This is a genomic window from Microbacterium sp. NPDC060132 (assembly GCF_042729675.1).
GTDB classification, from domain to species: Bacteria; Actinomycetota; Actinomycetes; order Actinomycetales; family Microbacteriaceae; genus Microbacterium; species Microbacterium sufflavum.
Window position 1 is genome coordinate 1,892,479 of the sequence record NZ_JBHWXU010000001.1, and the last position, 56,137, is coordinate 1,948,615.

At 70.7% G+C, this 56,137-nt stretch carries 57 protein-coding genes and 3 tRNA genes (2 of these 60 running past the window's edge); 50 read left to right on the plus strand and 10 right to left on the minus strand.

Annotated features, from left to right (window positions below):
- Positions 1–668, minus strand: the 5' portion of a protein-coding gene (locus tag ACFWCH_RS09255) for an o-succinylbenzoate synthase (protein ID WP_378803412.1). 319 nt of this gene lie to the left of the window's left edge; 668 of the gene's 987 nt are visible here — the first part of the coding sequence; the start codon lies at positions 666–668; its stop codon lies off the left edge, out of view.
- Between the two features lie 119 nt (positions 669–787).
- Here ACFWCH_RS09255 and ACFWCH_RS09260 point away from each other — a divergent pair, with 119 nt between their 5' ends.
- The 11 genes from ACFWCH_RS09260 to ACFWCH_RS09310 all read left to right on the plus strand — a co-directional run bounded on the left by ACFWCH_RS09260 (position 788) and on the right by ACFWCH_RS09310 (position 10,566).
- Positions 788–1,120, plus strand: coding sequence for a PadR family transcriptional regulator (locus tag ACFWCH_RS09260; protein WP_136029762.1), 333 nt, complete (start codon positions 788–790; stop codon positions 1,118–1,120).
- A gap of 1 nt (position 1,121) precedes the next feature.
- Positions 1,122–2,099, plus strand: a complete 978-nt coding sequence (locus ACFWCH_RS09265) for a permease prefix domain 1-containing protein (RefSeq protein ID WP_247981273.1) — start codon at positions 1,122–1,124, stop codon at positions 2,097–2,099.
- Between the two features lie 74 nt (positions 2,100–2,173).
- Positions 2,174–3,094, plus strand: coding sequence for a 1,4-dihydroxy-2-naphthoyl-CoA synthase (locus tag ACFWCH_RS09270; RefSeq protein ID WP_136029765.1), 921 nt, complete (start codon positions 2,174–2,176; stop codon positions 3,092–3,094).
- A 23-nt stretch (positions 3,095–3,117) separates the two neighbouring features.
- The gene (locus ACFWCH_RS09275) at positions 3,118–4,272 is read left to right on the plus strand and encodes an AMP-binding protein (RefSeq protein ID WP_205814424.1); all 1,155 of its coding nucleotides are present in this window, start codon (positions 3,118–3,120) and stop codon (positions 4,270–4,272) included.
- A 37-nt stretch (positions 4,273–4,309) separates the two neighbouring features.
- Complete coding sequence (locus ACFWCH_RS09280) at positions 4,310–5,101, plus strand: class I SAM-dependent methyltransferase (protein ID WP_247981275.1); 792 nt, start codon at positions 4,310–4,312, stop codon at positions 5,099–5,101.
- 58 nt (positions 5,102–5,159) lie between these two features.
- Positions 5,160–6,341 (plus strand): sensor histidine kinase, encoded by a 1,182-nt coding sequence (locus ACFWCH_RS09285; protein WP_136037167.1) that lies wholly within the window; start codon positions 5,160–5,162, stop codon positions 6,339–6,341.
- Positions 6,338–6,973: a response regulator transcription factor gene (locus ACFWCH_RS09290; protein WP_136029771.1), complete on the plus strand. Its 636-nt coding sequence runs from the start codon at positions 6,338–6,340 to the stop codon at positions 6,971–6,973. Before ACFWCH_RS09285 ends, ACFWCH_RS09290 begins: the two co-directional genes overlap by 4 nt.
- Positions 6,974–7,070: 97 nt before the next feature.
- On the plus strand, positions 7,071–7,832 hold the full coding sequence (locus ACFWCH_RS09295) for an ABC transporter ATP-binding protein (protein WP_247638389.1): 762 nt from the start codon (positions 7,071–7,073) through the stop codon (positions 7,830–7,832).
- Positions 7,829–9,289, plus strand: a complete 1,461-nt coding sequence (locus tag ACFWCH_RS09300; RefSeq protein ID WP_247638390.1) for an ABC transporter permease — start codon at positions 7,829–7,831, stop codon at positions 9,287–9,289. Before ACFWCH_RS09295 ends, ACFWCH_RS09300 begins: the two co-directional genes overlap by 4 nt.
- A gap of 18 nt (positions 9,290–9,307) precedes the next feature.
- Positions 9,308–9,967: a 2-phosphosulfolactate phosphatase gene (locus ACFWCH_RS09305; protein ID WP_378803413.1), complete on the plus strand. Its 660-nt coding sequence runs from the start codon at positions 9,308–9,310 to the stop codon at positions 9,965–9,967.
- 77 nt (positions 9,968–10,044) lie between these two features.
- Positions 10,045–10,566 (plus strand): DUF3054 family protein, encoded by a 522-nt coding sequence (locus tag ACFWCH_RS09310; protein WP_378803414.1) that lies wholly within the window; start codon positions 10,045–10,047, stop codon positions 10,564–10,566.
- Positions 10,567–10,610: 44 nt separating this feature from the next.
- Here the strand turns inward: ACFWCH_RS09310 and ACFWCH_RS09315 are convergent, their stop codons facing one another.
- From ACFWCH_RS09315 to ACFWCH_RS09330, 4 genes are all read right to left on the minus strand, one after another.
- The gene (locus ACFWCH_RS09315; protein WP_136032277.1) at positions 10,611–11,099 is read right to left on the minus strand and encodes a SprT-like domain-containing protein; all 489 of its coding nucleotides are present in this window, start codon (positions 11,097–11,099) and stop codon (positions 10,611–10,613) included.
- Positions 11,100–11,142: 43 nt separating this feature from the next.
- Complete coding sequence (locus ACFWCH_RS09320) at positions 11,143–11,670, minus strand: hypothetical protein (protein ID WP_136032279.1); 528 nt, start codon at positions 11,668–11,670, stop codon at positions 11,143–11,145.
- Positions 11,671–11,752: 82 nt separating this feature from the next.
- Positions 11,753–12,613, minus strand: coding sequence for a spermidine synthase (locus ACFWCH_RS09325; protein ID WP_136032281.1), 861 nt, complete (start codon positions 12,611–12,613; stop codon positions 11,753–11,755).
- Positions 12,614–12,642: 29 nt separating this feature from the next.
- Positions 12,643–13,902: an LCP family protein gene (locus ACFWCH_RS09330; RefSeq protein WP_136036356.1), complete on the minus strand. Its 1,260-nt coding sequence runs from the start codon at positions 13,900–13,902 to the stop codon at positions 12,643–12,645.
- A 151-nt stretch (positions 13,903–14,053) separates the two neighbouring features.
- On the opposite strand from ACFWCH_RS09330, the gene ACFWCH_RS09335 reads away from it, so the two are divergent.
- The 5 genes from ACFWCH_RS09335 to ACFWCH_RS09355 are packed head-to-tail and all read left to right on the plus strand — an operon-like array spanning position 14,054 to position 19,567.
- Positions 14,054–15,343 (plus strand): sugar ABC transporter substrate-binding protein, encoded by a 1,290-nt coding sequence (locus tag ACFWCH_RS09335; RefSeq protein ID WP_136032286.1) that lies wholly within the window; start codon positions 14,054–14,056, stop codon positions 15,341–15,343.
- A gap of 15 nt (positions 15,344–15,358) precedes the next feature.
- Positions 15,359–16,333 (plus strand): carbohydrate ABC transporter permease, encoded by a 975-nt coding sequence (locus ACFWCH_RS09340; RefSeq protein WP_136032289.1) that lies wholly within the window; start codon positions 15,359–15,361, stop codon positions 16,331–16,333.
- Entirely contained in the window at positions 16,330–17,163 is an 834-nt protein-coding gene (locus ACFWCH_RS09345; RefSeq protein ID WP_136032291.1) for a carbohydrate ABC transporter permease, read from the plus strand. Before ACFWCH_RS09340 ends, ACFWCH_RS09345 begins: the two co-directional genes overlap by 4 nt.
- Positions 17,160–18,680, plus strand: coding sequence for a glycoside hydrolase family 3 protein (locus ACFWCH_RS09350; protein ID WP_378803415.1), 1,521 nt, complete (start codon positions 17,160–17,162; stop codon positions 18,678–18,680). The genes ACFWCH_RS09345 and ACFWCH_RS09350 overlap by 4 nt, the downstream gene beginning before the upstream one ends.
- A gap of 14 nt (positions 18,681–18,694) precedes the next feature.
- Positions 18,695–19,567: a MurR/RpiR family transcriptional regulator gene (locus tag ACFWCH_RS09355; RefSeq protein ID WP_136032295.1), complete on the plus strand. Its 873-nt coding sequence runs from the start codon at positions 18,695–18,697 to the stop codon at positions 19,565–19,567.
- 20 nt (positions 19,568–19,587) lie between these two features.
- Here ACFWCH_RS09355 and ACFWCH_RS09360 read toward each other — a convergent pair whose 3' ends face one another.
- A complete protein-coding gene (locus tag ACFWCH_RS09360) occupies positions 19,588–20,511 on the minus strand; it encodes a sugar kinase (RefSeq protein WP_378803416.1) in 924 nt (307 codons plus the stop codon).
- A 167-nt stretch (positions 20,512–20,678) separates the two neighbouring features.
- Between ACFWCH_RS09360 and ACFWCH_RS09365 the strand changes: the two genes are divergently transcribed.
- The 18 genes from ACFWCH_RS09365 (at position 20,679) to ACFWCH_RS09450 (ending at position 42,036) form a co-directional block, all read left to right on the plus strand.
- A complete protein-coding gene (locus ACFWCH_RS09365; RefSeq protein ID WP_136032298.1) occupies positions 20,679–22,352 on the plus strand; it encodes an ABC transporter substrate-binding protein in 1,674 nt (557 codons plus the stop codon).
- Positions 22,353–22,484: 132 nt separating this feature from the next.
- Positions 22,485–23,489: an ABC transporter permease gene (locus ACFWCH_RS09370; protein WP_136035908.1), complete on the plus strand. Its 1,005-nt coding sequence runs from the start codon at positions 22,485–22,487 to the stop codon at positions 23,487–23,489.
- A gap of 34 nt (positions 23,490–23,523) precedes the next feature.
- Entirely contained in the window at positions 23,524–24,486 is a 963-nt protein-coding gene (locus ACFWCH_RS09375) for an ABC transporter permease (RefSeq protein WP_136031619.1), read from the plus strand.
- The gene (locus ACFWCH_RS09380) at positions 24,483–26,183 is read left to right on the plus strand and encodes an ABC transporter ATP-binding protein (RefSeq protein ID WP_378803417.1); all 1,701 of its coding nucleotides are present in this window, start codon (positions 24,483–24,485) and stop codon (positions 26,181–26,183) included. The genes ACFWCH_RS09375 and ACFWCH_RS09380 overlap by 4 nt, the downstream gene beginning before the upstream one ends.
- A 208-nt stretch (positions 26,184–26,391) precedes the next feature.
- Positions 26,392–29,895, plus strand: coding sequence for a DNA-directed RNA polymerase subunit beta (locus tag ACFWCH_RS09385; RefSeq protein ID WP_136031622.1), 3,504 nt, complete (start codon positions 26,392–26,394; stop codon positions 29,893–29,895).
- Between the two features lie 80 nt (positions 29,896–29,975).
- The gene (gene rpoC / locus ACFWCH_RS09390) at positions 29,976–33,851 is read left to right on the plus strand and encodes a DNA-directed RNA polymerase subunit beta' (protein WP_136035906.1); all 3,876 of its coding nucleotides are present in this window, start codon (positions 29,976–29,978) and stop codon (positions 33,849–33,851) included.
- Positions 33,852–33,971: 120 nt separating this feature from the next.
- Positions 33,972–34,901, plus strand: coding sequence for a PfkB family carbohydrate kinase (locus ACFWCH_RS09395; protein WP_378803418.1), 930 nt, complete (start codon positions 33,972–33,974; stop codon positions 34,899–34,901).
- Positions 34,902–34,987: 86 nt separating this feature from the next.
- Positions 34,988–35,072: transfer RNA gene (locus tag ACFWCH_RS09400), tRNA-Tyr, on the plus strand.
- 105 nt (positions 35,073–35,177) lie between these two features.
- Positions 35,178–36,062 (plus strand): bile acid:sodium symporter family protein, encoded by an 885-nt coding sequence (locus ACFWCH_RS09405; RefSeq protein ID WP_240745359.1) that lies wholly within the window; start codon positions 35,178–35,180, stop codon positions 36,060–36,062.
- Positions 36,063–36,071: 9 nt separating this feature from the next.
- Positions 36,072–36,563, plus strand: coding sequence for an FBP domain-containing protein (locus ACFWCH_RS09410; protein WP_136036359.1), 492 nt, complete (start codon positions 36,072–36,074; stop codon positions 36,561–36,563).
- A gap of 46 nt (positions 36,564–36,609) precedes the next feature.
- On the plus strand, positions 36,610–37,410 hold the full coding sequence (locus ACFWCH_RS09415) for an enoyl-CoA hydratase/isomerase family protein (RefSeq protein ID WP_136031649.1): 801 nt from the start codon (positions 36,610–36,612) through the stop codon (positions 37,408–37,410).
- A 121-nt stretch (positions 37,411–37,531) separates the two neighbouring features.
- Positions 37,532–38,533 (plus strand): hypothetical protein, encoded by a 1,002-nt coding sequence (locus ACFWCH_RS09420; protein ID WP_378803419.1) that lies wholly within the window; start codon positions 37,532–37,534, stop codon positions 38,531–38,533.
- A 2-nt stretch (positions 38,534–38,535) separates the two neighbouring features.
- Positions 38,536–39,321, plus strand: coding sequence for an inositol monophosphatase family protein (locus ACFWCH_RS09425; RefSeq protein ID WP_378803852.1), 786 nt, complete (start codon positions 38,536–38,538; stop codon positions 39,319–39,321).
- Positions 39,322–39,570: 249 nt separating this feature from the next.
- Positions 39,571–40,692, plus strand: a complete 1,122-nt coding sequence (locus tag ACFWCH_RS09430; RefSeq protein ID WP_378803420.1) for a peptidoglycan DD-metalloendopeptidase family protein — start codon at positions 39,571–39,573, stop codon at positions 40,690–40,692.
- A 68-nt stretch (positions 40,693–40,760) separates the two neighbouring features.
- Positions 40,761–40,832, plus strand: a tRNA-Thr gene (locus ACFWCH_RS09435).
- 32 nt (positions 40,833–40,864) lie between these two features.
- A tRNA-Met gene (locus ACFWCH_RS09440) sits at positions 40,865–40,938 on the plus strand.
- 116 nt (positions 40,939–41,054) lie between these two features.
- Positions 41,055–41,525 carry a hypothetical protein gene (locus ACFWCH_RS09445; protein ID WP_247981286.1) on the plus strand — a complete coding sequence of 157 codons (471 nt, stop codon included), beginning with the start codon at positions 41,055–41,057 and terminating at the stop codon, positions 41,523–41,525.
- Between the two features lie 352 nt (positions 41,526–41,877).
- Complete coding sequence (locus ACFWCH_RS09450) at positions 41,878–42,036, plus strand: hypothetical protein (RefSeq protein ID WP_168387156.1); 159 nt, start codon at positions 41,878–41,880, stop codon at positions 42,034–42,036.
- A gap of 4 nt (positions 42,037–42,040) precedes the next feature.
- Here ACFWCH_RS09450 and ACFWCH_RS09455 read toward each other — a convergent pair whose 3' ends face one another.
- Both ACFWCH_RS09455 and ACFWCH_RS09460 read right to left on the minus strand, forming a co-directional pair.
- Positions 42,041–43,702 carry an MDR family MFS transporter gene (locus tag ACFWCH_RS09455; RefSeq protein ID WP_378803421.1) on the minus strand — a complete coding sequence of 554 codons (1,662 nt, stop codon included), beginning with the start codon at positions 43,700–43,702 and terminating at the stop codon, positions 42,041–42,043.
- A complete protein-coding gene (locus tag ACFWCH_RS09460; RefSeq protein ID WP_247638399.1) occupies positions 43,703–44,314 on the minus strand; it encodes a TetR/AcrR family transcriptional regulator in 612 nt (203 codons plus the stop codon).
- Between the two features lie 175 nt (positions 44,315–44,489).
- On the opposite strand from ACFWCH_RS09460, the gene ACFWCH_RS09465 reads away from it, so the two are divergent.
- The 9 genes from ACFWCH_RS09465 to ACFWCH_RS09505 all read left to right on the plus strand — a co-directional run bounded on the left by ACFWCH_RS09465 (position 44,490) and on the right by ACFWCH_RS09505 (position 48,580).
- Positions 44,490–44,930 carry an Asp23/Gls24 family envelope stress response protein gene (locus ACFWCH_RS09465; protein WP_240744574.1) on the plus strand — a complete coding sequence of 147 codons (441 nt, stop codon included), beginning with the start codon at positions 44,490–44,492 and terminating at the stop codon, positions 44,928–44,930.
- Positions 44,927–45,118, plus strand: coding sequence for a DUF2273 domain-containing protein (locus ACFWCH_RS09470; protein ID WP_136031662.1), 192 nt, complete (start codon positions 44,927–44,929; stop codon positions 45,116–45,118). Before ACFWCH_RS09465 ends, ACFWCH_RS09470 begins: the two co-directional genes overlap by 4 nt.
- Positions 45,115–45,456: a hypothetical protein gene (locus ACFWCH_RS09475; protein WP_378803422.1), complete on the plus strand. Its 342-nt coding sequence runs from the start codon at positions 45,115–45,117 to the stop codon at positions 45,454–45,456. Before ACFWCH_RS09470 ends, ACFWCH_RS09475 begins: the two co-directional genes overlap by 4 nt.
- Positions 45,453–46,016, plus strand: a complete 564-nt coding sequence (locus ACFWCH_RS09480; protein WP_378803423.1) for a hypothetical protein — start codon at positions 45,453–45,455, stop codon at positions 46,014–46,016. The genes ACFWCH_RS09475 and ACFWCH_RS09480 overlap by 4 nt, the downstream gene beginning before the upstream one ends.
- Entirely contained in the window at positions 46,013–46,711 is a 699-nt protein-coding gene (locus tag ACFWCH_RS09485; RefSeq protein ID WP_378803424.1) for a hypothetical protein, read from the plus strand. The genes ACFWCH_RS09480 and ACFWCH_RS09485 overlap by 4 nt, the downstream gene beginning before the upstream one ends.
- Positions 46,712–46,725: 14 nt before the next feature.
- The gene (locus tag ACFWCH_RS09490; RefSeq protein WP_136031698.1) at positions 46,726–46,899 is read left to right on the plus strand and encodes a CsbD family protein; all 174 of its coding nucleotides are present in this window, start codon (positions 46,726–46,728) and stop codon (positions 46,897–46,899) included.
- 123 nt (positions 46,900–47,022) lie between these two features.
- A complete protein-coding gene (locus ACFWCH_RS09495; RefSeq protein WP_136035291.1) occupies positions 47,023–47,589 on the plus strand; it encodes an RNA polymerase sigma factor in 567 nt (188 codons plus the stop codon).
- Positions 47,586–48,188 (plus strand): hypothetical protein, encoded by a 603-nt coding sequence (locus ACFWCH_RS09500; RefSeq protein ID WP_136031671.1) that lies wholly within the window; start codon positions 47,586–47,588, stop codon positions 48,186–48,188. The genes ACFWCH_RS09495 and ACFWCH_RS09500 overlap by 4 nt, the downstream gene beginning before the upstream one ends.
- Positions 48,188–48,580 carry a hypothetical protein gene (locus ACFWCH_RS09505; RefSeq protein ID WP_136031673.1) on the plus strand — a complete coding sequence of 131 codons (393 nt, stop codon included), beginning with the start codon at positions 48,188–48,190 and terminating at the stop codon, positions 48,578–48,580. The genes ACFWCH_RS09500 and ACFWCH_RS09505 overlap by 1 nt, the downstream gene beginning before the upstream one ends.
- Before the next feature lie 28 nt (positions 48,581–48,608).
- Here the strand turns inward: ACFWCH_RS09505 and ACFWCH_RS09510 are convergent, their stop codons facing one another.
- Positions 48,609–49,454, minus strand: coding sequence for an SDR family oxidoreductase (locus ACFWCH_RS09510; protein ID WP_378803425.1), 846 nt, complete (start codon positions 49,452–49,454; stop codon positions 48,609–48,611).
- Positions 49,455–49,551: 97 nt separating this feature from the next.
- On the opposite strand from ACFWCH_RS09510, the gene ACFWCH_RS09515 reads away from it, so the two are divergent.
- The 7 genes from ACFWCH_RS09515 (at position 49,552) to glmM (ending at position 55,690) form a co-directional block, all read left to right on the plus strand.
- Entirely contained in the window at positions 49,552–49,917 is a 366-nt protein-coding gene (locus ACFWCH_RS09515) for a helix-turn-helix domain-containing protein (RefSeq protein ID WP_136031678.1), read from the plus strand.
- A gap of 98 nt (positions 49,918–50,015) precedes the next feature.
- Entirely contained in the window at positions 50,016–51,554 is a 1,539-nt protein-coding gene (locus ACFWCH_RS09520; protein WP_241115371.1) for an amino acid permease, read from the plus strand.
- 38 nt (positions 51,555–51,592) lie between these two features.
- Positions 51,593–52,441, plus strand: coding sequence for a tRNA pseudouridine(38-40) synthase TruA (truA, locus tag ACFWCH_RS09525; RefSeq protein ID WP_136036436.1), 849 nt, complete (start codon positions 51,593–51,595; stop codon positions 52,439–52,441).
- Positions 52,442–52,493: 52 nt separating this feature from the next.
- A complete protein-coding gene (locus ACFWCH_RS09530; protein WP_136031683.1) occupies positions 52,494–53,162 on the plus strand; it encodes an endonuclease/exonuclease/phosphatase family protein in 669 nt (222 codons plus the stop codon).
- Positions 53,163–53,358: 196 nt separating this feature from the next.
- Positions 53,359–53,805, plus strand: a complete 447-nt coding sequence (gene rplM / locus ACFWCH_RS09535; protein WP_136031685.1) for a 50S ribosomal protein L13 — start codon at positions 53,359–53,361, stop codon at positions 53,803–53,805.
- A gap of 26 nt (positions 53,806–53,831) precedes the next feature.
- The gene (gene rpsI / locus ACFWCH_RS09540; RefSeq protein WP_136031687.1) at positions 53,832–54,317 is read left to right on the plus strand and encodes a 30S ribosomal protein S9; all 486 of its coding nucleotides are present in this window, start codon (positions 53,832–53,834) and stop codon (positions 54,315–54,317) included.
- A gap of 14 nt (positions 54,318–54,331) precedes the next feature.
- Positions 54,332–55,690 (plus strand): phosphoglucosamine mutase, encoded by a 1,359-nt coding sequence (glmM, locus tag ACFWCH_RS09545; RefSeq protein WP_136031689.1) that lies wholly within the window; start codon positions 54,332–54,334, stop codon positions 55,688–55,690.
- A 64-nt stretch (positions 55,691–55,754) separates the two neighbouring features.
- Here the strand turns inward: glmM and ACFWCH_RS09550 are convergent, their stop codons facing one another.
- Positions 55,755–56,137: the 3' portion of a hypothetical protein gene (locus ACFWCH_RS09550; RefSeq protein WP_378803426.1), read on the minus strand. 1,069 nt of this gene lie beyond the right edge of the window; only the last 383 of its 1,452 coding nucleotides appear in the window; the start codon falls outside the window, past its right edge; its stop codon occupies positions 55,755–55,757.

Consider the following 56,137-nt stretch of genomic DNA (forward strand, 5'->3'; position numbering starts at 1 on the left):
TGGGTGACGCCTCCCAGCGGCTGCGCCTTGATCACGACGATGTCCGCGGCCCCGGCGCGGGCGACGGCGAGGGGGTCGTCCGACTTGCGGATGCTCTCGTCGGCGGCCACCGGGATGCCCATGTACTTCACGCGGGTGCGCAGTTCGGCCAGCTCGGGCACGGTCGCGCACGGCTGCTCGATGTACTCCAGGTCGTACTCCGCCAGGGCGTGCACCGCGTGCTCGGCCTCGTCCACGTTCCACAGCCCGTTGGCGTCGATGCGGACGCGCCCCTCCGGTCCCATGGCCTCGCGGACGGCGCGGACCCGGGCGACGTCATCGGCCAGCAGCTGTCCCGGCTCGGCGACCTTGACCTTCGCGGTGCGGCACCCGGGAAAGCGGCCGAGCACCTCCGGCACGCGGCCGGGCTCGACCGCGGGCACCGTCGCGTTCACGCCGATGCGATCGCGCACGGGGGCCGGTTGCGCGCGCCAGGCGTAGTCGATCGCGGCGGCGAGCCACGTCGCGGCCTCGGCGTCGTCGTACTCCACGAACGGCGAGAACTCGGCCCACCCCTCCGGCCCCTCGAACAGCAGCGCCTCGCGGGTGTCGACGCCGCGGAACCGGGTGTGCATCGTGAGGGCGACGACCCTGGCCGTGTCGAGCAGTTCTGCGAGCGGAGGGATCATGCCCTCATTCTGCGCCACGGGCCGCGCGGCGACGGATCCACGCGCCGACGACCCGGAGCGTATGCCGCACGAACACGTGCCATTGACAATGGTGTGTGACGCACAGTAATGTGGTCGCCATGAACGAGACGCTCGACACGCACCTGCAGGAACTGCGCCGCGGCACCGTGGTGCTGGCCTGCCTGCAGCTGCTGCGCACGGCGGGCTACGGCTACGGGCTGCTGGAAGAGCTCGAGCGCCGCGGCTTCGCGACCGACGCGAACACGCTGTACCCGCTTCTCCGCCGGCTGGAGAAGCAGGAGTACCTGACGAGCGAGTGGAACACCGACGAGGCACGGCCGCGCAAGTTCTACCGCACCTCGGAGGCCGGCATGCGCCTGGCCGACACCCTCACCGACGAATGGCGCGCGCTCACCGCCGCGATCGCCTCCCTCACCACCGAGGAGAACTGACATGACCGCCACTCTCACCGAGCGCTACATCAGCGCGACGATCCGCAGTCTGCCGCCCGAGACGCAGGGCGACGTGCGTGCCGAGCTCGAGGCGTCCATCGCCGACGCCGTCGAGGCCCGCATCGACCTGGGGGAGGACCCGCAGGAGGCCGAGCGCGCCGCGCTGACGGCGCTGGGGGATCCCGGAGCCCTCGCCGCGGGATACGCCGACCGCCCGCTGCACCTGATCGGCCCGCGGTACTACCTCGCCTGGTGGCGGCTGCTGAAGCTGCTGCTGATGATCGTGCCGGTCTGCGCGCTCGGCGGCGTGGCGCTCGGACAGACGATCGCGGGAGCCCCTGTCGGCGAGGTGATCTCCAGCGCCGTCCTGGCCACCGGGGGCACCATCCTGCACGTCTGCTTCTGGACCACGCTCGTGTTCGTCATCCTGGAACGGTCGGGCACCGACGCCGGGATGAAGTGGGACGTCGACCAGCTGCCCGAGGCGTCGGACGACGGCGTCGGCCGCAACGAGCTGATCGCCTCGCTCGTGTTCCTCGGGCTCGCGGTGGGCGCCCTGCTCTGGGATCGGTTCCGCGGCTTCGTGGTGGTCGACGGCGAGGCACTGCCCATCCTCGACCCCGGTCTGTGGCCGTGGGGGATCGGTGTGCTGTTCCTCCTCATCGTCGCCGAGGCCGTGTTCGCGATCGTCGTCTACCGTCGCCGCGGGTGGAGCACCGCGCTCGCCGTGGTGAACACGGTCCTCGCCGTGGCCTTCCTCGCCTGGACCCTGACCCTGCTCCTCACCGGCGACCTGGTGAACCCGGACTTCCTCGCGCACATCGTCGCGGCGGGCGGCGACGGATTCGCCGCCGGTGACGCCGAGGCCGCCGACGAGGGCGGGATCTTCCGCATCCTCGCCGTGCTGCTCGGATTCGGCATCGCACTGGGCGTCGGCTGGGACATCGTCGACGGCTGGCGCAAGGCTCGCCGGCGCTGACCCACGGAGTGCGCCCACCCGGACCGGGTGGGTGCACTCCGCGTCGCTCGGAGGCGGGGAATAGGCTGGGAGACGTGACCGATGCCTTCGTCTCCGACCTGTTCGACCCGTCCGAATGGGTGCTCGCGCCCGGCGCCGAGGACTACACCGACATCACCGCGCACGTGTCGCGCGACGGCGGTGTCGCCCGCATCGCGTTCGACCGGCCCGAGGTGCGCAACGCGTTCCGGCCGCACACGGTCGACGAGCTGTATCGCGCCCTCGACATCGCCCGGCAGGACGCCCGCATCGGCGCGGTGCTCCTCACCGGCAACGGCCCGAGCCCGAAGGACGGCGGCTGGGCGTTCTGCTCCGGCGGTGACCAGCGCATCCGCGGCCGCGATGGCTACAAGTACTCCGACTCCGAGACCGCCCTGGTCGACGGGCAGTCGCGCGCGGCCGTCGGGCGCCTGCACATCCTGGAGGTGCAGCGCCTGATCCGCTTCATGCCGAAGGTGGTCATCGCGGTCGTGCCCGGATGGGCGGCCGGCGGAGGACACTCGCTGCACGTCGTGTGCGACCTCACGATCGCGTCGGCCGAAGAGGCGCGGTTCAAGCAGACCGACGCCGACGTGGGGAGCTTCGACGCCGGCTACGGCTCCGCGTACATGGCGCGCCAGACCGGGCAGAAGTTCGCGCGCGAGGTGTTCTTCCTCGCCGAGGAGTACTCCGCGCAGCGGGCGTACGAGGCGGGCGCTGTGAACCGTGTGGTGCCGCACGCCGAGCTGGAGCGCGAGGCGCTGAAGATGGCGCGCACCGTGCTCACCAAGTCGCCCACCGCGATCCGCATGCTGAAGTTCGCGTTCAATGCGGTCGACGACGGGCTGGTGGGCCAGCAGGTGTTCGCGGGAGAGGCCACCCGTCTCGCCTATGGCACCGACGAGGCGGTCGAGGGTCGCGACTCGTTCCTGGAGAAGCGCGCGCCCGACTGGTCCTCCTTCCCCTGGCACTACTGACCGAGCACATCCCGGAGGCACGCATGACCGCCCTGATCCCGACCGATGCGGAAGACACGGGACAGCTGCGGGACGCACTCCAGCGGGCGCTCGACGGCGGCCCGGCGCTCGGCTTCGGCATGCTGGGCGGTGCTCCGGAGCACGTGGCGGACGGCATAGCGGCGGTCATCGCGACCTCGGGGTCGAGCGGCATCCCCAAGCGCGTGGCCCTGAGCGCGGAGGCGCTGCGGGCGAGCGCCGAGGCCACGGCCGCGCGCATCGGCGAGGGACGGTGGCTGCTCGCGCTCCCGGCCGGTTACGTCGCCGGGCTCCAGGTCATGGTGCGCTCGCTCCTCGCCGGGACGGAGCCGCGGCAGATCGAGGGACGCTTCTCCCCGGTGTCGTTTGCCGAGGCGACGCTGGCCATGCTGCGCCCGGCGGGTGCGGCGGGTGTCCCCGAGCTGTACACCTCGCTCGTGCCCGCCCAGATCGCCACGCTGCTCGACGCGGCGGAGGACACCGCCGTGCGCGCGGCACTGCAGGCGTACCGGGCGATCCTCGTGGGCGGGCAGGCGCTGCCGGAGCCGCTCAGGGAGCGCGCGGGCGACCTGGGCGTGCGGATCGTGCGCACCTACGGCTCGACCGAGACCAGCGGCGGCTGCGTGTACGACGGCGTGCCGCTCGACACGGTCGCGGTGCGGGTGGTCGACGGCGAGCTCCGCATCGCCGGACCCATGCTCGCGGAGGGCTACCTGGGCGACGGCTCGCTCACGGCTCGCACCTTCCTGCACGACGAGCACGGCATCCGGTGGTACCGCACGGGCGACCTCGGCCTCGTGGAGGACGGGGTCGTGCGCGTGCACGGCCGGGCGGACAACGTGATCGTGTCGGGCGGGATCAACATCTCGCTGGACAGGGTGGAGGGCATCGTGCGGCGCGTGCCGGGGCTGCACGAGGCGGTGGTGGTGCCGGTGCCGGACGAGCGCTGGGGTGAGGCGTCGGTGATCGTCGCGCCGCGGGGCGAGGTGCTGCGGCGCAGCGAGGCGGAACAGCTGGGGCAGGCGCGCGAGGCGGTGGCGGCCGAGATCGGCGCGCACGCCCGTCCCTCGCGTCTCGTCCTGGTCGACGAGCTCGCGGTGCTGTCGTCGGGGAAGCCCGACCGCGAGGCGATCCGCCGGTCGGTCGCGGAACTGCACTGAGGCGTCGCCCGCCCGCGGTCCTGCCAGACTGGGGCGCATGGCCACGTACACGCACGGACACCACGAATCCGTCCTCCGCTCGCACAACGTGCGCGACATCGCCAACTCGGCCGCGTACCTCCGCCCGCACCTCACCGCGCAGACGCGACTGCTCGACGTCGGGGCGGGTCCCGGCAGCATCACGGTCGACTTCGCCGGGGCGGTCGCACACGTCACCGCGACCGAGATCGACGAGTCGGCGCTGTCGCTCTCGCGCGACCTGGCGGCGCAGCGCGGCCTCGACAACCTCTCCTTCTCGGTGGAGGACGTGCACGCGCTGAGCTTCGCCGACGACACGTTCGACGTGGTGCACGCGCATCAGGTGCTGCAGCACGTGGCCGATCCGGTGCAGGCGCTGCGGGAGATGCGGCGTGTGACCGTGCCGGGCGGCCTCGTCGCCGCGCGCGATGCCGACTACGCGGGCTTCCTGTGGTTCCCGGTGCTGCCGGAGCTCGACCGGTGGCTCGACCTCTACCGCCGGGCCGCGCGTGCGAACGGGGGCGAGCCGGACGCGGGGCGGCGGCTGCTGGCGTGGGCCCGCGCGGCGGGCTTCCGCGAGGTCACCGCGACCGCGTCCACGTGGTGCTACGCGACCCCGGAGGAGCGCGACTGGTGGGGCGGCATGTGGGCCGACCGCATCCTGGAGTCCGCCCTCGCCCGGCAGCTCGTGGACGAGGGCCTGGCGACCCCGGCCGACCTGCGCGACATCAGCGAGGCGTGGCGGCGGTGGGCGGGCGACGGCGACGGCTGGTTCCTCGTGCCGCACGGCGAGATCCTCGCGCGGGCGTGAGCGGCGGATACATCGGCAGACGGATGTCTCGCCCGGCGTGCTCGCGTAGCGTGGGGGAGTGATCCGGCCGCTCTCCCGCACGGCGCTCATCCTCGACATCGTCGGGGCGGTGCTGCTGTTCGTCATCTTCACTCCGATGTCGGTGGTGTTCTACGCGCCGCCGGTCACCGGAGAGCCGGTCGCGGGCGCCGCGGTGGCGGCGGTCGTCGTCGCCGGGCTCCTGATGTTCGGCGCGGTGGCGATCGGCCGGCTGTCTCCCGGGCTGGCGCTCGTGGGCGCCTGGGCCGGCGCGATCGTCCAGATGCTCGCCGGCTTCGGGCCGCTGCCGATCGACCTCGCGATCCTGCTGGTGCTGTACGCCACGTCGGCCTGGGGGTCGCGCCGCGTGCTGTGGTGGGGCCTCGGCTCGGTGATCGTCGGCGGCGTGATCGCGGCGCTCTACATGGTGTTCGTCAGCGGGGTCGCGTTCGGCACCGGCACCGGGTGGGAGCTCGTGACGGGCGGCACGCTGCTGCTCGCGGCATCCATCATGGCCCTCGGCTTCGCGTGGGTGTGCGGTCTGCTGTGGCGCGTGGTGCTGCGATCGCGGCGCACCAGGGCGGCGCAGCTGCAGGCCGAGGCGCTCGCGGCGGAGGAGCAGGAGCGCGTGCGCATCGCCCGCGACATGCACGACATCGTGGCGCACTCGCTCGCGGTCGTGATCGCGCAGGCCGACGGGGCCCGGTACGCCGCGGCCGTGAAGCCCGAGATGGCGACCGAGGCCCTCGGCACGATCGCCCAGACGGCCCGCGGTGCGTTGAGCGACGTGCGGATGCTGCTCACCCAGCTGCGGCACCGCCAGGGCGACGGTCCGCAGCCCACCCTCGCGGATCTGGAGACGCTGTTCGCGCAGGTGCGCCAGGCAGGTATCGAGCCGCGCGTCACGGTCGACCCGATGCCGCCGGGGGAGCCGCCGGGGGCGATCCAGCTCGCGGTCTACCGCATCCTGCAGGAGGCCCTGACGAACGCGATCCGGCACGGCGACGGGGCGGTGGACGTGCACCTGGCCTGGCTCCCCGACCGCGTGGACATCCAGGTGCGCAACACGGTGGCGGCCGACGCCCCGCCGTCCGCACCGGGTGGGCACGGACTGATCGGGATGCGGGAGCGCGCGCAGCTGGTCGGCGGTAGTCTGCACACCGAGCGCCGTGGTGCGCAGTTCGTCGTCCAGAGCAGCCTGCCGATCGGAGCCTCCCAGTGATCAGAGTCGTGCTCGTCGACGACCAGGCCCTGTTCCGCGCCGGGATCCGCATGCTGGTGGCCTCGCAGCCCGACCTCGAGGTCGTGGGGGAGGCGGGCGACGGCAGGGAGGCGCTCGCGGTGGTCGCCACGACGCGGCCCGACGTGGTGCTGATGGACATCCGGATGCCGGTGATGGACGGCCTGACCGCGACCGCGGAGATCCTCGCCCGGCCGGAGCCTCCGCGGATCGTGATGCTCACCACGTTCGACCTCGACGAGGCCGCGGCCCGCGCGATCCGGCAGGGCGCGAGCGGCTTCCTCCTCAAAGACGCCGATCCGGAGTTCCTGCTCGCGGCGATCCGCACGGTGCACGCGGGGTCCAGCGTGATCGCGGCGTCGGCGACCCGCGAGCTGTTCGCGCACTTCGCCGAGGCGCCCCGCCCCGTCCCGCCGCAGTACGGCGAGCTGACCGAGCGCGAGCGGGAGATCTTCGCGCTCGCCGCGCGGGGTCTGTCGAACGCGGAGATCGCGGCGCGGGAGTTCCTGAGCGAGGCGACCGTGAAGACGCACATCAGCCGGATCCTCACGAAGCTGGCGCTGCGCGACCGCGTGCAGCTGGTGGTGTTCGCTTTCGAGCACGGTCTGGCCTGAGCGCGACCGCGTCCTCCGCGAGATCATCCTTCCGATGTATCGGGATGCTCCCGATGGCCGACGCGGTGCCCTGGACGGCGGAAATAGCGTCGAGGACATGGAGATCACGACCAGCGACCTCGGGCTCGCCGCCCGCGTCCAGCACCTGAAGAAGACCTACGGCTCCGGTGAGGGCACGGTCCACGCGCTCGACGACGTGAGCGTCGGCATCCGCCGCGGCCAGTTCACCGCGATCATGGGGCCGTCCGGCTCCGGCAAGTCCACGCTCATGCACATCATGGCCGGGCTCGACAGCCCCACCGAGGGCCGGGCGTGGATCGGCGACACCGAGATCACGGGGCTGAGCGACCTCGACCTCACGCTGCTCCGGCGCCGCCGCGTCGGCTTCATCTTCCAGGCGTTCAACCTGGTGCCCACGCTCGACGCCCTCGGCAACATCCTGCTGCCGTTCGAGCTCGACGGTCGCCGGCCGAGCGCGATCGAGCGGGCCCGCATCGACGGCCTCATCGACACCCTCGGTCTCGGGCCGCGCCTCGCGCACCGTCCCCACCAGCTGTCGGGCGGCCAGCAGCAGCGGGTCGCGATCGCCAGGGCGCTCGCCACGGCCCCCGACCTCGTGTTCGCCGACGAGCCCACCGGCAACCTCGACTCGAAGACCGGCCGGGAGGTGCTGCGCCTGCTCGCCTCCGCGAGCCGCGAGCACGGCCAGTCCATCGCGATGGTCACGCACGACGCGATCGCCGCGAGCCATGCCGACCGGGTGCTGTACCTGGGCGACGGCCGCATCGTCGCCGACCACCCCCGCCAGACCGCCGAGCAGATCTCCGCGTACATGCTGGCCGCCGAGGTGACGGCATGACCGCCGTCGCGACCGTCGTCCCGGAGACCAGGGCGACCGGTCCTCGCCTGGGCTGGCTGCGCGACCGCGGCATGGGTGCGAGCATCCTGGTCGCGGCGCTGTCCGCCGCCTTCGGCGTCTTCCTCGTCGAGATCACCGCCTACATCGGCGCGGTGCTCCAGTCCGACCCGTTCATCGGCGACAGCGGCACCCTCGCCGTCGTCGTCGCGATTCTCTCGGTGCTGCTCACGGCGGTGGCCATGTACGTCGCCGCGATCGTCACGGCCAACACGTTCTCGACCATCATCGCCGGCCGCACCCGTCAGATCGCCCTGCTGCGCCTGATCGGTGCCACGGCGCGCTCGCAGCGCGGACAGGTCGGACGACAGGGACTCATGGTGGGTCTGCTCGGTGCCGCCATCGGGCTCCTCGCCGGTCTCGCGCTCTCCGCGGCGGCCGTCGAGATCGGGGGACGGTTCGTCGCCAACGCCCCGACGGACTTCACGCTCGCGCAGCCCGCGCTCGCACTCCCGGCGATCGGCGTCGCGCTCACGACGTGGGCGGCCGCGTGGGTGGGGTCGCGCCGCGTGCTCGCTGTCACGCCGTTGCAGGCGCTCGGCGGAGCGGTCGAGCGCACGCACGATGAGGTCTCGGGCCGGACGGGGCGCCACGTGGGGGCGTGGGTGCTGCTGATCTCGGGTGCCGCGCTGCTCGCCGGCGGCGTGATCCTCGGGCTCGTGACCCCGCTCGGCGTGGTCGTGGCGTTCTTCGGCGGCATCCTGTCGTTCACCGGGCTCGCGCTCGGGTCGGTGCTGTTCATGCCGCCCGTGCTGCGGCTCGTCGGTCGGCTGTTCGGATCGAGCGCGACCGCACGGCTCGCGGCCGAGAACGCCCTCCGCTACCCGGAGCGCTCGTCGCGCATGGCGATCGGCGTCGTGATGGGCGTGACCCTCGTGACCATGTTCGCCGTGGCTCTCGAGTCCGCCAAGCGCCTCATGATGAGCCAGACCACCGAGGAGATCCCGCCGGAGTTCTTCGCGCCGTTCGACGCCTTCGCGGCCATCATGATGGTGCTCGTGGCGGTGTCGGCGGTGATCGCCGCGGTCGGCCTGGTCAACCTGCTCACGATCGGGGTCGTACAGCGTCGGCGTGAGCTGGGGCTGCTGCGGTCGATCGGCCTCTCCAACGGACAGGTGCGCCGCTTGGTGCTGCTGGAGGCGACGCACATCACGGTCGCCGCGACCCTCACCGGGCTCGTGCTCGGCGTGGCCTACGGCTGGATCGCGGCGCAGTCGCTGCTCGGCTCGGTGCCCACGCTGCCCGAGTTCACCCCGGCCGGCCTCGTCGCCCCGCAGGTGCCGTGGCTGCCGGTCGTGATCATCGTCGCGGCGACCGCGGTCCTCACGCTCGTGGCGGCCGCGACGCCCACGCGCCTCGCGACGCGCGTGGCACCGGTCGAGGCGCTCGCCGCGGACTGACGCCCCTAGGCTGGACGGGTGCCGTCGCCGTTCGATCAGTCCACGTATCAGGTCCGCCTCGACTGGGGGGTCGCCGGGCTCCGGCGGCTCGCGCCGTCCGACGTGATCGTGGTGGTCGACGTGCTGCGGTTCTCGTCCGTCGTGGCGGAGGCTGTCGCGGAGGGCGCCGAGGTCCCGCTGGCCGGAGCGCTCGAGTGGTCGCGCAACGGGGCGGCGGTGGCGGCCGCTGCTCCGGCCGAGGCCACGGTGCTGCTCGGCTCGCTGCGCAACGCCCGGGCCGTGGCCGCAGCGGTGCAGGCGGAGCAGGAGCGTCGTCAGGGCCGCACCTCGGTCGCGATCATCCCGGCGGGAGAGCTCGACGAGGCAGGGGAGCTGCGCTTCGCCGCGGAGGACCTGCTGGGGGCCGGAGCGATCGCGGCGGCGCTCACCGACCGCGGCATCGACCACACGGCACCCGATGCGGCCGTCGCCGCCGAGGGTTTCCGGGCGCTGCGGCGGGCGCTGCGGCACCTGGTGGGGGCCACCGGCTCCGCGCGCGAGCTCGCGGCGGGGGTCGCGGCCACGGAGCGCCTGACCGCTGCGGGGCTCACCCCCCTCGCCCCCGTCGAGGCTGCGGCACTGGATGCGATCGACGCGGTGCCGGTGCTGCGCGATGGGCGGTTCGTCCGCCACACCTGAGCGCGCGGTGCCACCGGTCACACGGCGGACCGCCGCGCCGACGAGCCGATGACGGTGGCGCGGCGTAGGGTCGGGGCATGAGATACCTCCCCGCTCTCATCGTCGACGCCGTGCTCGTCCTGGTCTTCGCCGCGATCGGGCGGGCATCCCATCAAGAAGACCCGGCCGGGTTCCTCCTCACCGCCTGGCCCTTCCTGGTCGCGCTGCTGGTCGGGTACGCGGTGGCGCTGCTGCTCCCGGCACGACCGCGGCGACCGTGGTCGCTGGCGTGGGGTGCCGTCGTGTGGGTCGTCACGGTCGCGGGCGGCATGCTGCTGCGAGTGCTGAGCGGCGACACGGCCGAGGTGCCCTTCATCGTTGTCGCGTCGATCGTGCTGGGGCTGTTCCTGGTGGGCTGGCGGGGGCTCGCGGCGCTGGTGCGGCGCCTGCGCGCGTCGTCCGACCGGGGCTCGGCCTCCGCGCCGCAGACCCGCCCGTCGGCGGCGGCGTTCCCCGCGGCCGTGCCGGAACCGGGTGCGGCGGCCACGCGTGCCCCGGAGGCGTCGGCGGCGGACGATCCCGCCGAGGCGCCGGAGTCGCGCGACCCCGATCCCGCCTGAGCCGGCTCGCGGCGGACGGCGACTGCGCGGAGCCGCGGGCGTCGTCAGCGCGGCAGCTGCGCCGCGAGTCGGGCGTCCGTGGTGATCTCGCGGCGTGTCCAGGCGAAGAGGTGCCGGGAGTCGAACGTGCGCGAGCACCGGGCGCACGAGGTGGCCCGCGTCGGGCGGCGGTGGCGATAGGTCACGTGCCCCGCGGGGCAGTGCCCCACCCACGGCGCCAGCTCGACCGCGGTCTCGCCGTGGTGGGTGGTGCCGCCGACGTAGCCGAGGTCGGCGGCGACGCGTTTCCACGCGGGGCCGTGCGCCGCCGCGTGACCCGCGAGCGCATGGGCCACCTCGTGCAGCAGGACCTGGTGGATCTCGTCGTCCTCGAAGCGGGCGGCGAGGTAGCGCGATACCGTGATGCGCTTGTTCGTGTAGTCGCACTGCCCGGCACGGCGCTTGGCATGGTCGAAGTCGAACGTCCAGCTGTCGTCGAGGTGCAGCCGGATCAGTGCCTCGCCCCAGACGCGCACTCGGGTCAGTTCCGCCATGGGCTCAGGGTAATCCACGGCGGGGACATCGGGGTGCTTCGGCTCAGCCCGCGATGAGCTGCGACGGTCGGTGCCGTTCGGCGGCCTCGATCGCCAGCAGCACGGTCTCCAGCTCGCTGTCGGCCGCGCCCGACTCGCGCCGCAGGAACAGCGACTGCTTGAAGCTCTCCCGCGCGGTGTCGAAGTCGCCGGCCTCGTAGGCGTTCTTGCCGTGGTGCTGGTAGGCGAACGCGGCGATCGACAGCCAGCGCTGCCCCTCGGCCTCGGAGGCGCACGTGGCCAGCTCCTGCTCGGCGGCCGCATGGGCGCCGCGGTACTGCAGGATCGTGGCGTGCAGCACGCGGGCGCGCAGCACGTCCCGGCGGGTTCCGGCCATCCGCGCCTGGCGCACGGTCTCCTCGGCGAGCACGAGCGCCTCGTCGAGACGGTCGAGCACCTTCAGCAGCCACACGCGCTCGAGCAGTGCGGGCAGGGAGCGCTGCTCCTCGATCTCGGTCAGGCGGGCAGCGCACTCGTCGAGATCGACCAGTTCGCGGAGGGTCTCCCGGTCGTAACCCCGGATCAAACTCATTGCTCTCCTTCTGATGCGTCCCCGCCGCGTCCCCGTCCAGTGTGCCTGGCGTCTGCGCGGTCTCGAAGGCGGCGCGCCCTGGTCAGCGCAGGAACAGCGATGCGTCAGGGCGGGGCGACGCGACGGCGTCCGCGTCCGTCACGACGCGAGCTCCCTGGAGGAACGCCTCCGCCTCCGCGCCCTGGGCGATCTTGGCGGGGTGGGGTCCGGCCGCGAGCAGTCGCGGCAGCCACTCGGTGGGCAGCGGCGCGGCGGATGCCGCGAGCACGAGGTTGCCGAATCGCCGTCCCTTGAGCACCTGCGTGTCGGCGAGGATGCCGAGCTCGGGCAGCACGGCGGCGATGGTCGCGGCCTGGCGCCGGGCGAACGCGAGCCCCGGTCCGTCCGCGACGTTCACCAGCAGCACGCCACCGGGGGCGAGCAGCCCGGAGAGCTCGCGGTAGAACTCGACGCTCGTGAGATGGGCGGGCGTCTGCGCGCCGGAGTACACGTCCGACACCACGAGGTCGCAGGCGTGGTGCAGTGCGGCGGGCAGGCGCCCCACACCCTCCCGTGCGTCGCCGATGCGCAGCCGGATGGCCGCGCCCTTCGGGAGGGGGAGGTGCTCCCGGACGAGCTGCACGAGCGGTGCCTCCAGCTCGATCACCTGCTGGCGCGAGCCGGGTCGCGTGGCCTCGATGTAGCGGGGGATCGTGAGCGCGCCGGCACCGAGGTGCACGGCGGTGAGCGGACCGGCGGGCAGCTGGTCGATCACGGCGCCCATCCGCACGATGTACTCGAAGTGCAGGTGGGTCGGGTCGTCGAGGTCGACGTGCGACTGCGGGGTGTCGTCGACGATGAGCTCGAAGCCGCTCGTGAACTCGGAGGGGACGATGCGGGCGATGCCGCCGTGATCGAGCCGGGTCTGCGGGTGCTCGGTGTCTCGCGCGCGCGTCCGGCCCATGCTCCGAGCCTACGCGCTGCGCCGACCGCTCAGCGCTGGTTGCCGACCGCGCACGTCTCCTGCTCGAGCGTCTGACCGGAGACGTCCGGGGGCAGGGTGGCCCGCGCGTCGGGCGTCTCGGTCGGCGCGGGGGTCGCGGCGGTGCCGTCGGTCTCGCCCGGCGCCGGTGTCACGAGCTCCACGCCGCGGCGGGTCGCCACGTCGCCGGTCAGCTGCAGCGGCTGTCCGGACTTGATGGCCGCCCACAGCTGTTCGGCCGCGGCCTCGTTGGGCACCACGCGGTCGTCGTCGTCGGGGTCGACCACGTTGGGGTACTGCACGAAGACGAAGTCGCTGAACTTCACGTCCTTCAGGGCGAGCGCGAGCTGCGCGAGCCGGAGCGGGTCGTTGAGCGATTCGCTGGGGTCGATGTTGTCGGCCACGGCGTTCGCGATGCGCAGCACCTTCGGCACATCGGTGAGCGTCTCCTCGCTGAGCACCTTCTTCGCGAGGCGCGACATGTACTGCTGCTGGTTGGAGATGCGTGCCAGGTCGCTCTCGTCGCCCACGCCGTGCCTGGTGCGGATGAACTGCAGTGCCTCGACGCCCGACACGGTGCGCATGCCCGCCGGCCAGTCGATGCCCGTGTGCCGGTCGCGGATGCCCTCTCCCGCGATGCACACCTCGACGCCGCCGATCGCGTCGGTCACGGCCATCACGCCGTCGAAGCTGATGGCGGCGGCGAACTCGATCGGGATGTCGCCGAGCGTGCTGACGGTCTTCGCGACGCACGAGAGCCCGGCGTGCTCGAACAGGGAGTTCATGCGCGCCTTCTGCATGGCCGACGCGACGGAGCCGTCGGGCCGGGTGCACTCCGGCACCTCGACGCCGAGGTCGCGGGGGAGCGAGACGACCGTGACGTTGCGGGGCTCGGCCGAGACGTGCACGAGGAGGGTGACGTCGTTGCGGCGGAGTCCGTCGGCCTCTTCGCACCGCTCCGCGAACAGCGCGGTCGCGCGCTCTCCGCACTCGTCCGTCCCGGCGATCAGGATGCTGAAGGACTTGTCGGCGGGGTAGGCGCCGATGGTGGGCGGGTCGACCTCGGGGGCTCCCTCCAGCACCACGGCGTCGTCGCCGATGCGGGCGAACAGGTCGACGATCAGGAACGTGCCGACGCCGATGACGGAGACCAGCACGACGGCGAGGGAGATGCCGAGGAGCCGGAAGACCCGTCCGGCGGTGCTGCGCGTGCGCTGCGGGGCGTGGCGGGCGATGGTCGGGCGATCGGCGTCGTGTCCGCGGCGTGGCATAGGCGCGAGCCTACCGGCGGAGCCCGATGTTACGGGGGTGTGACGATTCTGGGAGGAACTTGCAGGGAATTAGTTAGTCGTGGATACTTTTTCCTATCCCCCGGTCTGCACCCGATGCCTACCTGGACTTTTTCAAAGAGGAGATCCCTTCATGCACAAGCGCATTCTTCCGGCAGTGGCGCTCGGCGCCGCCGCCACGATCGCCCTGGCCGGCTGTGCCGGCGGCAGTGGCGACAACGGCTCGGCCGACGGTGAGGGCAAGGAGCTCACCGTCTGGATCATGAAGGGGACCAACCCCGACGCGACCGCGTTCTACGACAAGGTCTCCGAGGCCTTCGAGGAGGAGACCGGCGCGACCGTCAAGATCGAGGAGATCCAGTGGGCCGACGCCCACGACCGCTTCGTCACCTCGATCGCCGGCGGCACCACCCCCGACATCGCCGAGACCGGCACCACCTGGACCGCCGAGTTCGCCGACGCCGGCGCGCTCCTCCCGATCGACGAGTACGTCGACGGCGAGAAGGGCCTGCGCGACGACCTGGTCGAGGGCCTCTCGGTCGCGGGCACGTACGACGACGAGCTCTACGGCATGCCGTGGTACGCCGGCGTCCGCTCGATCGTCTACCGCACCGATGTCTTCGAGGAGCTCGGGCTCGAGGCTCCGAAGACGTGGGACGACATCGTCACCGCGGGCGAGGCCATCAAGGCCGCCAAGCCCGACATGCTGCCCTTCCCGGTCGCGGGCGACGCCGAGTTCCAGGTCTACCCCTGGGTCTGGGGCGCCGGCGGCGAGATCGCCACGAAGGACGGCGACACCTGGACGAGCGAGCTGGACAGCGCCGAGTCGCAGGCCGGCATCGAGTTCTACACGGGCCTGGCCACCGAGCACGGCTTCTCCTCCGCGGGTGCCACCACCTGGAAGGAGACCGACCTCCGTGACGCGTTCACGCAGGGCAACGTCGCCATGATGCTCTCCGGATCGTGGACCCCGAACGCGCTCGTCGAGGCCAACCCCGAGCTCGAGGGCAAGATCGGCGCCGCGGTCATCCCCGGCCAGGACGGCGGCATCGCCCCGTCCGTGCTCGGCGGCTCGCACCTGTCGATCTTCAACACCACCAAGAACGCCGACCTGGCGTGGGAGTTCGTCAAGCTCATGACCACCGGCAAGTTCGCCGAGCAGTGGTCGGACGAGACCGGCTACTTCCCGGGCGTGCAGTCCGCGATGGAAGAGGCCCTCGCCTCGACCGACCCGCTCGTCGCCCCGTTCGCGGAGCAGATGGTCGACGGCGGCGCGTCCGTCCCGGTCACCCCGAACTTCGGCGCCGTGCAGGCGAAGAAGACGACCAACGCCATGATCCAGGCCATCCTCAGCGGGCAGAAGGACGTCGCGACCGCGACGAAGGACGCCGCTGCGGAGATGACCGAACTGCTCAACCAGTAAGGAACCACTCCTTCCATGTCGATGGTGCAAGCGCCACTGCCGGCCACGAAGGCGGAGTCCACCTCCGCCTCCGTGGCCGGCGGCCGGAAGAAGCGAGGACTCTCGCTCGTCACGGCCCGTCCCTGGCTTCTCCTCGCGCCCGGGCTGATCATCCTCGCGGTGCTCATGCTCTGGCCGCTCGTCCAGGTGTTCATCTACTCGCTGCAGGACTACGGACTGCGCGAGATCAACACCGGCGAGAACAACTGGATCGGCCTGGACAACTACGTCGAGGCGCTCACCAACCCGACCCTGTGGACGGTGGTGCTCCCCAACACGGTCGGCTTCGCGGCCGTCGCGGTGTTCACCACCGTCGCACTCGGGACCCTGGTCGCGCTGCTGCTCGCGCGCCTCGGCACCGTGTGGCGCACCATCGTGTCCAGCTGCATCATGGTCGCGTGGGCGATGCCCGCCGTGACCGGCACCTACGTCTGGACGTTCATCTTCGATGCCGACCGCGGCATCTTCAACTCGGTGCTCCAGGACCTCGGCCTCATCGACGGCCAGGTCAACTGGTTCACCAACCAGTGGTCGTTCTACGCGATCGTGCTGCTCAACGTCGTCCACCACGGCTTCCCGTTCGTGGCGATCACGGTCCTCGCCGGGCTCCTCGGCGTCTCGAAGGAGATGCTGGAGGCCGCGGCCCTCGACGGCGCCGGTGCGTGGCGCCGGTTCTGGAAGATCATCTTCCCCACGCTCAAGCCCGTGTTCTCGGTCGTCATCATCCTGTCGACCATCTGGGACTTCAAGGTCTTCGCGCAGGTCTACCTGATGCCCGGCGGCAGCGGCGGCAACCGCCAGGTGCTGAACCTGGGCGTGTGGTCGTACGTGGAGTCGTTCGGGCAGAACCGCTACGGCTTCGGCGCCGCACTCGCGGTGCTGCTCACCCTCGTCCTGATCGGCATCACGATCGTGTACATCCGGTCGCTCATGAAGGAGGACGAGCTGTGAACCCGCGCCCCCGGCTCCGCTCGCGCATCGGTCTCGGGATCGGCGTCGCCGCCGTCCTGATCTTCACGCTGTTCCCCGTGTACTGGATGGTCTCCAGCGCACTCGACGGCAAGGCCTCCAGCGGTGGGCAGTCGCTCCTGCCGCAGGAGTTCACGTTCGACAACTTCGCGTTCGTGCTCACCGAGGGCGGCTTCGGCACCTACCTGCGCAACTCCGCCATCGTCGCGCTCGTCACGGTGCTCGTCAGCGCGCTGGTGTGCCTGCTCGCGGCGGTCGCCGTCGCGCGCTTCCGCTTCAAGTTCCGCACCACGATCCTCATGATGATCCTCGTCGTGCAGATGGTGCCGCTCGAGGCGCTCGTGATCCCGCTGTTCCTCCAGGTGAAGAGCCTCGGCCTGCTCAACAGCATCATCGGTCTGATGGTGGTGTACGTGGCGCTGTCGCTCGCGTTCGGAATCTGGATGCTGCGCGGCTTCGTCGCGGCCGTGCCCGTCGAGCTGGAGGAGGCCGCGTACATCGACGGCGCCAGCTGGTGGCGCATGTTCCGCTCGGTGCTGCTGCCGCTCGTGATGCCGGGTCTCGTCGCGACCAGCATCTTCAGCTTCATCACCGCCTGGAACGAGTTCATCTTCGCGATGACGATCCTCGGTGCCCAGACCGACCAGTACACGGTGTCGATCGGCCTCAAGTCGTTCTTCGGCCTCTACTCCAACGACTGGGGCAGCATCATGGCCGCATCGACCATCATCACCGTGCCGGTCATGATCTTCTTCGTGATCGTGCAGCGTCGGCTCTCCGCCGGCATGGTCGCCGGGGCGGTGAAGGGATGACCGACGAGCTGGAGCGCCTGGCGAACGGCGTGCTGTGGCCGGGCTTCCTCGGTACGGAGGCGCCCGCGTGGCTTCTCGATGAGCTGCGCGATGGACTGGCCGGTGTCGTGTACTTCGGGCAGAACGTCGGAGAGGGGCTGCCGGCGCTGAGCGCCCAGATCCTCGACGCGAACCCCGCGGCGCTGATCGGCGTCGACGAGGAGGGCGGCAGCGTCACGCGCCTGGAGTCGGCCACCGGTTCCACGCTCCCCGGCGCGGCGCAGCTCGGCACGCTCGACGATCTCGTCGCCTCGGAGCGCACCGGTGCGGAGCTCGCCCGCCGCGTGCGGGCGGTGGGCGGGAACGTCGTGCTCGGCCCGGTCGCCGACGTCAACACCGATCATCGCAACCCGGTCATCGGCGTGCGGTCCTTCGGCGCGGACACGGAGCTCGTGTCGCGCCACGCGGTCGCGATGCTCGACGGCATCCAGGACGGCGGGGCGGCGGCGTGCGTGAAGCACTTCCCGGGTCACGGCGACACCCACGTCGACTCGCACCATGCGCTGCCCCGGATCGACCTCGACCTCGACGAGTACGAGCGCGAGCACCTGGAGCCGTTCCGTGCCGCGGTGGAGGCGGGCGTCGACGCCGTCATGACCGCGCACATCGTGGTTCCCGGGTGGGGCGACGCTCCGGCGACCCTCAACCCGCGCGTGCTCGGCATCCTGCGCGACTGGGGCTTCGACGGCGTGATCATCACCGACGCGCTCGACATGGCCGCGATCCGCGAGACCGTCGGGCTCGGCGGCGGCGCGGCACGTGCCCTCGCCGCCGGCGTCGACCTGCTGTGCATCGGCAATCCGACCAACCCCGGCGAGGCGGCGCTGCCCGACCAGGATCTGCGCGACTTCCGTGCTGCGCGCGACGGGATCGTGGCTGCGCTGCGCGACGGCTCGCTGTCGCGCGAGCGCGTGGAGGAGGCCGCGGGACGCGTGGCCGCCCTCGCCGCGAAGCTGCAGGCGCAGGCTGCCCGCGAGCACGCCGGGCAGCAGCCCGTGGACGGCTTCGACGCGCAGGACATCGCCCGGCGCGCGGTGACCCTCGTGGGCGCGACGCCGGAGTCGGCCGAGGCGCTCGCGGTGATCGACGCCCGCCGTCGCTCGACCCTCGCCGTCGACAGCGCCGCGTCGTACGTGGCCAGCGCCCTCGCGGGCGACGGTGTGCGCGTCCGGCTCGATGTCGCCGCGCGTCCCGTGACGGAGCAGGACGACGTGATCGCCGAGGTCGTCGCGGCCCCTGGCACCACGGTGGTGCTGGTGGACCGGCCAGACGCGGAGCCGGCACAGCGCGCTCTCGTGGAACGCACCGCCGCCCGCGACCCGCACGCGGTCGTGGTGAACGTGGGGCTGCCCGCCCGCACCCCGCTTCCCCTGCCGACCGTCGAGGTCGGGGCGGCCAGCAGGCTCGGGGCGCAGACCGCACGGGAGGCACTCCTGGGTCGCTTCCCGCTACGGCAGAGGTCGACCACCGCCGGTTGAGACGGGATCAGCGCATGGACGACGACGTTCTGGCCACGGTGCGGCGCTCCCTGCCCAGGCTGAGCGCGGCCGAGGGCCGCGTGGCCGAGACCATCCTCGGCGACCCCACGCTCGTCGTCGACCTCGCGATCAACGATCTCGCGCAGCTGTGCCGCACGTCGCTGTCCACCGTGGCGCGGTTCGCCCAGTCGCTGGGGTTCAGCGGCTACCGCGAGCTGCGGGTCGCGGTCGCCCGCTCGGTCACGCTCGCCCAGGCGCAGCAGGCGCGCTTCGGCCTGGACACCACCGCGATCGATCCGCACGACGGGCCAGGCGCGATCGCGGCGAAGCTCGCGGCGCAGGAGATCGACGCGATCGAGAAGACCGCCCGTGCGCTCGATGAGGCCGCCCTCGACCGGGTCGCGCGTGCGCTGGTGGCCGCCCGCCACATCGACCTGTTCGGTCAGGCGGCGTCGTCGCTGACGGCGCAGGATCTGCAGTTGAAGCTGTCGCGCATCGGGTGCTCGGTGTCGCACTCCGCCGATCCGCACCTGGCGATCACGACCGCGTCGCTGCGTTCGCCCGAGGACGTCGCGATCGCCTTCTCGCACGGCGGGGAGACGGCCGAGACGGTCAGGGCGCTGGAGGTGACGCGCGACACCGGAGCGCTCGCGGTCGCCGTGACCAGCGATGCGGACTCCCCGCTCGCGGCGGTGGCGGACGTGGTGCTGCTCAGCCAGGCGCAGGAGTCGCCGTATCGCATGGCGGCGATGTCGAGTCGGATCGCACAGCTCGCCCTGATCGACGTGCTGTTCGTGCGCGTGGTGCAGCACCGCGGGGAGCCGGTGGCCGTGTCCCTGCAGCGCACGCACGATGCCGTGCCGCCGCGCCGTCCGCGCCGCGCGTAGGGGGGTGACGGCAGGGAGGCTCAGTCCACGTGGTCGCGGGTGCTGGCGATCGCGCGCGTGGCGATGCGGTGCGCACGGGCCAGGCTGCCGCTGAGCGAGAGCCCGGCGAGCACCCCGGCGAGGAAGCCGCCGGCGAACGCGTCTCCCGCGCCGATCGTCTCCACGACGGGCGCGTCGAGGGCGTCGCTCTGCGAGCGATCCCCGCGGTCGAACGCCACGGCGCCGGCCGGGTCGGTCACCACGACGAACCGCGGCTCGGGGAACAGCGCGCGGAGGGCGTCGGGGTCGCTCGTGCCGAACACCGCCGCGGCGTCCGGCCTGGTGCAGAACAGCACGTCGGCGTCGCGGGCGAGTCCGCCCAGCAGGCGCTTCGCGTGGTCTTCCCTCCCGCGCCAGAGCGCCGGGCGCCAGTTGAGGTCGAAGCTCAGCAGCGCGTGAGCGGGACGGTGGTCGCGGAACAGCGCATCCTGCGCGGCGGCGGCCGAGTCCGACAGGGCTGGCGTGATGCCCGAGGTGTGCACGAGCGCGGCACGGGCGAGGAGGGCAGCGGCCGCGGGCGTCTCGAGGGTGCGCGGAGACAGTGCGGCGGCGGCCGACCCTGCCCGGTAGTAGTGCATCGTGCCCTCGACCGTGCCGTCCGGCCGGGGCGACAGCTCCTTGACGTACAGCCCGGTCGGCGCGTCCGCATCGACCTCGATCGCGCTGTCGTCCACGCCGTGGGCGCGGAGCTCGCCCGTCAGGAATCGGCCGAACCCGTCGTCGCCCACGCGCGAGACCACGGCCGTCTCCACTCCCGCCGAGGCGAGCGCGATCGCGGTGTTCCACTCCGCGCCCGCGAGCGACCGGTCGAACGTGCGGCAGATCTCCAGGGCACCGGCGGTGGCCGGGACGAGGGCGACCATGCCCTCGCCGAAGCAGACGGCGAGCGGGGTGGACTCTGGCACGTTCTCGACGGTACCCGATCCCGAGTCCCGCGCGTGTCGATACCGGATCGCAACCTCCGGCTATTTGGCATCCGCGATCCGGCTGGGTACCTTCGAGGAATCACCGTCTCCGGGGCGACGACGCCCCGGGTACGCGCATCGAAGCGCCCGACAGGGAAGGTCACACAATGCACCAGTCAGCCATGCGTCGGCGAGGGATCGTCGCCGTCACCGGAGCGGCCATCGCGGCTCTCGCTCTCGCCGGATGCGTCGCCAGCGAGCGCGGCGACAACGGTTCGGAGGGCTCGGGCGACGTCGACGGCACGTTCGTCTTCGCCGCGTCGTCCGATCCGGCGAGCCTCGACCCCGCGTTCGCGCAGGACGGCGAGACGTTCCGCGTCTCCCGCCAGATCTTCGAGGGTCTGGTGGGCACCGAGCCGGGCACCGCCGACCCCGCGCCGCTGCTGGCGGAGTCGTGGGAGTCGTCCGAGGACGGCATGTCGCACACCTTCCAGCTGAAGGAGGGGGTGACCTTCCAGGACGGCACCCCGTTCAACGCCGAGGCGGTCTGCTACAACTTCGACCGCTGGTACAACTGGACCGGTCTGGCCGCCTCCGAGGCGTTCGGCTACTACTACAACAAGCTCTTCAAGGGCTACGCGTCGAACCCCGCCGACGCCGTCTACAAGTCGTGCACGCCCGACGGTGAGAACTCCGTCACGATCGAGCTGAACAAGCCGTTCGCCGGATTCATCGCCTCGCTGTCGCTGCCCGCGTTCGGCATGCAGAGCCCGTCCGCCATGCAGGAGTTCGGCGCCGATGAGGTCGGCGGGTCGGCCGAGGCGCCGCAGCTGTCCGAGTACGCGATGGGCCACCCGGTCGGCACGGGCCCCTACCAGTTCGAGGAGTGGGCGCCGGGCGAGCAGGTCACGCTCAAGGCCTACGACGACTACTGGGGCGACGCGGGTCAGGTCGACGAGATCATCTTCCGCACGATCGACGACCCGACGGCCCGCCGCCAGGCGCTCGAGTCCGGCTCGATCGACGGCTACGACCTCGTCGGTCCCGCCGACACCAAGGCGCTCGAGGACGACGGCTTCACGATGGTGTCGCGCCCGCCGTTCACGATCCTGTACCTGGCGTTCAACCAGGCCGTGCCCGAGCTGCAGGACCCGAAGGTGCGCGAGGCCCTCTCGTACGCGGTCGACAAGGACGCGCTGATCAGCCAGGTGCTGCCCGAGGGCACGCAGAAGGCCACGCAGTTCGTGCCCGAGGTCGTCAACGGCTACAACCCCGACGTCACGACCTACGACTACGACCCCGAGAAGGCCAAGGCTCTGCTCGCGGAGGCCGGCTACGACGAGTCGAACCCGCTGAAGCTCACCTTCAACTACCCGGTCAACGTGTCGCGTCCCTACATGCCGGACCCCGAGCAGATCTTCACGGTGCTGTCGTCGCAGCTGTCCGAGGTCGGCGTGGAGACCACCCCGGTGTCGGAGGAGTGGGTCGAGTACCTCGACCGCACGACCGGCACCTCCGACCACGGCATCCACCTGCTGGGCTGGACGGGCGACTACAACGACACCGACAACTTCGTCGGCGTGTTCTTCGGCCAGCAGAGCTCGGAGTGGGGCTTCGACAACCCGGAGCTGTTCCAGAAGCTGACCGAGGCTCGCGGCGTGTCCAACCTGGAGGAGCAGACCGCGCTGTACGAGGACATCAACGAGATGGTGGCGGAGTTCATCCCCGGCGTCCCGCTCGCGCACCCGGCTCCGACGCTCGCGTTCGACCCGCGCGTGAAGAGCTACCCTGCCAGCCCGGTGAACGACGAGGTCTTCACGGACATCGTCCTCACCAAGTAACGGCCTGACCGACCGAGACCCCTTCGTCTCGTCGCTCCGCTCCTCGTTCAGGGACCGGATCGGGAAACACCATCCCGGTTCGGTCCCTGAACGAGCGGAGCGAGACGACGGGCCTGATCGACGGAGATCTTCGTGCTGCGCACCATCGGCAGGCGACTGCTGTTCCTCATCCCCACCCTGTTCGGGCTCAGCATCCTGCTGTTCGCCTGGGTCAGGGCCCTTCCCGGCGGCCCCGCGGTCGCCCTCCTCGGCGAGAAGGCCACACCCGAGGCGATCGCCAGGGTCAACGAGCTCTACGGCTTCAACAAGCCGCTCATCGAGCAGTACTTCATCTGGATCACGCGCCTGCTGCAGGGCGACTTCGGCACCTCGATCCAGACCAACCGTCCGGTGGTGGAGGAGTTCTTCCGCCGGTTCCCCGCCACGATCGAGCTGAGCGTCATGGCGCTCATCTTCGCGGTGGGCGTCGGCATCCCGCTCGGCTACTGGGCCGCGCGGCGACACGGCAAGTTCACCGATCACGCCTCGGTCGTGCTGAGCCTGATCGGCATCACCATCCCGGTGTTCTTCCTGGCGTTCATCCTCAAGTACGTCTTCGCGGTGCAGCTGGGCTGGCTGCCGTCCGACGGGCGGCAGAACCCGCGGATAGACGCGACGCATCCCACCGGGTTCTACGTGTGGGACGGCATCATCACCGGCGAGTTCGACGCGGCGTGGGACGCCATCCTGCACCTCATCCTCCCGGCGCTCGCGCTCGGCACGATCCCGCTGGCGATCATCGTGCGCATCACGAGGGCGAGCGTGCTCGAGGTGCAGAACGCCGACTACGTCCGCACCGGGCGCGCGAAGGGCGTCGGCTCGTCGACGCTGCGCAGCCGCTTCATCCTGCGCAACGCCATGCTGCCGGTGATCACCACGATCGGTCTGCAGACGGGACTGCTGATCTCGGGGGCGGTGCTCACCGAGACGGTGTTCGCGTTCCCCGGCATCGGCTCGTTCCTGGCGCGGGCCATCTTCACGCGGGACTTCCCGGTGCTCCAGGGCTTCATCATCTTCATCGCGATCGCGTACGCGCTGATCAACCTGGCGGTGGACGTCTCCTACAGCTTCATCGACCCGAGAGTGAGGGTGCAGTGATGTCCCTCCTCATCGTCCGAAAGGAGGCGGTCGCATGAGCATCGCCCTCCCACCCGCACAGGGACCCTCCGCCGAGAGCGGGGGAAGCATCGACACCGTCGCGATCGCCCAGGCCGATCTGAAGAACGGCGGCGGCTTCTGGAGCGACGTGTTCCGTCGACTCCGCCGCAACCCGACCGCATGGATCGGCGCGGTCATCGTGCTCGTCTTCCTGGCGATCGCCCTGCTGGCACCGGTGATCGCCCCGTATCCGGAGACCGCGCTCCCCGGCGCGAAGTTCATCACCCCGACGCACATCCCCGGACCGGGCGAGCTGCCGGAGTTCCCGCTCGGGCTCGACCGCTTCGGCGGCGACGTGCTCTCGAAGCTGATCTGGGGCGCGCAGGCGTCGCTGCTCATCGGTGTCGTCTCGACCGCGATGGGGCTCGTCGGCGGCATGCTGCTCGGGCTCATCGCCGGCACGTTCGGCGGCTGGGTCGACACGGTCATCATGCGCGTGGTCGACATCATCCTGTCCGTGCCGAACCTGCTGCTGGCGGTGTCGATCGCGGCGATCCTCGGCCAGACGCCGTTCGCGGTCATGATCGCGATCGGTGCCTCGCAGGTGCCGATCTTCGCGCGGCTGCTGCGGGCGTCGATGCTGCAGCAGCGCTCCAGCGACTACGTGCTCTCGGCGCAGACGCTGGGCCTCGGCCGCGGCCGGATCACGATGTCGCACGTGCTCCCCAACGCGATCGGCCCCGTGATCGTGCAGGGCACGCTGACGCTGGCGACCGCGGTGATCGACGCGGCGGCGCTGTCGTTCCTCGGGCTCGGCGGCGGCCGCCCCGAGACCGCCGAGTGGGGGCGCATGCTCACCTACGCCCAGGCGGAGCTGGCGATCGCGCCGTGGCTGGCGTTCCTGCCCGGCATCTGCATCGCGGTCACCGCGCTCGGCTTCACCCTGCTGGGTGAGGCGCTGCGCGAGGCCATGGACCCGAGGACGAGGGCACGATGAACACGCGAGACGAGGGCGCCGCGCGCGCCGCGAGGGAGAACCGCATGTCGGACGAGCCGCTGCTGTCGGTCGAGGGACTGGCGGTCGACTTCGCCACCATGGACGGCGTCGTGCACGCGGTCGAGGGCGTCGACCTGGAGATCCGGCCGGGCGAGACGGTCGCGATCGTGGGCGAGTCCGGGTCGGGCAAGTCCACCACCGCGATGGCCATCATCGGGCTGCTCGCCGGGGGCGGGAAGGTCGCGGCGGGCAGTATCCGCCTGGACGGCCGCGAGATCGCGCACGCCTCGGAGAACGAGCTGCGCACGATCCGGGGGCGCGACATCGGCCTGGTCCCGCAGGACCCGATGTCGAACCTCAACCCGGTCGCCAAGATCGGCACGCAGGTCGCCGAGACGCTGCTCGCGCATGGCCTGGCCACGCGGCAGAACGTGCAGGGGAAGGTCGTCGAGGCGCTCACGGCCGCGGGCCTGCCCGATCCGGAGCGCCGCGCGAAGCAGTATCCGCACGAGTTCTCCGGCGGTATGCGCCAGCGCGCGCTGATCGCGATCGGGCTGGCGTGCAAGCCGCGGCTGCTGATCGCCGACGAGCCCACCAGCGCGCTCGACGTCACGGTGCAGCAGACCATCCTCGACCAGATCGGCGAGATGACGCGCGAGCTCGGCACGGCGGTGCTGCTCATCACGCACGACCTCGGTCTCGCGGCCGAGCGGGCGGAGCGGGTCGTGGTGATGCACCGCGGCAAGGTGGTCGAGCAGGGGCCGGCGCGGCAGATCCTGGAGGACCCGCAGCACCCGTACACGCAGTCGCTCGTGAAGGCGGCGCCCTCGGTCGCGGTCGCCCGGCTGCGGCCGGAGGCGTTCGTGCGCGACACGTCCGCCGCCGAGCAGCCCGCGGAGGAGAAGCCGCGCGACCACATCGTCGAGATCGAGAACCTCACGAAGGTGTATCCGGTGCGGGGCAAGCACGAGGACTTCGTGGCCGTCGATGACGTGTCGCTGGCGATCCCGCGCGGCGAGACGGTCGCGATCGTCGGGGAGTCCGGCTCGGGCAAGACGACGACCGCCCGCATGCTGCTCAAGCTGATCGAGCCCACCAGCGGACTCATCCGCTACGAGGGCAAGGACGTCTCGACGCTCAGCAGGGCGGAGACGAAGGAGTTCCGGCAGCGCGTGCAGCCGATCTTCCAGGACCCGTACTCGAGCCTGAACCCGATGTTCACGATCGAGCGTTTGATCGCCGAGCCCCTGGAGTTCTATCGGCGGGGGAGTGGCGCCGACCGTCGCAAGCGCGTGCGGCAGCTGCTCGACGACGTGGCGCTGCCGCAGTCGATGCTGCGCCGCTACCCGTCGGAGCTGTCGGGCGGTCAGCGGCAGCGCGTCGCGATCGCCCGGGCGCTCGCGCTCTCGCCCGACCTCATCGTGTGCGACGAGCCGGTGTCGGCGCTCGACGTGCTGGTGCAGGACCAGATCCTGCGGCTGCTCGGCGACCTGCAGCGGGAGTACGGCCTGAGCTACCTGTTCATCTCGCACGACCTCGCGGTGGTGCGGCTCATCAGCGACTACGTGTGCGTGATGAAGGACGGGAAGCTGGTCGAGGCAGCGACGTCGGAGGAGATCTTCACGAATCCGCGCGACCCCTACACGCGGCGCCTGCTCGCCTCGATCCCGGGCAACGAGCTCGGCATCGCGTCCTGAGACGGGGGAGCGAGCGCCAATACCGCAGGTTCTGAGATTGGTCAAGGACTGTGCTTGCCATGTCGCGGAATCGTGGGTATAGTTGGTAGTTGCGCTCGCTCCTCCCTGCCCTCATATGGTGGTCGGCATCCGTTGAGCTCTCGAGCGCGAACTCCACCTGACGACAAAGGAATCGAGAAGCCCTGCGGGGCTCACGGAGGTTATTCCCTTGGCTGCTGCTCCCAACGCATCCACATCCACCACCACCAAGAACGGACGCGGAGCTTCCCGTCTTTCGTTCGCCAAGATCTCCGACACGCTGACGGTCCCCGACCTTCTCGCTCTGCAGACCGAGTCCTTCGGTTGGCTCGTCGGCAACGACGCCTGGAAGGCGCGCGTGGCCGAGGCGAAGGCCGCCGGTCGCACCGACGTGAACGAGAACAGCGGTCTGGGCGAGATCTTCGAGGAGATCTCCCCGATCGAGGACCTCGGCGAGACGATGCAGCTGTCGTTCACGAACCCGTACCTGGAGCCGGAGAAGTACTCCATCGAGGAGTGCAAGGAGCGTGGCAAGACCTACGCCGCGCCGCTGTACGTCGAGGCCGAGTTCATGAACCACCTCACGGGTGAGATCAAGACGCAGACGGTCTTCATGGGCGACTTCCCCCTGCAGACCGACAAGGGCACGTTCATCATCAACGGCTCCGAGCGCGTCGTCGTTTCGCAGCTCGTCCGCTCGCCCGGTGTCTACTTCGACAAGACGCCCGACAAGACCTCCGACAAGGACATCGTCTCGGCGCGCGTCATCCCGAGCCGCGGTGCCTGGCTCGAGTTCGAGATCGACAAGCGCGACCAGGTGGGCGTGCGCGTCGACCGCAAGCGCAAGCAGTCCGTCACGGTCTTCCTCAAGGCGCTGGGCATGACCAGCGAGGAGATCCTGGCCGAGTTCGCCGGCTACACCTCCATCGAGGAGACGCTCGCGAAGGACACGATCGTCACCAAGGAAGACGCGCTGCGCGACATCTACCGCAAGCTGCGTCCGGGCGAGCAGGTGGCCGCCGAGGCCGCCCGCGCGCTGCTCGACAACTTCTACTTCAACCCGAAGCGCTACGACCTCGCCAAGGTCGGCCGGTACAAGATCAACCACAAGCTGGGTCTCGACACCCCGCTGACGGAGTCGGTGCTGACGGTGCAGGACATCGTCGCGACCATCAAGTACCTGGTGCGTCTGCACGCCGGCACCGAGGAGACCTTCGAGGGCATCCGCGGCGGCAAGAAGACGGAGATCCGTCTCGCGACCGACGACATCGACAACTTCGGCAACCGTCGCATCCGCGCGGTCGGCGAGCTGATCCAGAACCAGGTCCGCACGGGTCTGTCCCGCATGGAGCGCGTCGTCCGCGAGCGCATGACCACGCAGGACATCGAGGCCATCACGCCGCAGACGCTGATCAACGTGCGCCCCGTCGTCGCTGCGATCAAGGAGTTCTTCGGAACCTCGCAGCTGTCGCAGTTCATGGACCAGAACAACCCGCTCGCGGGTCTGACCAACAAGCGCCGCCTCTCGGCCCTCGGCCCCGGTGGTCTGAGCCGCGACCGCGCCGGCGTCGAGGTCCGTGACGTCCACCCCTCGCACTACGGCCGCATGTGCCCGATCGAGACCCCGGAAGGCCCGAACATCGGCCTGATCGGTGCGCTCGCGACCTTCGCGCGCATCAACTCCTTCGGCTTCATCGAGACCCCGTACCGCAAGGTCGTCGACGGTGTCGTGACCGAGCAGATCGACTACCTCACGGCGTCCGAGGAGGTCGACTTCAACATCGCGCAGGCCAACGCGCCGCTCGATGCGAAGGGTCGCTTCCGCGAGAGCCACGTGCTCGCGCGCCCCAAGGGCGGTAGCGGTGAGGTCGACCTGTTCCTGCCGGAGGAGATCGGCTACATCGACGTCTCGCCGCGCCAGATGGTGTCGGTCGCGACTTCGCTCGTGCCCTTCCTCGAGCACGACGACGCGCAGCGCGCGCTCATGGGCGCCAACATGCAGCGCCAGGCCGTGCCGCTGCTGCGCAGCGACTCGCCGCTCGTCGGCACCGGTATGGAGGGTTACACCGCCATCGACGCGGGCGACGTGATCACCGCCGAGAAGGCCGGTGTCGTCTCCGAGGTCTCCGCCGACCGCGTCGTGGTCATGCTCGACGAGGGCGGCACGCAGGAGTACCACCTGCGCAAGTTCGACCGCTCGAACCAGGGCACCTCCTACAACCAGAAGGTCGTCGTGTCGGCCGGTGAGCGCGTCGAGGTCGGCGAGGTCATCGCCGACGGCCCCGCCACCGAGAACGGCGAGCTGGCCCTCGGCAAGAACCTCCTCGTCGCGTTCATGACGTGGGAGGGCTACAACTTCGAGGACGCCATCATCCTGAGCCAGGACCTGGTGAAGGACGACACCCTCTCGTCGATCCACATCGAGGAGTACGAGGTCGACGCCCGCGACACCAAGCTCGGCAAGGAGGAGATCACCCGTGACCTCCCCAACGTCAGCCCCGAGCTGCTGAAGGATCTCGACGAGCGCGGCATCATCCGCATCGGTGCCGAGGTCCGCCCCGGCGACATCCTCGTCGGCAAGGTCACGCCGAAGGGTGAGACCGAGCTGTCGGCCGAGGAGCGCCTGCTCCGCGCGATCTTCAACGAGAAGAGCCGCGAGGTCCGCGACACGTCGCTGAAGGTGCCGCACGGTGAGCAGGGCACGATCATCGCCGTCAAGGAGTTCAACGCCGAGGACGGCGACGACGAGCTCGGCTCCGGCGTGAACCGCCGCGTCGTGGTCTACATCGCCCAGAAGCGCAAGATCACCGAGGGTGACAAGCTCGCCGGCCGTCACGGCAACAAGGGTGTCATCGCGAAGATCCTGCCCGTCGAGGACATGCCGTTCCTCTCGGACGGCACGCCGGTCGACATCGTCCTCAACCCGCTGGGCATCCCGGGTCGAATGAACTTCGGCCAGGTGCTCGAGACCCACCTCGGGTGGATCGCGAAGCAGGGCTGGAAGGTCGAGGGCACCCCGGAGTGGGCCGCCAAGCTGCCGGAGCAGGCCTTCGAGGCCGCCCCCGGCACCAAGGTCGCGACCCCGGTGTTCGACGGCGCCAGCGAGGAGGAGATCGCCGGTCTGCTCGACTCGACGCTCCCGACGCGTGACGGCCTGCGCCTGATCGACTCGAGCGGCAAGACGCAGCTGTTCGACGGCCGCTCCGGCGAGCCGTTCCCGGCGCCGATCTCCGTGGGCTACATGTACATCCTGAAGCTCCACCACCTGGTGGACGACAAGATCCACGCCCGCTCCACCGGTCCGTACTCGATGATCACCCAGCAGCCGCTCGGTGGTAAGGCGCAGTTCGGTGGACAGCGCTTCGGTGAGATGGAGGTGTGGGCCCTCGAGGCCTACGGCGCCGCGTACGCCCTCCAGGAGCTCCTCACGATCAAGTCCGACGACATCCTCGGCCGCGTCAAGGTGTACGAGGCGATCGTCAAGGGCGAGAACATCCAGGAGCCCGGCATCCCGGAGTCGTTCAAGGTGCTCATGAAGGAGATGCAGTCGCTCTGCCTGAACGTCGAGGTCCTCTCGGCCGACGGCACGCTGGTCAACCTCCGCGACACCGACGACGAGGCGTTCCGCGCCGCAGAGGAACTCGGTATCAACATCTCCAGCCGCTTCGAGGCCGCCTCGATCGACGAGATCTAATCCTTCGGGAGCCGGGGACCGCCGTGTCCCCGGCTCACCGAAGCAGACTTCTCAAACAGAATTCCGACACAGGAGAACTAGTGCTCGAGTCCACAACCTTCGATGAGCTTCGCATCGGCCTGGCGACCGCAGACCACATCCGCGCGTGGTCCTACGGCGAGGTCAAGAAGCCCGAAACCATCAACTACCGCACCCTCAAGCCGGAGAAGGACGGTCTCTTCGGAGAGCAGATCTTCGGCCCGTCCCGTGACTGGGAGTGCGCCTGCGGCAAGTACAAGCGCGTCCGCTTCAAGGGCATCGTCTGTGAGCGCTGTGGCGTGGAGGTCACCAAGAGCTCCGTCCGCCGTGAGCGCATGGGTCACATCGAGCTCGCCGCTCCCGTCACCCACATCTGGTACTTCAAGGGCGTGCCCTCGCGCCTCGGCTACCTGCTCGACATGGCGCCGAAGGACCTCGAGAAGGTCATCTACTTCGCCGCCTACATGGTCATCTCGGTCGACGAGGATGCTCGTCACCGCGACCTGGGCACGCAGGAGAACAACATCCGCCTCGAGCTGAAGACGCTCGGCGACCGCCGCGACGCCAAGATCGCGGAGCGCCTGGCCAAGCTGGAGGAGGAGCTCGCGGCTCTCGAGGCCGATGGTGCCAAGGCCGACGCCAAGAAGAAGGTCAAGGACGCCGCCGAGAAGGAGATGTCGCTCATCCGCAAGGGTGCCGACGAGGCGATCCTGAAGCTGGAGCGCGTGTGGGAGGACTTCCGCACGCTCGAGGTCGGTGCCCTGCGCCCGGAGGACGACGTCTTCCACGAGCTGCAGGACCGCTTCGGCCAGTACTTCGAGGCCTACATGGGTGCCGAGGCGATTCAGCGTCGCCTGGCCGCGTTCGACCTGACCGCCGAGGCCGAGAGCCTGCACCTGCAGATCTCGGAGGGCAAGGGCCAGCGCAAGATCCGTGCGATCAAGCGCCTCAAGGTCGTCAACTCGTTCCTCGAGACCGGCATGAGCCCGGCCGCGATGGTGCTCGACGTCGTTCCGGTGATCCCGCCGGAGCTGCGTCCGATGGTGCAGCTCGACGGTGGCCGCTTCGCGACCTCCGACCTGAACGACCTGTACCGCCGCGTGATCAACCGCAACAACCGTCTCCGTCGCCTGATCGACCTCGGTGCCCCCGAGATCATCGTCAACAACGAGAAGCGGATGCTGCAGGAGGCCGTCGACGCGCTGTTCGACAACGGCCGCCGTGGTCGCCCCGTCACCGGTACCGGCAACCGTGCACTGAAGTCCCTGAGCGACATGCTCAAGGGAAAGCAGGGTCGTTTCCGTCAGAACCTGCTCGGCAAGCGTGTCGACTACTCGGGCCGTTCGGTCATCGTGGTCGGCCCGCAGCTCAAGCTGCACCAGTGCGGTCTGCCCAAGCAGATGGCGCTCGAGCTGTTCAAGCCGTTCGTCATCAAGCGCCTGATCGACCTGGGTCACTCGCAGAACATCAAGGCCGCGAAGCGCGCCGTCGAGCGCACGCGTCCCGAGGTCTGGGACGTGCTCGAGGAGATCATCCGCGAGCGTCCGGTTCTGCTCAACCGTGCACCCACCCTGCACCGTCTGGGCATCCAGGCGTTCGAGCCGCAGCTCGTGGAGGGCAAGGCCATCCAGCTGCACCCGCTCGTCTGCGCGGCGTTCAACGCCGACTTCGACGGTGACCAGATGGCCGTGCACCTGCCGCTGTCGGTCGAGGCTCAGGCCGAGGCCCGCGTGCTGATGCTCGCGTCGAACAACATCCTCAAGCCGTCGGACGGCCGTCCGGTGACCCTGCCCTCGCAGGACATGATCATCGGTCTGCACCACCTGACCACGGTCAAGGCCGGCGCCAAGGGCGAGGGCCGTGCGTTCGGCTCCGTCGGTGAGGCGCAGCTCGCGTACGACGAGGGCACGCTCGACCTGCAGGCGAAGGTCCGCATCCGCATCCCGGGTCTGGCCTTCCTGGAGGGCGAGGCTCCCGAGGGCTACGAGAAGCACGGTCTGGTCGACGCCTCGCTCGGTCAGGCGATCTTCAACGACGCGCTGCCGAAGGGCTACCCCTTCGTCCGCGAGCAGGCCGACAAGGGCAAGCTGTCGCAGATCGTCAACAAGCTGGCCGAGGAGTACCCCAAGGTCGAGACGGCCGCCACGCTGGACCGCATCAAGGATGCCGGCTTCTACTGGGCGACCCGTTCGGGTGTCACCGTCGCGCTGAGCGACATCCTCACCCCGCCGAACAAGGCGGAGATCGTCGCGGGCTACGAGAAGCAGGCCGCGAAGGTCCAGTCCCAGTACGAGAAGGGCCTCACGACCGACGCCGAGCGTCGTCAGGAGCTCATCAAGATCTGGACCGAGGCGACCGACGAGGTGCAGGCCGCGATGAAGGCGCACTTCCCGGAGGACAACACCATCAACCGCATGGTGTCCTCGGGCGCCCGTGGTAACTGGCTGCAGATCCGGAACATCGCCGGTATGCGTGGTCTGGTGAACAACCCCAAGGGTGAGATCATCCCGCGTCCGATCATCTCCTCGTACCGCGAGGGTCTGTCGGTGGCGGAGTACTTCATCGCGACGCACGGTACCCGTAAGGGTCTGGCCGACACCGCTCTGCGTACCGCCGACTCGGGTTACCTGACCCGTCGTCTGGTGGACGTCTCGCAGGACGTCATCATCCGCGAAGAGGACTGTGGCACGTCGAAGGGCCTCGAGCTCCCGATCGCCGCGCCGAACTCGCAGGGTGAGCTGGTGCGCGACGCGAACGTCGAGAACTCGGTGTTCGCCCGGACGCTGGCCTCCGACGTCGTGAACGCGGCGGGCGAGGTCCTCGCCTCGGCCGGCGACGACGTGGGCGACGTGCTCATCGACAAGCTGGTCGCTGCGGGTGTCGAGACCATCAAGGTCCGCTCGGTCCTGACCTGCGACTCCGCCGTCGGCGTGTGCGCGCAGTGCTACGGTCGTTCGCTCGCGACCGGCAAGACGGTCGACATCGGTGAGGCCGTCGGCATCATCGCGGCCCAGTCGATCGGTGAGCCCGGTACCCAGCTGACGATGCGTACCTTCCACACCGGTGGTTCCGCGTCGGCCGACGACATCACGCAGGGTCTGCCCCGTGTGCAGGAGCTGTTCGAGGCCCGTACCCCCAAGGGTGCGTCGCCGATCGCCGAGGCCGACGGCCGCATCACGATCGACGAGACCGACAAGGCCAAGAAGGTCATCCTGACGCCCGACAACGGCGACGAGCCCGTCGTCTACCCGGTGCTGAAGCGTGCGACGCTCCTCGTCGAGGACGGCCAGCACGTCTCGGTCGGTCAGCCCCTGCAGGTCGGCACGCTCGACCCCAAGGAGGTCATGCGCGTCATGGGTGCCCGCGAGGTGCAGAAGTACCTCGTCGGCGGCGTGCAGGGCGTGTACCGCTCGCAGGGTGTGCCGATCCACGACAAGCACATCGAGGTCATCGTCCGCCAGATGCTCCGCAAGGTCACCGTCGTCGACCACGCCGACACGACCCTGCTGCCGGGTGAGATGGTCGACCTGAAGCGCTACCAGCAGATCAACCGCGAGGCCGTGGCCGAGGGCAAGCGCCCCGCGTCGGGTCGCCCGGAGCTGATGGGTATCACGAAGGCGTCGCTCGCGACCGAGTCGTGGCTGTCCGCCGCGTCCTTCCAGGAGACGACCCGCGTGCTCACGCAGGCCGCCATGGAGGGCAAACGCGACCCGCTGGTCGGTCTCAAGGAGAACGTCATCATCGGTAAGCTCATCCCCGCCGGAACCGGTCTCTCGAAGTACCGCGACGTCACGGTCGAGGCCACCGAGGAAGCCAAGAGCGAGCGCTACCCGAACCGGATCTTCGCATCCGACGGCGCGTACGCGGACGGCGACTTCGGCTACGTCGACTTCGACGCGTTCTCGACGGACGACATCACCCCCGGTACCTACAACTGAGGTGTGACTGAGTGAACGAAGGCCCCGGGCATCGCCCGGGGCCTTCGTCGTCCCTCGTCGCGTTCGGGCACGCAGTTCGGCAGCGCTCCGGAGCGCGGGCGGGCGCGGTAGGGTCGGCGAGTGAGCACTGAGACTTCCCCCGGCGGCTCGGCCGTCGTCATCGGAGACGCCCTGATCGACGAGATCCGGGATGACAGCGGCGTCCGCGAGTTCGTCGGCGGAGCCGCCCTGAACGTGGCGGTGGGTCTGCGGCGACTCGGAATCCCCACGACGCTCATCGCGATGGTCGGAGAAGACGTCGCAGGCGCGCACATCCGCGAGTATGTGGCGGACCACGGCGTGCGCCTGATCGCGAGCGCGGCGCCGCACGGGTCGTCGCGCGCCGTCGTGACGCGATCCGCCGGCGGCGAGCCCGCGTACGTCTTCAACCGTGCCGCCCAGGAGCGCACGATTCGCTACTCGGACGAGGCGGTGGCCGCGATCGCGGACGCCGACCTCGCGGTCGTCAGCTGCTTCCCGTTCGACGCACCCGCCGAGGTCGACGCGCTCGCGGCCGCCCTGGACGGTGCGCGCCTCGCGATCGATCCGAACCCGCGCACGGGCATGCTGAGCGACCGCGACGAGTTCGTGCGCGGCTTCGAGCGTCTGGCCGCGCAGGCCGAGGTCGTGAAGGTCGGCGCCGACGACGCGGCGGTGCTCTACGACGGCGACCTCGACGTGCTGCGCTCCCGTCTCCGGGGGCTCGGCGTGCGCGCGGTGCTGGCCACCGCGGGTGCGGACGGCGCGGTGCTCGAGTCCGACGCCGGCACTTCGACGGCCCCGATCTCCGCGCTGCCCGGGCGCCTCGTCGACACCGTGGGGGCGGGCGATGCGACGCTCGCCGCCGTCGCCGCCGGTCTGGTCGCCGCTGCCCCGCAGGCCGCAGGGGAGTGGGATGCCCTGCTGCGACGGGCCATGGACATCGCGGCCGCGACGTGCAGGGCCGAGGGCGGTCTGCTGCGCACGCCCGAGTCGCTCGCCGAGTCAGACCGCGGGGTGCACGGCAGCTGACGCCTCGATTTCTCGACCCCGCATCGTGCGGGTATGATGGATCTTCGTGCCCCCGGTTGGCTGTTGAAGTCGGACGGGTGCGCTCTGGCGAGTTACCCAAGTGGCCAAAGGGATCTGACTGTAAATCAGCCGTCTTCGACTTCGGGGGTTCGAATCCCTCACTCGCCACCACGGAAGCCCCCGCTCGTCGGGGGCTTCTTCCGTTTCGGCGCGCGTCTCACGAACCCGTGACACCGAGGCCCTCCGTCGGCCACACTGAGTGCCATGGGATCAGCGTTGACCACCATCGGACTGCCCGTCGCGCTCGGCATCATCATGCTGGGTCTGGGCCTCAGCCTCACCCTCGGCGACTTCGCGCGGGTGCTCAAGCAGCCGAGGGCGGTGATCGTCGCGCTGCTGTGTCAGCTGGTGCTCCTTCCGGCCGTCTGCTTCGGGCTCGTGCTGCTGTTCCAGCTGCCGCCGGTGCTGGCGGTGGGAATGATGATGCTCGCCGCGTCGCCGGGCGGCACCACGGCGAACCTGTACAGCCACCTGTTCCGCGGCGACATCGCCCTCAACATCTCGCTCACGGCGGTGAACTCGGTGATCGCGGTGATCACGCTGCCGATCATCACGAACCTCGCGATCGCCTACTTCCGCCCGTTCGATGACACGCTGGGGCTGCAGTGGTCGAAGGCCCTCGAGGTGTTCGCGATCGTGCTGCTGCCCGTCGCGCTCGGCATGCTGATCCGGCGGTTCTGGCCACGGTTCGCCGCGAGCATGGACAAACCGGTGCGCATCGCCTCGGTCGTCATCCTGATCGTCGTGATCGCGGGCGCCGTGGCCTCGAACTGGACGCTCCTGGTCGACAACGTGGCGCGTCTGGCTCTCATCACCGTGCTGTTCTGCCTGGTCAGCCTCGCGGTTGGATTCCTCATCCCGCGGATGCTGCGGGTGGGCAAGCGTCAGGCGATCGCGACGTCGTTCGAGATCGGCATCCACAACGCGACCCTGGCGATCGTGATCGCGCAGTCCGTGCTCGGTTCGGTGGAGCTGAGCCTCCCCGCGGCCGTCTACGGGGTGCTGATGTTCTTCATCGCGTTCGGCTTCGGGTTCCTCATCCGCGAGCGCAGCGGTGCGTCTGAAGCGCGGACCGCGCCCGCCGTCGAGGGCGTTTCCTAGACTGGAGTGATGCGAGCCCTCACCGAAGCCGACGTCCGGGCCTCGTTCGTGAACGCGGACGCGGACGAGCTGCGCGTCATGGAGATGCCGCACGACTTCCTCCTGGTCGACTGGGACTACCTCGACTTCTTCGCCTGGCGCGACCCGAGCGCGGGCAAGCGCGGCTACGTGCTGATCCAGCACGAGAGCCGCGTGGTCGGTGTCGTGCTGCGGGCGTCGGAGCCCGGTCGCGGGCGCTCCGGCATGTGCAACATCTGCCACACGATGCAGCCGGGCAACCAGGTCGCGCTGTTCTCCGCGCGACGGGCGGGCGAGGCCGGCGCTCGCGGCGACTCCTTCGGCACGTACATCTGCGCGGACCTCTCCTGTCACGAGAACGTGCGACTCGCGCATCCGCTCGCGCCGAACGAGATCCGCGCGGCGGGTCAGGCCGACTTCCGCCTCGACGGCACGCGCCGCCGGATGGAGGGGTTCGTCTCCCGCGTGTGGGAGCAGGGCTGAGTCCGGCTAGCCTGGATCCACACGTCCTGTGCTCGAGGGAGACGCCATGAGTGAAGCCATCCTGTTCGCGGTCGACGAGGGGATGGCGCGGCTGACGCTGAACCGTCCGGCTCGCCTCAACGCCTTCAACGCCGATCTGGCCCACGCCTGGCGTGACGCCACGGCCGAGGCCACCTCGCGGAGCGACGTGAAGGCGATCCTCCTCGACGCGGCGGGGCCGGCGTTCTGCGCGGGCGGCGACGTGATCGACATGGCGACCACGATGGGCGCCTCCGGTGCCGAGATCACCGCGCTCGCCGAGGTGATCAACGCGGGCATCCGCTCGCTGACCGAGTCGAGCATCCCGGTGGTCGCCGCCGCCCACGGTACGACGGCGGGTGGCGGGCTCGGCATCCTGCTCGCGACCGACTACGCCGTGGTCGGGGCACGATCGAAGCTCGGGAGCCTGTACGCCAACATCGGTCTCACGCCCGACCTGTCGGTGTCGGCGCAGCTGGCCCGTGCGATCGGTCAGCGCAGAGCGCTGCAGCTCGTGCTGCAGGATCGGCTGCTGACGGCGGCCGAGGCGCTGGAGTGGGGACTGGTGGCCGAGGTCGTGGAGGGCGAGGACGCGGCTGCGGAGGCGGAGGCCGTGCGCTCGCGCGCCGAGGAGGTCGCGCGCTTCTGGCTGGCCGGGGCCGCGGATGCCTATGGCCAGGCCAAGCGGCTGGTGCGGTCGCAGCCCGAGCGCACCTTCGTCGAGCAGCTGTCGGAGGAGGCGCGCTCGATCGGTGCCGCGCTCGAGACTCCCGACGCGCAGGCGCGGGTCGCCGCGTTCGCTGCGGCATCGGCGCGCAAGACGGCCTGACTCTTCCTCCCCAGCCACCGGTTTTCCTCGCGTCCGTCCGCACGGCGCGAAGATCCCCGAACCGGGACCGGCGCGCGTGGGAGGATGTGGACATCGATCGCCACTCGACGAGAGGACCCCCATGTCCCATCCGGACATCAGCACGCCGCCGCAGGCTGAGAAGAAGAACATGTCGCTGCTCATCCGAGGCTCGATCTGGGTGGCGATCGGCGCGCTGATCGCGGCCGCGCTCGTGTGCGTGGTGTGGGTGCTGATCGGCGACCAGAACGGCCTGATCGGTCGAGCCTTCCTCACGATCCTGCTCCTGGCCGCGTTCGCCGGCATCGCGATCCTGGAGGCCGGGCTCGCCCCCAATCGCCCGGACTGGCTCCAGCTCGCGAGCATGGTCAGCTGGGTCGTGGCGCTCCTGGTGGGGCTCGTGAAGATCTGGCTCCCGGAAGACGGCATCTACTTCGGGGCGGAGCGCTTCTTCCAACTCCTGCTCGTGATCGGAGTGCTCCAGCTCGCCCTGCTGCACGTGCGTCTGTTCACGAAGGCGGCGCAGCGCCACGTCACCACCTTCACGCGCGTCATCTTCATCGTGACGGTCGTGTTCCTCGGTGCGCTCGTGGCGATGCTCGTGTTCTTCCTCGCGTTCCCGAACACGTTCGACTACAGCGAGCTGTACTGGCGCATCGTGGTCGCCCTCACGATCCTGGTCGCGGTGGGCACCACGCTCATCCCCCTGCTGAACGCGCTCTTCGCGCCGAGGAGGGCCGCCACGCCGACGCCGCAGAACCCGGCTCCCGCGTGGCCCACGTTCGCCGACGGCCGCACCCCGCTCCCCGCACTGCCCGACGGCTCGCCCGACTGGAACGCGTACTACACCGGCTACCCGACGGCTCCGCAGCAGGCTCTCCCGCAGCCGCAGACCACGGCGTTCCCCGTGGTTCCCGAGGCCGCGGTCGCGCAGCCCGCGCCTCCGGCTGCGCCCTCCGCACCCCCGGTGGCCCAGCCCGGCCCTCCGGTACCGGACGCACCGGTGCCGCCCCGACCCGCCGCGCCGGAGCCCCCCGCGCCGCATCAGGGCGAACCTCCCGCGTTCCCGCCGCCCCCTCCCGCGCCGGGGAACCGGGCGTCGTGACAGTGTCACAGGAGCAGGAGCTCGGCGCGCTCGCCGCGGAGGTCGCTCGGGAGGCGGGGGAGCTCGCCAGGACACGCCGACAGCAGGGGGTCACCCTGGCCGCGACCAAGTCGACACTGGCCGACATCGTGACCGAGGCCGACCGCGAGGTCGAGGCGCTCATCCGCGACCGTCTGCTGACGGCGCGGCCGCACGACGGCTTCCTCGGCGAGGAGTCCGGTACGGCGGCGGGCGACAGCGGGATCACCTGGGTGGTCGACCCCATCGACGGCACCGTCAACTACGCCTACGACATCCCGGCCTACAACGTCAGCATCGCGGCCGTCCAGGGAGAGCCCGACCCGAGCCGGTGGGAGGCGCTCGCCGCCGCCGTGCACGCACCGGCCGTGGGGGAGACGTTCACCGCCGCTCGAGGTCACGGAGCCTGGCTCGACGGCAGGCGCCTCGAGGTCACGCAGGAGACACCGGCCGGCGCGCTCCTCGCCACCGGGTTCGGCTACGACCCCGCGACCCACGACGGCGACCTCGCGACCGTGCGCCGGGTGATGCCCATCGCGCGGGACCTCCGGCGGATGGGGTCGGCCGCACTCGACCTCGCGTACGTCGCCGCTGGTCGACTCGACGGCTACTTCGAGCGCGGACTGGCCCCCTGGGACCTCGCGGCGGGCGCGCTCTTGGTGAGCGAGGCGGGCGGCATCGTGACGCGCGTCGACACCGACTCCCCTCGGCCGCTGCTGATCGCCGGAGGACCAGCCGTGCACGCGCGGCTCACCGAGATCCTGTGCTGAGAAACCTGAACTGATACATGGCATTCCCAGGGTGATCGGGGTAGTGTTTACCCGATCGTTACTTTCACCACCCGAAGGTGAAAGCTGTCATTGCGCCCCCGAGCAACACGAACGACCGAGAGACTAGTTTTGCCCTTCGAGAATCCCCAGGCTGCCGCTGCGCCCACGCGTCGCTCCAGCCGTCATCGCACTGCGGCCACCGAGGCCCCGGCGACCGGGACGACGGCACCCCTCGCTCACGCGGAGACCGTGGTCGCGCTCGCCGCCGTCGCACCCCTCTCCCGTCGCGCCGCACGTCAGCGGCCGAACGACGTCCCGCCGGTGCCTCAGGCTCCCGCCGAACCGTTCATCGCCGCGACGCCCGCGCCTGCCGTGGCCGACGTCCCCGCCGTGCCCCTCGCGGCGACGCACGAGGCACCCGCCGAGGCCGCAGGCGCCGAGGTCATCCCGCCGGCCTCCGAGCCGTTCGTGGCCGAAGCCGACGCCGAGGGAGACGCGTTCGAGCGTGCCTCGCGCGCCTTCCGCAGCACCGGCGCCGTGCGCACCGTCCCTGCTGCGGCCGCGAGTGCCCGGTCGTTCGCCAGCGCCGCCGACGCGCAGGGTGCGGCGGCCGAACACGTCGCATCGCGTCCCCGCCGTCTCCGGCGCTTCGTGACGGTCGGCGCGACCGTCGGTGTCATGGGTCTGGCCGGACTGCTCGCGGTCTCCATGACGCTGCCCGCCGAGGCCGTCGCCGCCGCGCGCGGAGGGTCGATGGCGTCCACCTCCCTCGTGACCGCTGCCGCCGCCGACGCCGCGGGGTCGGCGAAGGACGAGATCCAGGCCTTCGTCGCGCCCTCCGACGTGCAGAACGCACCGCTCACCCGCAACGACGACTACAGCACGGTCTCGCTCGTCGAGGTCGCGGCCGAGCAGGGCATCAACTACTCGGGCGAGGTCTTCACCAACGACCCCGACGCCGCGATCCAGTGGCCGTTCATGGTCGGCGTCGGCATGTCGTACGGCTATGGCATGCGCAGCGGACGCCTGCACGAGGGCATCGACTTCACCCCCGGCAACGGCGCGCCCATCCAGGCGATCGCCGACGGCGTGGTGCGCACCGCCACGGAGCAGGGCGGCGCCTACGGGGTCACGGTCTACATCGACCACGTGATCGACGGCCAGACCATCACCAGCCACTATGCGCACATGCAGTACGGCTCGCTCCAGGTGAAGGCGGGCGACCGGGTCACCGTCGGCACCGTCATCGGCAAGACCGGGAACACGGGCCGCTCCTACGGCGCGCACCTCCACTTCGAGCTCATCGTCAACGGCACGACGATCGACCCGATGCCGTGGCTCCGTGCCAACGCCGGACGCACGTCGTACTGACCGGCCTGATTTCATGAGGACGCCACAGTGATGGTATTCTCGTGTGGTTGCCCCGCGAGGGGCAGCACGCCCCGATAGCTCAGTGGCAGAGCACTTCCATGGTAAGGAAGGGGTCGTCAGTTCAATCCTGACTCGGGGCTCGGAGTTCGCATCTGCGATGCGGATGCCGTGCGGCAGGGTAGCTCAGTTGGTGAGAGCGCACGACTCATAATCGTGAGGTCGCGGGTTCAAGCCCCGCTCCTGCTACAGCGCGAAACCCCCGGATACGTCCGGGGGTTTCGTCGTATCCGCGGACTAGAGTGAGAGCCGTTCCGCGCGCTCGCGCGGACGAGCGAGGCGGGCTCCCCGGAAAGAGGACCGCCGTGCCGACCCCCGCTCCCTCCGCGACCGCTGTCTACTGCCATGCGCATCGGGCGGTGATGGTCGCCGTGACGGACAGGGCGGGCGTCTCGCTCGGACTGGAGGACATCGCGGGCCCCGTCTCCTGGGACGCGCTCATCGCCGCGGGCTACGGCCTCGCGGTCGCGGCGGGCGCACTGTCCGGTGCGGTGGCCGGGCTCCGCTGCCGGGGAGTCTCCGTCGCCGACGTGCTCGGCGCGTCGATCGAGGACCCCCACCACACGATCGATCGCGCCGACCTGCGCCGCGCGGCCGCCTGGCTCGCCGACGGGCTTGCCCGCGACGAGGAGCAGCCGCTCGACGACATGACCGCCGAGGTGATCGGCACCGACGTGCTGTGGGACCCCCACGCCCACGCGGACGACGACCGCATCGCCGCGGTCGTGTTCGCGATCGTCACCGTCAGTGCACAGGCCGTCGGGGAGCGGAGCTGAGCGTGCGGCGCGCTCTGTCCCCGCTGCTCGGCTGATCCCGCGCAGGCCCCCAGGGAGCGGAGCTGAGCGTGCGGCGCGCTCTGCCCGCGCTGGCTCGGCTGATCCCGCGCAGGCTCCCAGGGAGCGGAGCTGAGCGTGCGGCGCGTTCTGCCCGCGCTGGCTCGGCTGATCCCGCACAGGCCGTCGGGGAGCTGACCGTGACACCCGGCCCCGCGCGCCGGGCCGCCCGACGATGGCCAGCGCCCTCGGCCGCACGGGCCATCCGGAACCCGGAGGTCATGTCAAGCCCCTGCGCTCGGGCCCGCCGGCACGGGAGACTGGCGCTCCACGAGGCCGAGGAACGGAGATCCCCATGTCAGACCCGAACAGCAACGCCGCCGACGATGGCCCCGAGGTGGACGCCGTCGGTGTGGACGCCGACATCGTCACCAACGATCACGACCCCGAGCCCGACGACCTTCCGGCCAGCGAAGACGACGACGACGACCTCGACGTCGCCGACCTCCCCTGACCGGTCACCGGTCCGCGGTCGACGGGTCGGACCCCTCCGACCCGTCGACCGCGGTGGTCGTCCGTCCGCCGGCGCGCTGAGCGGCCTCCAGCCGCTCCGCCTCCTCGCCACTGATGGCTTCGCCGCGTGCCACGAGTCCCGCCTGGTCGGACAGGGGGATCTGCTTGAGGAACAGCGACAGCAGCAGCGCGAGCGCCACGAACGGCACCAGGTACCAGAACACCGGGGCGAGCGCATCGGCGTACGCGGTCACGATCCCGTCGCGCACCTCGTCGGGCAGCGCGCTGAGCGTTGCGGGGTCGATGGTCGACGCGGCCTGCGACGCCTGATCCGGCGAGGCACCGGCTCCGGCGAACACGCCGAGCAGGTTCTCCGTCAGCCGCGTCGTGAAGATCGTGCCGAAGACGGCCACTCCGAGGGATGCCCCCACCTCCCGGAAGTAGTTGTTGGTGCTCGTCGCGGTGCCGATCTCGCCCGCGGGCACGGCGTTCTGGACTACCAGCACCACGACCTGCATGATGAGCCCGAGGCCCGCGCCGAACACGAACAGGAAGACGCAGATCAGCCAGATGGGCGTCTCGGCCGACAGCGTGGTCATCGCGACCATCGAGAGGCCCGTCACGATCGTGCCGACGATCGGGTAGACCTTGTACTTCCCGGTCTTCGAGATCGCGATGCCCGAGAAGATGGACGTGCCCATCAGGCCCACCATCATCGGGATCATCAGCAGCCCGGAGGCCGCGGCCGACGTGCCGGACGACATCTGCAGGAACGTGGGCACGAAGCCGATCGCCGCGAACATGCCGATCCCGAGCACCAGTCCGATGGCCGTCGCGTTCACGAAGATCGGGTTGCGGAACAGGCTCAGCGGGATGATCGGGTCCTGCGCCCTGGACTCGGTGATGACGAACGCGGTCGCGGCGACCACGAGGCCGGCGCCCCACGCCCAGGTCGCCAGCGAATCCCACCCGAACTCCTTGTCGCCGCCGAAGTCGGTGAAGAAGATCAGGCACGTCGTCGCGAGGGAGAGGAAGATCACGCCGAGCACGTCGATGCGCTTCTCGGCCTTCTTGCTGGGCAGCTGCAGCGCGACCAGCGCGATCACGAACGCCGCGATCCCGACCGGGATGTTGATGTAGAAGGCCCACTGCCACGTCATGTGGTCGACGAAGAACCCGCCGAGCAGCGGACCGGCCACGGCGGAGAGCCCGAACACGGCACCGAGCGGACCCATGTACTTGCCGCGCTCGTTGGCGGGCACGATGTCGGCGATGATCGCCTGCGACAGGATCATCAGTCCGCCGCCGCCCAGGCCCTGCAGCGCCCGGAACACGACGAACATCCAGAAGTCGGTCGCCAGGGCGCAGCCCACCGACGCGAGCGTGAAGAGCGCGATCGCGACGAGGAACAGGCTGCGACGACCGAGCACGTCGCCGAACTTGCCGTAGATCGGCATCACGATGGTGGTGGCCAGCAGGTACGCGGTCGTGATCCACACCTGGTGGTCGACGCCGCCGAGCTGGCCCACGATGGTCGGCATCGCGGTCGACACGATGGTCTGATCGAGGCTCGCGAGCAGCATGCCGGCGATCAGGGCGCTGAAGATGATCCAGATGCGACGCTTCGTGAGCAGGAAGGGCGCGTCGGCGGTGGCGGTGGCGGACATTCAGTGGGCTTTCTGTGCGGGGGAGTACAGGTCGCGCGCGAGCCGGAGACGGCGTCGGATCAGCTCGGCGAACGGCTCGGTGGAGTGGTGGTGCAGGAGCTGTTCCATGCACAGGCGCACGAGGGCACCGACGGACTGCACGAGCACCTGCGCGCGCAGCTCGGCGTCCTCGACGCCCTCGAGCCGGCGGGTGATCAGGGCGACGTCGCGCCGCTCGTGCTTCTCCTGCTGCTCGAACGCGGCCTTGAGCAGTCGCGGTTCGTGCTCGATCACGGCGAACAGCTCGGCGGCATGCTCGACGGGGTCGAACAGGGAGAAGCGGGCCACGGTGAGCTCGACGAAGTCGTCGAGCAGGTCGCCGTCGGCGGTCGCGAAAGCGTCCTCCAGCTCCTCCTGGCGGGAGTCGATCACGGTGATGCCGAAGACCGCGTTCTCCTTGCTCTCGAAGTAGTTGAAGAACGTGCGGCGCGACACCCCGGCCTCGGTGCACAGCTCCTCGATCGTGAAGCCGGCGAAGCCTCGTTCGACCGTCCAGCGCCGCGCCACCGAGGTGAGCGCGCGAGACGTCTCGCGCTTGCGCTGCTCCCTCGTCGATTCTGCACTTGCATCCATAGAGTGCAACTTTGCACTTTCAACCTTGGAGTGCACTGTGAGAGTGCGTTTCTCTGCCCGCCCGGAAAAACCCTCGACGAATTCGTGACATCCGAGGTGCCTCATGCGTCTTAGTGGTGTCGTAAGAACACGGCCCGCGCCCCACGGTGCGGACACACGGATGAAGGAGCTCGAGATGGCGAACGTGACGGGGGGCAGCCAGCCCAAGGCTCAGGTCGTACCGACGGCGCAGGCCGCAGCGGTGGGGAAGACCACGATCGAGGACGCGGTCGTCGCGAAGATCGCGGGCATCGCGGCCCGTGAGGTCAGCGGCGTCTATGCGCTCGGCGGCGGGGCGGCCCGCATGATGGGCGCGATCCGAGACGTGCTGAACACGACCGACCTCTCGCAGGGCGTGAGCGTGGAGGTCGGCGAGACGCAGGTGGCCGTCGACGTCACGATCGTCGCGGAGTACCCGGTGTCGCTGCAGAAGGTGGCCGACGACGTGCGCACGGCCATCCACCGGGCCATGGTCGACCTGGTCGGCATGGACGTCGCCGAGATCAACGTGAGCGTCAACGACGTGCACATCCCCTCGGACGACGACGCCGACGCCGAGGAGGCGCGAGTCCAGTGAACGCCTCGGTGATCGGCGGAGCTGCGGCCGCGGTCCTCGCACTGACCTGGATCGTGCTGGGCTTCTGGGCGTTCCTGCTCGTGCTCCTCGCGATGCTCGTCGGCGCGGCGGCCGGGCGCATCGCCGACGGTCGCCTGGACGTCCGGGCGCTCGCCGAGGTGGTCCGCGGACGGCGGTCGTCCTCGTGAGCGTCGAGTGGGCAGGGGCGTCGACGGGTGTGGCGGGGGCCACGTCCGTCGAGACCCGCGCCCTGCACCGGATCGCCCTCGGCATCGCCAGGGATGCCGCGGGCGTGGGGCTCGACGACATCGCGGTGGAGCTGGGCGACCGGCGCGGCGACCTGCGCGTCACGGTGGTCGTGCCCGTCGTGCTGGCGCGCTCCGACGGCACGACCCTCGCCGACCGCGGCGAGGTGCTGCGCGAGACCCTCGTGCGTCGGCTCGGGGAGCTGGCGTCGCGACGGGTGGGCGCGGTCGACGTGCGGTTCACCGGCGTGCGGCGTGCGCTCGAGCGGAGGGTCGCATGAGCGCGCCCGCCGCCACGCGCCGACTGCTGCGCCGGGAGACACGGGCGTCGCGGACCGCTCCGGCGACCGTGCTCGCCGCTCTCCTGGCGATCGTGCTGCTCGGGCTCCTGGGGTGCGGGGTCGCCGCGGCCCTCGACCCCGGGTTCCGCGCGGATGCGGCGGCGCTGCTGGCGGGCGTCGCCCAGGCGCTGTCCGCCCCTGGTGTCGCGATCGGTGCGGGCATCGCGCTGGTCGCGCTCGCCGCGGTGCTGCTGGCGCTGGCGGTCGTCCCGGGGCGTCGCGCCCGACGCGCCCGTCTCACCGGGCGCACCGCGCTCCTGGTGGACGACGGCGTGCTCGCGGACGCGATCGCCGACGGGGTGGCCAGGCGCACGGGTGTTCCGCGACCGCGCGTCGCGGTCACGGTGGGGCGCAGAGCCGCCACGGTCCGCCTGACCCCGACCAGCGGGGTGCCCGTGGACCGTGACGCGGCGCGGACCGCTGTGGTGCGCGTGCTGGACGAGGCGGGCTTCGCCCTGACGCCGCGTGTGCTCGTGGCGACGGAAGGAGTGGTCGGATGAGGCTCTCGGGATCCGTGGGGAACCGGGTGGTGCTGCTCGCCGGCGGCCTCGTGCTGCTCGCGGCGGGCGCGGCACTCGTGGCGACCGGGCTGGAGTCGGCGCGGCTGCTGCCCGCGGGGGCGGCGGGGGCCGTCTCGGCGGTCGAGCGGGCGTCCGCCGATGCATCGGCCGCGACGGTCGACCTCGGGAGCATCGGGGAGTTCCCGCTCGCGGCCGTGTCCGCCGCGGCCGCGGCCCTGGTCGTGGTCGTCCTGCTGATCGCGTTCCTGCTCACGCGGGGCCGCGGTCGCGTGCGCGAGGTGCTCGCGGTGCCGGGTCCTCGGGGGACGACCCGGGTGGACCGCGGTGTGGCCGACGGCGTGCTGGCGGAGACGCTCGCGGCTCGGGCCGACGTGGTGTCGGCGCGGACGGTCGCGCGTCGGGCGGGCCGTCGCACCGCCCTCGGGCTCGTCGTGACGCCGCGGAAGGGGGCGGCTCTGGGGGCCGTCGTCGCCGCGGCCGAAGCGGCCGTCGCGGAGTGGGACCGGTTGCTGGGCGTGGAGGTGCCGGTGGTCGTGCACGTCGCGGACCGCGGGTGGCGCGAGCTGTTCCGGTCGAGGCAGAGGATGCGCCGGTCGCTGGCCGGCGCGGGCGAGGCGGGGCACCGGTCCCGCACCGCCCGGACGTCGTCGACCCCGAGAGCCGGGGTCGCGTGAGGAAAGGAGCCGCCATGAGCGGAGAGAACAAGATCAAGGCCGCCGCCGAGAAGATCGCCGGCAAGGCGAAGGAGGTCGTCGGCGAGGTCACCGACAACGACCGGCTCGTCGCCGAGGGCAAGGCCGAGCAGGCGAAGGGCGATGTGCGGAACGCCGCCGAGGATGTCAAGGACGCGTTCAAGAAGTGATCCCGCCCGCGCAGGGGGCGCCCCCGGTCGGGGCGCTCCCTGCGGCCGAGCCGTGCGCACGGATCCGATCCGTCGCCGCACGCGCTCCGAACCTGCAGGGGAAGCGGAACGAAGGGTGGGGGAATGGCAGCGGATGGCTCTCGCGGCCCGCTGGAACAGGCCGGGGATCACATCGTCGCGGGTCGCGCCATGGACGGCGACGTCGAGGCCTTCGCGGTGCTGGTGCGGAGGTACACGCCGATGATGCGCGCGTACACGCAGCGCATGCTGAACGGCTCGGCCGAAGTGGACGACACCGTGCAGGAGGCGTTCGTGACCGCGTGGCAGCGGTTCGGCGAGCTCGACGACCCCGGCAAGGTCAAGAGCTGGCTGATGCGCATCGTGAGTCGCAAGGCCGTGGACCGGCTCCGGCGCCACCGCCCGGCGGTCGATGTGACCGAGATCGACCGGCCGGCACCCCTGCACGCCTCGCCGTCGGCGGTGGTGGAGGTGCGCGAGGGCGTCGCGGCACTGGGAGCCGCGCTGCGGGAGCTCCCGGAGGCGCAGCGCGAATGCTGGGTGCTGCGCGAGATGGGCGGGTACAGCTACGACGAGATCGCCGCGGAGCTCGGCGTCCCCGTCAGCACGGTGCGCGGGCTGCTGGCCCGTGCGCGCGGATTCCTGATCACCCGGATGGAGGCGTGGCGATGAACGACGACCACGAGAACCCGGACCTGCGCGGTCTCGGACTGGAGCCCGACGACCTCGACGGGCACACGATCGAGGAGCTCGCCGACTACCTCGAGGCGGGGCGTCAGCCGCGCGTGGCCTCGATCGAGGAATCGCCGGGGTGCCAGCTCGCCCTCGACGCGCTCGAGCGGCTGCACGGACTGGGCGACGCGCTGATGGCGGCCGACACCGCGGCAGAGCCCGCGGTCGAGGAGGGGTGGATCGACCGGATCCTGAGCGGGATCGCGATGGACGCCAGGGCGGGACGCCGCATCCCGTTCGCCTCGGACGACCCTGCGGTGGAGCTGGCGATCACCGAGGGTGCGGTGCGCGGTCTCGTGCGGGCGGCCGAGGAGGCGGTCCCCGGCGTGCTCGTCGGGCGATGCCGCCTGGAGGGCGACGTCACGACGCCGGGTGCTCCCGTGCGCGTGGCGATCGACGCGAGCGTGCTGCACGGCGAGCCGATCCGCGGGCTGGCCGACCGGCTCCGTACCGAGGTGGACGCGCGGCTGCGCCGGCACACCGAGCTCACCATCGCCGCGATCGACGTGACCGTCAAGGACATCAGGGAGGTGTCGTGATGACGCAGGATCCGACGATCGACGGCGAGGGTCGTCGCGAGCTGGCCGCCCGGATCGAACAGGTTCTGCGCGCGCAGGACGGGGTCCGCGGCGTCTACCGCTCCGGCTCGCTCATCTCGAATCTGCTCAGGGCGGGGGCCGCGGCGCTGGGCGCGACGCGCGACGCCGAGCCGATCGTGTCGGTGGCCGCGGGGGCGCGCGGGGCCGCGGTCGAGGCGTCGATCGGGGTGGACGCGGGCGCGGCGTCGGGAGAGGTCCTCCGGGAGGCGCGGGCCGCGGTGGAGGCCGTGCTCGCGGAGCAGGGGTACCAGCGCGAGAGCATCACGCTCGTGGTGGCCTACGTGCAGGTCGCCCGTGCCGCGGGGGAGCCCGTCGAGGTGGAGCCCCGCTGACCGTGCGGTCGGCGGGGCTCCGGCCGGCTCACGCGATCGCGCGCAGTCCCTCGACGAGCGGCGTGGTCGGACGGCCGATCAGCCGCGCGAGCGTGCCGTCGGTCTCGGCCAGTGCGCCCCCGCGGATGCCGGCGTCGAGGGCGACGACGAAGCCCGCGGTGCCCTCGTCGAGCCCGGCCTCGCGCAGCGCCGCGAGCTGCTGGTCGGCCGTGAGCGACACGAAGGTCACCTCGCGTCCGGTGACCTCGGCGATCGCGGCGGCCAGCTCCGTGTAGTCCCACGCGACGTCGCCGCCGAGCTCGTACACGGCGCCCGTGTGACCGGCGTCGAGCGCGACCACGGCGGCGGCCTCGGCGTAGTCGGCGCGGCTGGCGGAGGCGACGCGACCCTCGCCGGTGCCGGAGGCGAGCACGCCCGTCTCGGCTGCGCGCGCGAGGTCGGCGGCGTAGTTCTCCGTGTACCAGTTGTTGCGCAGGATCACGGCCGGGACGCCGGAGGCCGCGATCAGCTCCTCCGTGGCCTTGTGCTCCGGCGCGAGCACCAGGTCGCTCGTGGTGGCCTTCGGGGCGCTGGTGTAGACGAGCTTCGAGACGCCGGCGGCTGCGGCCGCGTCGATCACCGCCCGGTGCTGCTCGACGCGGCGGCCGACCTCGGAGCCGGACACGAGCACGACCGTGTCGATGCCGTCGAGGGCCGCGGCGACGGAGGCCGGGTCGTCGTAGTCGAGCGGCACGACGCGCACGCCGAGGTCGGCCGCCCTGGCCACGTCGCGCGCTCCGGCGACGATCGACTGGGGGTCGGCGCCGCGGGCGAGGAGGGCGGCGATGATGAGGCGGCCGAGGTGTCCGGTGGCTCCGGTGACGAGGATGGTCATGAGGGCGGTCCTTCCGTTGGTGAACACCTGCCCCAACCGGCGCGAGGCACCCGCGCATTCCATCCGACCGGTACCCACTTTGACGTAAGGTACCTACATGTCGGTGAGTTTTGCGGAAATCCGGGAGTCTTCGCCCACGGTGTTCGACCAGGGCTGCGGCACGCGCGTGGTGCTGGACCACATCATGAGCAAGTGGGGCGTGCTGGTGCTGTCGTGCCTGTCGGACGGCACGCGGCGCTGGGGCGAGCTGCGGCGGGAGGTCGACGGCATCAGCGAGAAGATGCTCGCGACCACGCTGCGCACGCTGTCGGCGGATGGGCTGGTGCACCGGGAATCCCTGCCCACGGTGCCCCCGCACGTGGAGTACAGCCTCACCCCGCTGGGACGTGACCTGATGGAGCGGATGCTGCCGCTGATGGAGTGGGTCGCCACGCATGCCGACGGGATGCTCGGTCGCGAATGAATCCACGGATTCCGTCGTGAGATGAAGTTGTGTGAGTGGAATCCGTTGCTCGAAGAAAAGGATTGACGGTATACCGCAGCTCGTCGTACTGTCTGAGCATGGCAACGACGCCCATCCACCTGGAACGACCCGACGGCAAGGGGCTGGCCGCTGGCACCCTCGGCCTGTGGGGATCCACCGTCATCGGTCTCGCCTCCACGGCGCCGGTCTACTCCCTCGTCGCGACGCTCGGCTTCGTCGTGCTCGCGGTCGGGGCGCAGGCACCGATCGCGTTCGTGATCGCCTTCGTCCCGATGCTCCTGATCGCCTTCGCCTACCGCGAGCTCAACAACGCCGTGCCCGACTGCGGCACCACCTTCACCTGGGGCACGAAAGCGTTCGGCCCCTGGGTGGGCTGGATGGGCGGCTGGGGTGTCGCGGTGGCCGGGATGGTCGTGCTCGCGAACCTCGCCCAGATCGCCTCGGTGTACTTCTGGTCCCTGATCGGGTTCGACCTGGAGAACAACGACTGGCGGATCATCCTCGTCGCGGTGCTCTTCATCGCCGCGATGACCTGGGTCAGCTGGCGCGGCGTCGAGATCGGCGAGCGCATCCAGAACATCCTGCTGGCCGTGCAGTACCTGGCCCTCGCGATCTTCGTGGTGGCCGCGCTGTGGCAGTTCTTCACCGGCGACGCCCCCGACGCCACGCCGTTCTCGTGGGAGTGGCTGAACCCGTTCGGCTTCACGGACTGGTCGGGCTTCACCGAGGCCATCCTGCTCGCCCTCTTCATCTACTGGGGCTGGGACACGTGCCTCGCGCTGAACGAGGAGACCAAGGACCCCAAGCGCATTCCCGGGCGGGCGGCCGTGCTGACCTGCGTGATCCTGCTGGTGACCTACGTCGCCGTCACGATCGCGGCGATGATGTACGCGGGTCTCGGCGAGGACGGCACGGGGCTCGGCAACGAGGCCAACGCCGACGACTTCTTCCTCGCGATCAAGGACGGCCTGCTGGGCCCGTTCGGCTGGGTGCTGGTGGTCTCCGTCATCATCTCGGCGATCTCGTCGACGCAGACGACGATCCTGCCCACCGCGCGCGGCACGCTCGCGATGGGCGTGTACCGCGCGCTCCCCGCGAAGTTCAAGGAGGTGCACCCGGTCTACAAGACCCCGTCGTTCTCGACCATCGTGATGGGCGTGGTCGCCTCCGCGTACTACGTGGGCATGACGCTCATCAGCGACAACATCCTGCAGGACTCGATCCTGTCGCTGGGCCTCGCCATCGCGTTCTACTACGCCATCACCGGGTTCGCGTGCGTCTGGTACTTTCGCGCCGACCTGCGCACCTCGACACGCGACCTCTTCTTCAAGGGGATCTTCCCGCTCGTCGGGGCGCTGCTGCTCACCGGCGCGTTCGTGCAGTCCGCGATCGACATGTGGGACGTGGACTACGGCTACACGGTGCTGTTCGGCATCGGCGGCACGTTCGTGATCGGCATCGGCTCGCTCGCGATCGGCCTGGTGCTGATGCTCCTGTGGTACCTGTTCCCGCGGTCGAAGCGCTTCTTCCGCGGCGAGAGCCTGAACCGCGACACCGAGGTGATGGTGCCGGACGAGCCCGGCGTCTCCATCCGCTCGGTCGACGGCGGCATCTGAGGCGGCGGGTGCGCGCGGGGCTGTCCTAGGCTGGCCTCGTGCGCATCCGGCTCGACATCGCCTACGACGGCACCCACTTCCGCGGCTGGGCGACACAGCCCACGCTCCGCACCGTTCAGGGCACGCTGGAGGCAGCGCTCGCCCGCATCGTGGGCTCCGACGTGCGGTTCGTGGTCGCCGGCCGCACCGACGCCGGCGTGCACGCGAGCGGACAGGTCGCACACGTTGATCTCGACGAGCGGCAGTGGTCGCGCATCGAGGCCAGGCACGGACGGGCGGCGCAGGATCCGGCGGGCTCGATCGCGGGACGCATGCGGGGTGTGCTCGGCGCCTACTCGGACGTCACCGTCACCCGGTCGACCGCGGCGCCCGAGGGTTTCGACGCGCGCTTCTCGGCCGTGTGGCGCCGCTACCGGTACCGTCTCGCCGACGGTCTGGCCGGCTACGACCCGCTGCGTCGCGCCGACACCACGAGCATCCGCGGACGGCTGGACGAGCGCGCGATGGACGAGGCCGCGCGCACGCTGATCGGCCTGCACGACTTCGCGGCGTACTGCAAGCCCCGCGAGGAGGCCACCACCATCCGCACCCTGCTCGACTACCGGTGGGAGCGCGACGCGGACGGCGTGCTGGTGGCCGAGGTGAAGGCGGACGCGTTCTGCCACAGCATGGTGCGCGCCCTCGTCGGCGCGTGCGCGGCCGTGGGGGAGGGTCGCCTGGACGTGTCCGACCTGGTGGTGCTGCGCGACGCCCTCACCAGGACCAGCGAGTTCAAGGTGCTCGCGGCCCGGGGCCTGACGCTGACCGAGGTCGGGTATCCGGCGGACGAGCTGCTCGCCGCACGGGCCGAACAGACCAGGGCCCGCCGCGACCGCGAGTCGGACTGATCGCCGGATACGGATCCCGGGCACAGCAGGGGCGGGTAGCGTGGGCACGGTCATGAAGGTCATCTCGTACAACCTGCGCAAACACCGGGCGGCCGGGGAGCTCGCGACACTCGTCGCCGAACACGACCCCGACATCCTCTGCCTGCAGGAGTGCGACGTGCCGGCGCTGCCCGACCGGATCGGGGGCCTCGTGCTCGCCGACGCCACCCAGGGCAACCGCCTCGGACTCGCGCTGTTCTACCGCGAGAGCACCTACCACCTGCAGGGCATCCGCACCCTCGGGCTGAAGAAGTCGCTGCACGACCGCATCGCGAAGCCCGCGCACGAGCGGGTGCTCGGCGCACGGCTGCGCGACATCGACGACGGCGACGAGTTCATCGTCGCGTCGTTCCACGCCGCACCGCTGACGGCGCTGAACTCGCTGCGGCGCCACCAGATCCGCGCGGCCCTGACCGAGCTCGCGAGCCTCGGGGACGGCCTTCCGCAGCTCATGGTCGGCGACTACAACTACCCCGTGTTCAAGGAGAACCTGGGGCAGGCCGTGCGCGACCACGGCTATGCGCTGTCGCTCAGCGACGACCACACCTACACGCGCTACCGCGTCTTCCGCGGTCACTACGACTTCGCGACCTCGACCGGATTCGAGATCGAGCGCATCACGACCCTGCCGCAGCGGTCGAGCGACCACCGTCCGATCCTCGTGACGGTGAAGACCGACTGACCGGGCGCGGGCCCGCGGCTGGTTTGGTCGGAGGGGGTCGGGTGGCGTATGCTGACTCTTTGGTGCCCTTCCCGTACTGCGAGGAAGACGCACATCCGAACGTGAGCCCTCCACTGGCGTGTTCGTCCCTGTCGGGAGGAACCACCCCGGAGTGGGATTCACGAACACCTCCGTTCGACAAGAAAGCAGCACTATCGTGACGCGCACTTACACCCCCAAGGCTGGCGAAGTCCAGCGCGACTGGGTCGTCATCGACGCCACCGACGTCGTTCTCGGCCGCCTGGCCTCGCACGCGGCGACGCTCCTGCGTGGCAAGCACAAGCCGACCTTCGCCAACCACATCGACTCGGGTGACTTCGTCATCATCGTGAACGCCGACAAGGTCGCGCTCACCGGTCAGAAGCTCCAGAAGAAGATCGCCTACCGTCACTCGGGCTACCCGGGTGGTCTGAAGGCCGTCAGCTACTCCGAGCTGCTCGAGAAGAACCCGGTCCGCGCCGTGGAGAAGGCCATCCGCGGCATGCTCCCGAAGAACAGCCTGGGCCGCCAGCAGCTGTCGAAGCTGAAGGTGTACGTCGGTGCCGAGCACCCGCACGCCGCGCAGCAGCCCCAGCCGTACACCCTCGACCAGGTCGCCCAGTAAGCGCCGTAACGACTAAGGACATACTCGTGGCTGACATCCAGGACACCACCGAAAACCTCCAGAACTTCTCGACGTCGACCCCCGAGACCGAGGCAGTCGAGGCGGCTCCCCGCCCCGTGCTCAGCGTCCCGGGCGCCGCTGTCGGCCGTCGCAAGCAGGCCATCGCCCGCGTGCGTCTGGTCCCCGGCTCGGGCACCATCACGGTCAACGGCCGCACGCTCGAGGACTACTTCCCGAACAAGCTGCACCAGCAGCTGATCAACGACCCGTTCACCGCGCTGAACCTCGCCGGTGCCTACGACGTGATCGCCCGCATCTCGGGTGGTGGCGACTCCGGCCAGGCCGGCGCGCTGCGTCTCGGCATCGCTCGTGCCCTCAACGGCATCGACGCGGAGAACAACCGTCCGACCCTGAAGAAGGCCGGCTTCCTCTCGCGCGACGCTCGCGTCAAGGAGCGCAAGAAGGCCGGACTCAAGAAGGCCCGTAAGGCGCCTCAGTACTCGAAGCGTTAAGGTCCACTGCTCCGATGCCGATCTTTGGCACGGACGGCGTGCGAGGACTCGCCAATGGCATCCTCACCGCCGACCTGGCGCTCACCCTGGCCCAGGCGACTGCTGTCGTCCTGGGCCAGGGCCGTACGGCGGAGGCTCGCAAGGCCGAAGGCAAGCGACTCACCGCCGTGGTCGCCCGTGACCCCCGGGTCTCGGGGCACTTCCTCACCGCCGCCGTCTCCGCGGGCCTCGCGTCCTCCGGCGTCGACGTGCTCGAGGCCGGAGTCATCCCGACCCCCGCACTCGCGTTCCTCGTGGCCGACCGCGACGCCGACTTCGGCGTGATGATCTCGGCGTCGCACAACGCGGCGCCCGACAACGGCATCAAGATCTTCGCCCGCGGCGGCCGCAAGCTCCCCGACATCGTCGAGCAGCGCATCGAAGAGGCCATGCACGGCGAGAAGCTGCGCCCCACCGGCGCAGGCGTCGGTCGCATCGACCGCTTCTCCGACGCCGAAGACCGCTACGTCGTGCACCTGCTCGGCTCGCTGCCGCACCGCCTGGAGGGCATCCACGTGGTGCTCGACTGCGCGCACGGCGCCGCCTCCGGCGTGTCGCCCGAGACGTTCCGCGACGCAGGGGCCGAGGTGACCGTCATCGGCGCCGACCCCGACGGCTGGAACATCAATGACGGCGTCGGCTCCACGCACCTCGAGAACCTCGCTGAGGCCGTGGTGCGGCTCGGCGCCGACGTGGGCATCGCGCACGACGGGGACGCCGACCGGTGCCTCGCGGTCGACGCGAACGGCACCATCGTCGACGGCGACCAGATCATGGCGATCCTCGCGCTGTCGATGAAGGAGCGCGGCGTCCTCACCGACGACACGCTCGTCGCCACGGTCATGAGCAACCTCGGCCTGCACGTCGCGATGCGCGAGCACGGCGTGACCGTGCGCCAGACCGCGGTCGGCGACCGCTACGTGCTCGAGGACATGAACGAGGGCGGCTACGCGCTCGGCGGCGAGCAGTCCGGCCACGTGATCATGAGCGAGTTCGCCACCACCGGCGACGGCCTGCTCACGGGTCTGCACCTGGTGTCCGAGATGGCGCGACAGGGGAAGTCCCTCGCCGAGCTCGCCTCCGTGATGACGGTCTACCCGCAGGTGCTGATCAACGTGCGCGACGTCGACAAGGATCGTGTCGCCGATGACGAGGTCGTGCAGCAGGCGGTGCGCGACGTCGAAGCCGAGCTGGGCGACACCGGGCGCGTGCTGCTGCGCAAGTCCGGGACGGAGCCGCTCGTGCGGGTCATGGTCGAGGCGGCCGACTCGGAGTCGGCCCGCGCCTACGCGGAGCGCCTCGCCGCCGTGGTGCAGGAGCGCCTCGCGCTCTGACGCTCTCCCGTGAGACGGCCGGTCGCTTCTGCGGCCGGCCGTTCGCGTCTCCGCCCCGGCGGGGTCAGGGCGCGGCGCAGATGCGGAAGTAGCCGCTGTCGGCGAGCGTCTCCGTGGCGCAGGCTCCGCCCGTGAGGCGCAGCTCGTGCGCCATCGCCGGAGCGTCGGCGAGCCCGAGGTGCGCGCCCGTGAGCACGATCGGCGCGACCGCCGCCCCCCACGGGTCGGCGGCGAGCCACCGCACGTCGTTGTCGGACACCCAGGTGGCGAGCGGGGCGACCGCGGCCCGCTGGCCCTCCAGGGTCACATCGCGGGGCGTGAAGCACGACACCACGTGCACGACCGCTCCCGCCGCGACGACCGCGGCGAGCACCGCCGCGCTCACGGCGCCGCCCGCGCGGACGAGCCCGCGGCGCGGGAGCCGCGGCACCGCCCACAGTGCGACAG

What these genes read in the sequence shown, in the direction of transcription:
- ACFWCH_RS09490 (WP_136031698.1), top strand. Translation starts at nt 46,726, where the DNA reads ATGAGCGGAGAGAACAAGATCAAGGCCGCCGCCGAGAAGATCGCCGGC.
- ACFWCH_RS09375 (WP_136031619.1), top strand. Translation starts at nt 23,524, where the DNA reads ATGAGCATCGCCCTCCCACCCGCACAGGGACCCTCCGCCGAGAGCGGG.
- ACFWCH_RS09260 (WP_136029762.1), top strand. Translation starts at nt 788, where the DNA reads ATGAACGAGACGCTCGACACGCACCTGCAGGAACTGCGCCGCGGCACC.
- ACFWCH_RS09265 (WP_247981273.1), top strand. Translation starts at nt 1,122, where the DNA reads ATGACCGCCACTCTCACCGAGCGCTACATCAGCGCGACGATCCGCAGT.
- ACFWCH_RS09280 (WP_247981275.1), top strand. Translation starts at nt 4,310, where the DNA reads ATGGCCACGTACACGCACGGACACCACGAATCCGTCCTCCGCTCGCAC.
- ACFWCH_RS09495 (WP_136035291.1), top strand. Translation starts at nt 47,023, where the DNA reads ATGGCAGCGGATGGCTCTCGCGGCCCGCTGGAACAGGCCGGGGATCAC.
- ACFWCH_RS09520 (WP_241115371.1), top strand. Translation starts at nt 50,016, where the DNA reads ATGGCAACGACGCCCATCCACCTGGAACGACCCGACGGCAAGGGGCTG.
- ACFWCH_RS09485 (WP_378803424.1), top strand. Translation starts at nt 46,013, where the DNA reads ATGAGGCTCTCGGGATCCGTGGGGAACCGGGTGGTGCTGCTCGCCGGC.
- ACFWCH_RS09460 (WP_247638399.1), bottom strand. Translation starts at nt 44,314, where the DNA reads ATGGATGCAAGTGCAGAATCGACGAGGGAGCAGCGCAAGCGCGAGACG.
- ACFWCH_RS09510 (WP_378803425.1), bottom strand. Translation starts at nt 49,454, where the DNA reads ATGACCATCCTCGTCACCGGAGCCACCGGACACCTCGGCCGCCTCATC.
- ACFWCH_RS09515 (WP_136031678.1), top strand. Translation starts at nt 49,552, where the DNA reads ATGTCGGTGAGTTTTGCGGAAATCCGGGAGTCTTCGCCCACGGTGTTC.
- ACFWCH_RS09300 (WP_247638390.1), top strand. Translation starts at nt 7,829, where the DNA reads ATGACCGCCGTCGCGACCGTCGTCCCGGAGACCAGGGCGACCGGTCCT.
- ACFWCH_RS09365 (WP_136032298.1), top strand. Translation starts at nt 20,679, where the DNA reads ATGCACCAGTCAGCCATGCGTCGGCGAGGGATCGTCGCCGTCACCGGA.
- ACFWCH_RS09380 (WP_378803417.1), top strand. Translation starts at nt 24,483, where the DNA reads ATGAACACGCGAGACGAGGGCGCCGCGCGCGCCGCGAGGGAGAACCGC.
- ACFWCH_RS09330 (WP_136036356.1), bottom strand. Translation starts at nt 13,902, where the DNA reads ATGCCACGCCGCGGACACGACGCCGATCGCCCGACCATCGCCCGCCAC.
- ACFWCH_RS09315 (WP_136032277.1), bottom strand. Translation starts at nt 11,099, where the DNA reads ATGGCGGAACTGACCCGAGTGCGCGTCTGGGGCGAGGCACTGATCCGG.
- ACFWCH_RS09505 (WP_136031673.1), top strand. Translation starts at nt 48,188, where the DNA reads ATGACGCAGGATCCGACGATCGACGGCGAGGGTCGTCGCGAGCTGGCC.
- ACFWCH_RS09530 (WP_136031683.1), top strand. Translation starts at nt 52,494, where the DNA reads ATGAAGGTCATCTCGTACAACCTGCGCAAACACCGGGCGGCCGGGGAG.
- ACFWCH_RS09410 (WP_136036359.1), top strand. Translation starts at nt 36,072, where the DNA reads ATGCGAGCCCTCACCGAAGCCGACGTCCGGGCCTCGTTCGTGAACGCG.
- ACFWCH_RS09450 (WP_168387156.1), top strand. Translation starts at nt 41,878, where the DNA reads ATGTCAGACCCGAACAGCAACGCCGCCGACGATGGCCCCGAGGTGGAC.
- ACFWCH_RS09355 (WP_136032295.1), top strand. Translation starts at nt 18,695, where the DNA reads ATGGACGACGACGTTCTGGCCACGGTGCGGCGCTCCCTGCCCAGGCTG.
- ACFWCH_RS09350 (WP_378803415.1), top strand. Translation starts at nt 17,160, where the DNA reads ATGACCGACGAGCTGGAGCGCCTGGCGAACGGCGTGCTGTGGCCGGGC.
- glmM (WP_136031689.1), top strand. Translation starts at nt 54,332, where the DNA reads ATGCCGATCTTTGGCACGGACGGCGTGCGAGGACTCGCCAATGGCATC.
- ACFWCH_RS09480 (WP_378803423.1), top strand. Translation starts at nt 45,453, where the DNA reads ATGAGCGCGCCCGCCGCCACGCGCCGACTGCTGCGCCGGGAGACACGG.
- ACFWCH_RS09275 (WP_205814424.1), top strand. Translation starts at nt 3,118, where the DNA reads ATGACCGCCCTGATCCCGACCGATGCGGAAGACACGGGACAGCTGCGG.
- ACFWCH_RS09415 (WP_136031649.1), top strand. Translation starts at nt 36,610, where the DNA reads ATGAGTGAAGCCATCCTGTTCGCGGTCGACGAGGGGATGGCGCGGCTG.
- ACFWCH_RS09465 (WP_240744574.1), top strand. Translation starts at nt 44,490, where the DNA reads ATGGCGAACGTGACGGGGGGCAGCCAGCCCAAGGCTCAGGTCGTACCG.
- ACFWCH_RS09335 (WP_136032286.1), top strand. Translation starts at nt 14,054, where the DNA reads ATGCACAAGCGCATTCTTCCGGCAGTGGCGCTCGGCGCCGCCGCCACG.
- ACFWCH_RS09340 (WP_136032289.1), top strand. Translation starts at nt 15,359, where the DNA reads ATGTCGATGGTGCAAGCGCCACTGCCGGCCACGAAGGCGGAGTCCACC.
- ACFWCH_RS09320 (WP_136032279.1), bottom strand. Translation starts at nt 11,670, where the DNA reads ATGAGTTTGATCCGGGGTTACGACCGGGAGACCCTCCGCGAACTGGTC.
- ACFWCH_RS09420 (WP_378803419.1), top strand. Translation starts at nt 37,532, where the DNA reads ATGTCCCATCCGGACATCAGCACGCCGCCGCAGGCTGAGAAGAAGAAC.
- ACFWCH_RS09455 (WP_378803421.1), bottom strand. Translation starts at nt 43,702, where the DNA reads ATGTCCGCCACCGCCACCGCCGACGCGCCCTTCCTGCTCACGAAGCGT.
- ACFWCH_RS09325 (WP_136032281.1), bottom strand. Translation starts at nt 12,613, where the DNA reads ATGGGCCGGACGCGCGCGCGAGACACCGAGCACCCGCAGACCCGGCTC.
- ACFWCH_RS09295 (WP_247638389.1), top strand. Translation starts at nt 7,071, where the DNA reads ATGGAGATCACGACCAGCGACCTCGGGCTCGCCGCCCGCGTCCAGCAC.
- ACFWCH_RS09310 (WP_378803414.1), top strand. Translation starts at nt 10,045, where the DNA reads ATGAGATACCTCCCCGCTCTCATCGTCGACGCCGTGCTCGTCCTGGTC.
- ACFWCH_RS09500 (WP_136031671.1), top strand. Translation starts at nt 47,586, where the DNA reads ATGAACGACGACCACGAGAACCCGGACCTGCGCGGTCTCGGACTGGAG.